This is a genomic window from Lacrimispora sp. YZC11 (assembly GCF_057543815.1).
In genome coordinates this window covers 288,358-346,028 of sequence record NZ_BAAJYQ010000005.1, presented here as the reverse complement: position 1 = coordinate 346,028, position 57,671 = coordinate 288,358, and the positions used below count along the sequence as shown (strand labels likewise).

55 protein-coding genes and 1 pseudogene are annotated in these 57,671 nt (G+C 46.2%); 50 read left to right on the top strand and 6 right to left on the bottom strand.

Annotation, left to right across the window (positions count from 1 at the left end; genetic code table 11):
- The first annotated feature begins 528 nt into the window (after positions 1-528).
- The 20 genes from AC27IJ_RS04720 (at position 529) to AC27IJ_RS04625 (ending at position 18,974) form a co-directional block, all read left to right on the top strand.
- Positions 529-693, top strand: coding sequence for a YezD family protein (locus AC27IJ_RS04720; protein ID WP_312441796.1), 165 nt, complete (start codon positions 529-531; stop codon positions 691-693).
- 88 nt (positions 694-781) lie between these two features.
- Complete coding sequence (locus AC27IJ_RS04715; protein ID WP_312502083.1) at positions 782-1,654, top strand: radical SAM protein; 873 nt, start codon at positions 782-784, stop codon at positions 1,652-1,654.
- A 22-nt stretch (positions 1,655-1,676) separates the two neighbouring features.
- Positions 1,677-2,036 carry a NifB/NifX family molybdenum-iron cluster-binding protein gene (locus AC27IJ_RS04710; protein ID WP_487147711.1) on the top strand — a complete coding sequence of 120 codons (360 nt, stop codon included), beginning with the start codon at positions 1,677-1,679 and terminating at the stop codon, positions 2,034-2,036.
- Positions 2,037-2,051: 15 nt separating this feature from the next.
- Positions 2,052-3,497: a nitrogenase component 1 gene (locus AC27IJ_RS04705; protein WP_487147709.1), complete on the top strand. Its 1,446-nt coding sequence runs from the start codon at positions 2,052-2,054 to the stop codon at positions 3,495-3,497.
- Position 3,498: 1 nt separating this feature from the next.
- Positions 3,499-4,785, top strand: a complete 1,287-nt coding sequence (locus AC27IJ_RS04700; protein WP_487147707.1) for a nitrogenase component 1 — start codon at positions 3,499-3,501, stop codon at positions 4,783-4,785.
- A gap of 28 nt (positions 4,786-4,813) precedes the next feature.
- The gene (gene nifH / locus AC27IJ_RS04695) at positions 4,814-5,662 is read left to right on the top strand and encodes a nitrogenase iron protein (RefSeq protein WP_312441804.1); all 849 of its coding nucleotides are present in this window, start codon (positions 4,814-4,816) and stop codon (positions 5,660-5,662) included.
- Positions 5,663-5,694: 32 nt separating this feature from the next.
- The gene (locus tag AC27IJ_RS04690; RefSeq protein WP_313258649.1) at positions 5,695-6,684 is read left to right on the top strand and encodes a PLP-dependent cysteine synthase family protein; all 990 of its coding nucleotides are present in this window, start codon (positions 5,695-5,697) and stop codon (positions 6,682-6,684) included.
- 20 nt (positions 6,685-6,704) lie between these two features.
- On the top strand, positions 6,705-8,168 hold the full coding sequence (locus AC27IJ_RS04685) for a nitrogenase component 1 (protein ID WP_312441806.1): 1,464 nt from the start codon (positions 6,705-6,707) through the stop codon (positions 8,166-8,168).
- The gene (locus tag AC27IJ_RS04680) at positions 8,168-9,466 is read left to right on the top strand and encodes a nitrogenase component 1 (RefSeq protein ID WP_487147703.1); all 1,299 of its coding nucleotides are present in this window, start codon (positions 8,168-8,170) and stop codon (positions 9,464-9,466) included. The genes AC27IJ_RS04685 and AC27IJ_RS04680 overlap by 1 nt, the downstream gene beginning before the upstream one ends.
- A 26-nt stretch (positions 9,467-9,492) precedes the next feature.
- On the top strand, positions 9,493-9,924 hold the full coding sequence (locus tag AC27IJ_RS04675; RefSeq protein WP_487147701.1) for a NifB/NifX family molybdenum-iron cluster-binding protein: 432 nt from the start codon (positions 9,493-9,495) through the stop codon (positions 9,922-9,924).
- Positions 9,924-10,754, top strand: a complete 831-nt coding sequence (locus AC27IJ_RS04670; protein WP_487147699.1) for a transporter substrate-binding domain-containing protein — start codon at positions 9,924-9,926, stop codon at positions 10,752-10,754. Before AC27IJ_RS04675 ends, AC27IJ_RS04670 begins: the two co-directional genes overlap by 1 nt.
- A gap of 4 nt (positions 10,755-10,758) precedes the next feature.
- On the top strand, positions 10,759-11,460 hold the full coding sequence (locus AC27IJ_RS04665) for an amino acid ABC transporter permease (RefSeq protein ID WP_313258653.1): 702 nt from the start codon (positions 10,759-10,761) through the stop codon (positions 11,458-11,460).
- Entirely contained in the window at positions 11,457-12,167 is a 711-nt protein-coding gene (locus AC27IJ_RS04660; protein WP_313258655.1) for an amino acid ABC transporter permease, read from the top strand. Before AC27IJ_RS04665 ends, AC27IJ_RS04660 begins: the two co-directional genes overlap by 4 nt.
- A complete protein-coding gene (locus tag AC27IJ_RS04655) occupies positions 12,160-12,915 on the top strand; it encodes an amino acid ABC transporter ATP-binding protein (RefSeq protein ID WP_312441814.1) in 756 nt (251 codons plus the stop codon). The genes AC27IJ_RS04660 and AC27IJ_RS04655 overlap by 8 nt, the downstream gene beginning before the upstream one ends.
- A 375-nt stretch (positions 12,916-13,290) precedes the next feature.
- Positions 13,291-15,114: a BglG family transcription antiterminator gene (locus AC27IJ_RS04650; RefSeq protein WP_487147696.1), complete on the top strand. Its 1,824-nt coding sequence runs from the start codon at positions 13,291-13,293 to the stop codon at positions 15,112-15,114.
- A gap of 153 nt (positions 15,115-15,267) precedes the next feature.
- The gene (locus tag AC27IJ_RS04645; RefSeq protein WP_312502097.1) at positions 15,268-16,074 is read left to right on the top strand and encodes a PTS mannose/fructose/sorbose/N-acetylgalactosamine transporter subunit IIC; all 807 of its coding nucleotides are present in this window, start codon (positions 15,268-15,270) and stop codon (positions 16,072-16,074) included.
- Entirely contained in the window at positions 16,071-16,946 is an 876-nt protein-coding gene (locus tag AC27IJ_RS04640; RefSeq protein WP_312441818.1) for a PTS system mannose/fructose/sorbose family transporter subunit IID, read from the top strand. Before AC27IJ_RS04645 ends, AC27IJ_RS04640 begins: the two co-directional genes overlap by 4 nt.
- A gap of 55 nt (positions 16,947-17,001) precedes the next feature.
- A complete protein-coding gene (locus AC27IJ_RS04635) occupies positions 17,002-17,445 on the top strand; it encodes a PTS sugar transporter subunit IIA (RefSeq protein WP_313258660.1) in 444 nt (147 codons plus the stop codon).
- Entirely contained in the window at positions 17,420-17,905 is a 486-nt protein-coding gene (locus tag AC27IJ_RS04630) for a PTS sugar transporter subunit IIB (RefSeq protein WP_312502100.1), read from the top strand. The genes AC27IJ_RS04635 and AC27IJ_RS04630 overlap by 26 nt, the downstream gene beginning before the upstream one ends.
- Before the next feature lie 4 nt (positions 17,906-17,909).
- Positions 17,910-18,974, top strand: a complete 1,065-nt coding sequence (locus tag AC27IJ_RS04625; protein WP_312502102.1) for a tyrosine-protein phosphatase — start codon at positions 17,910-17,912, stop codon at positions 18,972-18,974.
- A gap of 113 nt (positions 18,975-19,087) precedes the next feature.
- Here AC27IJ_RS04625 and pdaA read toward each other — a convergent pair whose 3' ends face one another.
- Positions 19,088-19,864, bottom strand: a complete 777-nt coding sequence (gene pdaA / locus AC27IJ_RS04620) for a delta-lactam-biosynthetic de-N-acetylase (protein ID WP_312441924.1) — start codon at positions 19,862-19,864, stop codon at positions 19,088-19,090.
- A gap of 140 nt (positions 19,865-20,004) precedes the next feature.
- Positions 20,005-20,943 (bottom strand): carbamate kinase, encoded by a 939-nt coding sequence (gene arcC / locus AC27IJ_RS04615; RefSeq protein WP_487147689.1) that lies wholly within the window; start codon positions 20,941-20,943, stop codon positions 20,005-20,007.
- A gap of 213 nt (positions 20,944-21,156) precedes the next feature.
- Between arcC and AC27IJ_RS04610 the strand changes: the two genes are divergently transcribed.
- Complete coding sequence (locus AC27IJ_RS04610; protein WP_312502106.1) at positions 21,157-21,900, top strand: CPBP family intramembrane glutamic endopeptidase; 744 nt, start codon at positions 21,157-21,159, stop codon at positions 21,898-21,900.
- Entirely contained in the window at positions 21,897-22,916 is a 1,020-nt protein-coding gene (locus tag AC27IJ_RS04605; RefSeq protein WP_312441828.1) for a glycosyltransferase family 2 protein, read from the top strand. The genes AC27IJ_RS04610 and AC27IJ_RS04605 overlap by 4 nt, the downstream gene beginning before the upstream one ends.
- Positions 22,917-22,979: 63 nt before the next feature.
- Here AC27IJ_RS04605 and AC27IJ_RS04600 read toward each other — a convergent pair whose 3' ends face one another.
- Positions 22,980-23,636, bottom strand: a complete 657-nt coding sequence (locus tag AC27IJ_RS04600; protein WP_312502107.1) for a phosphatase PAP2 family protein — start codon at positions 23,634-23,636, stop codon at positions 22,980-22,982.
- A 274-nt stretch (positions 23,637-23,910) separates the two neighbouring features.
- Between AC27IJ_RS04600 and AC27IJ_RS04595 the strand changes: the two genes are divergently transcribed.
- The 3 genes from AC27IJ_RS04595 to AC27IJ_RS04585 all read left to right on the top strand — a co-directional run bounded on the left by AC27IJ_RS04595 (position 23,911) and on the right by AC27IJ_RS04585 (position 26,539).
- On the top strand, positions 23,911-24,390 hold the full coding sequence (locus AC27IJ_RS04595) for a COG2426 family protein (RefSeq protein WP_312441832.1): 480 nt from the start codon (positions 23,911-23,913) through the stop codon (positions 24,388-24,390).
- Between the two features lie 24 nt (positions 24,391-24,414).
- Entirely contained in the window at positions 24,415-25,101 is a 687-nt protein-coding gene (locus AC27IJ_RS04590; RefSeq protein ID WP_312441834.1) for an NUDIX hydrolase, read from the top strand.
- A 154-nt stretch (positions 25,102-25,255) separates the two neighbouring features.
- Positions 25,256-26,539 carry a serine hydrolase gene (locus AC27IJ_RS04585; protein ID WP_312502109.1) on the top strand — a complete coding sequence of 428 codons (1,284 nt, stop codon included), beginning with the start codon at positions 25,256-25,258 and terminating at the stop codon, positions 26,537-26,539.
- A gap of 47 nt (positions 26,540-26,586) precedes the next feature.
- On the opposite strand, the gene AC27IJ_RS04580 is transcribed toward AC27IJ_RS04585, so the two are convergent.
- The gene (locus tag AC27IJ_RS04580) at positions 26,587-26,862 is read right to left on the bottom strand and encodes a helix-turn-helix domain-containing protein (protein WP_312441837.1); all 276 of its coding nucleotides are present in this window, start codon (positions 26,860-26,862) and stop codon (positions 26,587-26,589) included.
- Positions 26,863-26,955: 93 nt separating this feature from the next.
- On the opposite strand from AC27IJ_RS04580, the gene AC27IJ_RS04575 reads away from it, so the two are divergent.
- From AC27IJ_RS04575 to AC27IJ_RS04530, 10 genes are all read left to right on the top strand, one after another.
- Positions 26,956-27,174 (top strand): hypothetical protein, encoded by a 219-nt coding sequence (locus tag AC27IJ_RS04575; RefSeq protein WP_312441838.1) that lies wholly within the window; start codon positions 26,956-26,958, stop codon positions 27,172-27,174.
- A gap of 78 nt (positions 27,175-27,252) precedes the next feature.
- Positions 27,253-28,104: a metallophosphoesterase gene (locus AC27IJ_RS04570; RefSeq protein ID WP_487147683.1), complete on the top strand. Its 852-nt coding sequence runs from the start codon at positions 27,253-27,255 to the stop codon at positions 28,102-28,104.
- Positions 28,105-28,189: 85 nt separating this feature from the next.
- Positions 28,190-29,041 (top strand): segregation and condensation protein A, encoded by an 852-nt coding sequence (locus AC27IJ_RS04565; protein WP_312441840.1) that lies wholly within the window; start codon positions 28,190-28,192, stop codon positions 29,039-29,041.
- Positions 29,034-29,681, top strand: coding sequence for an SMC-Scp complex subunit ScpB (gene scpB, locus AC27IJ_RS04560; protein WP_312502115.1), 648 nt, complete (start codon positions 29,034-29,036; stop codon positions 29,679-29,681). The genes AC27IJ_RS04565 and scpB overlap by 8 nt, the downstream gene beginning before the upstream one ends.
- Positions 29,682-29,692: 11 nt before the next feature.
- On the top strand, positions 29,693-30,130 hold the full coding sequence (locus AC27IJ_RS04555; protein WP_487147680.1) for a dUTP diphosphatase: 438 nt from the start codon (positions 29,693-29,695) through the stop codon (positions 30,128-30,130).
- A gap of 38 nt (positions 30,131-30,168) precedes the next feature.
- Positions 30,169-30,948 carry a tetratricopeptide repeat protein gene (locus tag AC27IJ_RS04550; protein WP_312441843.1) on the top strand — a complete coding sequence of 260 codons (780 nt, stop codon included), beginning with the start codon at positions 30,169-30,171 and terminating at the stop codon, positions 30,946-30,948.
- A 13-nt stretch (positions 30,949-30,961) separates the two neighbouring features.
- Positions 30,962-32,233 carry a GTPase HflX gene (gene hflX, locus AC27IJ_RS04545; RefSeq protein WP_487147677.1) on the top strand — a complete coding sequence of 424 codons (1,272 nt, stop codon included), beginning with the start codon at positions 30,962-30,964 and terminating at the stop codon, positions 32,231-32,233.
- 188 nt (positions 32,234-32,421) lie between these two features.
- Positions 32,422-34,788: a ribonucleoside triphosphate reductase gene (locus AC27IJ_RS04540; protein ID WP_312502118.1), complete on the top strand. Its 2,367-nt coding sequence runs from the start codon at positions 32,422-32,424 to the stop codon at positions 34,786-34,788.
- Between the two features lie 219 nt (positions 34,789-35,007).
- Positions 35,008-35,829: an oxygen-binding di-iron domain-containing protein gene (locus AC27IJ_RS04535; RefSeq protein ID WP_312502120.1), complete on the top strand. Its 822-nt coding sequence runs from the start codon at positions 35,008-35,010 to the stop codon at positions 35,827-35,829.
- A complete protein-coding gene (locus tag AC27IJ_RS04530; RefSeq protein ID WP_313153760.1) occupies positions 35,829-37,094 on the top strand; it encodes an HD-GYP domain-containing protein in 1,266 nt (421 codons plus the stop codon). Before AC27IJ_RS04535 ends, AC27IJ_RS04530 begins: the two co-directional genes overlap by 1 nt.
- A gap of 67 nt (positions 37,095-37,161) precedes the next feature.
- Here the strand turns inward: AC27IJ_RS04530 and AC27IJ_RS04525 are convergent, their stop codons facing one another.
- Positions 37,162-37,602, bottom strand: a complete 441-nt coding sequence (locus AC27IJ_RS04525) for an RrF2 family transcriptional regulator (RefSeq protein ID WP_313153741.1) — start codon at positions 37,600-37,602, stop codon at positions 37,162-37,164.
- Positions 37,603-37,986: 384 nt separating this feature from the next.
- On the opposite strand from AC27IJ_RS04525, the gene AC27IJ_RS04520 reads away from it, so the two are divergent.
- The 15 genes from AC27IJ_RS04520 to AC27IJ_RS04450 all read left to right on the top strand — a co-directional run bounded on the left by AC27IJ_RS04520 (position 37,987) and on the right by AC27IJ_RS04450 (position 56,912).
- Positions 37,987-39,897 carry an NAD(+) synthase gene (locus AC27IJ_RS04520; protein WP_312441848.1) on the top strand — a complete coding sequence of 637 codons (1,911 nt, stop codon included), beginning with the start codon at positions 37,987-37,989 and terminating at the stop codon, positions 39,895-39,897.
- Positions 39,898-39,911: 14 nt separating this feature from the next.
- Entirely contained in the window at positions 39,912-40,691 is a 780-nt protein-coding gene (locus AC27IJ_RS04515; RefSeq protein WP_312502124.1) for a TrmH family RNA methyltransferase, read from the top strand.
- A 173-nt stretch (positions 40,692-40,864) separates the two neighbouring features.
- Positions 40,865-41,305: an NfeD family protein gene (locus AC27IJ_RS04510; protein ID WP_312441851.1), complete on the top strand. Its 441-nt coding sequence runs from the start codon at positions 40,865-40,867 to the stop codon at positions 41,303-41,305.
- A 1-nt stretch (position 41,306) separates the two neighbouring features.
- On the top strand, positions 41,307-42,245 hold the full coding sequence (locus AC27IJ_RS04505; protein ID WP_312441852.1) for an SPFH domain-containing protein: 939 nt from the start codon (positions 41,307-41,309) through the stop codon (positions 42,243-42,245).
- 146 nt (positions 42,246-42,391) lie between these two features.
- Positions 42,392-43,564: a patatin-like phospholipase family protein gene (locus AC27IJ_RS04500; protein ID WP_312441854.1), complete on the top strand. Its 1,173-nt coding sequence runs from the start codon at positions 42,392-42,394 to the stop codon at positions 43,562-43,564.
- A gap of 159 nt (positions 43,565-43,723) precedes the next feature.
- Positions 43,724-44,659 carry an ornithine carbamoyltransferase gene (gene argF, locus AC27IJ_RS04495; RefSeq protein ID WP_312441855.1) on the top strand — a complete coding sequence of 312 codons (936 nt, stop codon included), beginning with the start codon at positions 43,724-43,726 and terminating at the stop codon, positions 44,657-44,659.
- A gap of 3 nt (positions 44,660-44,662) precedes the next feature.
- Complete coding sequence (locus tag AC27IJ_RS04490; RefSeq protein WP_312502126.1) at positions 44,663-44,971, top strand: DUF6637 family protein; 309 nt, start codon at positions 44,663-44,665, stop codon at positions 44,969-44,971.
- A 5-nt stretch (positions 44,972-44,976) separates the two neighbouring features.
- Positions 44,977-45,954, top strand: a complete 978-nt coding sequence (locus tag AC27IJ_RS04485) for a biotin--[acetyl-CoA-carboxylase] ligase (RefSeq protein ID WP_312441857.1) — start codon at positions 44,977-44,979, stop codon at positions 45,952-45,954.
- Positions 45,954-47,051, top strand: coding sequence for an A/G-specific adenine glycosylase (gene mutY / locus AC27IJ_RS04480; RefSeq protein WP_487147669.1), 1,098 nt, complete (start codon positions 45,954-45,956; stop codon positions 47,049-47,051). The genes AC27IJ_RS04485 and mutY overlap by 1 nt, the downstream gene beginning before the upstream one ends.
- Before the next feature lie 4 nt (positions 47,052-47,055).
- Positions 47,056-48,009 (top strand): diacylglycerol/lipid kinase family protein, encoded by a 954-nt coding sequence (locus AC27IJ_RS04475; RefSeq protein WP_312441859.1) that lies wholly within the window; start codon positions 47,056-47,058, stop codon positions 48,007-48,009.
- Positions 48,010-48,113: 104 nt separating this feature from the next.
- On the top strand, positions 48,114-49,256 hold the full coding sequence (gene rpoD / locus AC27IJ_RS04470; RefSeq protein WP_312441860.1) for an RNA polymerase sigma factor RpoD: 1,143 nt from the start codon (positions 48,114-48,116) through the stop codon (positions 49,254-49,256).
- A 124-nt stretch (positions 49,257-49,380) separates the two neighbouring features.
- Positions 49,381-50,016, top strand: a complete 636-nt coding sequence (locus AC27IJ_RS04465; protein WP_312441861.1) for an epoxyqueuosine reductase QueH — start codon at positions 49,381-49,383, stop codon at positions 50,014-50,016.
- Between the two features lie 120 nt (positions 50,017-50,136).
- A complete protein-coding gene (locus AC27IJ_RS04460; protein ID WP_025233660.1) occupies positions 50,137-50,403 on the top strand; it encodes an HPr family phosphocarrier protein in 267 nt (88 codons plus the stop codon).
- 449 nt (positions 50,404-50,852) lie between these two features.
- Complete coding sequence (gene gltB, locus AC27IJ_RS04455; protein ID WP_312502128.1) at positions 50,853-55,412, top strand: glutamate synthase large subunit; 4,560 nt, start codon at positions 50,853-50,855, stop codon at positions 55,410-55,412.
- A gap of 12 nt (positions 55,413-55,424) precedes the next feature.
- Positions 55,425-56,912: a glutamate synthase subunit beta gene (locus AC27IJ_RS04450; protein WP_312441865.1), complete on the top strand. Its 1,488-nt coding sequence runs from the start codon at positions 55,425-55,427 to the stop codon at positions 56,910-56,912.
- A gap of 113 nt (positions 56,913-57,025) precedes the next feature.
- Here AC27IJ_RS04450 and AC27IJ_RS04445 read toward each other — a convergent pair.
- Positions 57,026-57,508: pseudogene (locus AC27IJ_RS04445) on the bottom strand (DUF5131 family protein); the annotation flags it as partial.
- Between the last annotated feature and the right edge of the window lie 163 nt (positions 57,509-57,671).

The following is a 57,671-nucleotide window of genomic DNA, read 5'->3' as shown; positions in this document are numbered from 1 at the left end:
CAGGGAAAGCAGCCTGGGACAGAGGACCAGCGCAGATAAAGACGGACAAGTTGTTAAAAAGATATCAAAAAAAAATTAAAAAAATGTTGACATCCCAAAAAGATGATATTATAATCAATACATATAAAACCTATAAAATTAATAGGATATTGAAGAAAGGATGTCATTCATATGATAAACACAATGTTTTCTGCAAGGGATAATTATTCTGCAAGCTTTAAAAAGATGAATTGCTGTTGTTGTAAAACTGTGTGCATGTATATGAATACAGCTTATTTTTGTATGTATTAGAATACCTGGATCCGTGATAGCTGGAGCTTTACAGGTACTGTAATAGTACCTGTTTTTTTATAAGCGGAAATTAATGATAAAATCCATCGTTAACGTCATTGAATTAAATCATGCGGACAGGTAGACGCAGGAAATACAGAGAAAGTGTCAGATACATATAAAAAGAACCACCTGAGAAAAAGATACCGGGCCGGGAAAAGAGATACGGGCCTGGCGGCGATCCATAAGTGAGAGAAGGTGATTCCTATATCCTATTCCAATGCTTCTGATCCTGAAAAAGAATACATTAAGCTGATCCATGAAATGGCCAGCGATGTGAAGTATGGTTCCATTACCATTACGATTCAGGATGGAAAAATAGTGCAAATCGAAAAAATAGAAAAAATCAGATTAAAGAGCTGACTGGACAACCGGAGGTTCTGATAAGCAGGAATGCGTATCAGGGAAGGTTGTCTTTTTTTGTATCCTAATTTAAGAAAGAGAGATTGAAATGTCAAATACATATCAAAACCTGCAAAAGTCACACCCATGCTTTGGAGGAAATAAAAACAACGTGGGCCGGATCCATCTTCCGGTAAGCCCTGGCTGCAATATTTCCTGTAAGTTTTGCGACAGAAGAATTAACGATGAAGAAGAAAGGCCGGGAGTGACCTCTAAGGTGCTCACTCCTTTGCAGGCATTGGAGGTCCTTGATAAGGCTCTTGCCCTTTGCCCGGAGATTACGGTGGCAGGCATTGCAGGCCCAGGCGATACCCTGGCTACGGATTACGCGCTGGAGACATTCCGCCTGGTAAAGAAACATCATCCGGAGCTGATCAAATGCATGAGCACCAACGGGCTCCTTCTCTATGAAAGGGCGGATGAGATCATTCAAATCGGTGTGGAATCCGTGACCGTTACGGTAAATGCGGTGGACCCGGAAATTGAAGCAAAGCTTAACCGTTGGATTCTGTATCATGGAACCGTTTATGAAGGAGTCCAGGCGGCAGAGATCCTGATAGAAAACCAGTTAAAGGGCATTAAAAAGATAGCGGATGCAGGGATTACGGTGAAAGTTAATTCCGTGCTGGTGCCTAACATAAACGGAGACCACATTGAGGATATCGCAAAGGCCGTAAAAGAGGCGGGAGCAAGTATCTACAACATCATACCCCTGATCCCCCAATCGGACCTTTCCCAAGAAACAGCTCCTGTGTGCCAGGAGATCGACGAGGCCAGGACTCTGGCAGGAAAGTACATCGATGTTTTCCGCCATTGCCAGCACTGCCGTGCCGATGCGGTGGGCATGCTTGGGGGAAAGGATTTCGGAGATTTAATATACCAGAGAAGGATCGCAGGAAGGGATACCTTTTCCCATGGTTAAGGAAAAGGGGTAGGGAAACGCCATGAAATATAAGATAGCAGTCGCATCAACAGACGGAAAGGTAGTAAACCAGCATTTTGGCAGAGCCGAAGTTTTTTACATCGTAGAAGCCGATAGCATGGATACGGCATTCACGTATGAGGAAAGCCGTAAAACAGTTCCCGTATGCAGGGGTCAGGAGCATGATGAAACACAGTTAAAAGCTGTGGCAGTCATGCTGGAAGATTGTGATTATATCTTAGTCAGCCGGATCGGAGCCGGTGCAAGGGCCGCACTGGATCAAAACAACATAGAGGCCTTTGAACTGCCGGGATATATTGAAGATTCCATCCGGAAGCTTCTTGCTTACATAGAGGTACGGAAATTATTAATTGAAATTTAGAAAGGGTGCATGACCATGAGTGAAATATATTCAGGAATCAGAGAAAGCCATCCAAACAGGTACAATGATCTGGGTTCTACCGGCAGCCGGGCGGAGAGGGATTTTAAGAACGGCTGCTTAAAGAAGGCGGACAGAAGCTTTGCCCAGGGACTGCAGTGCCAGCAGATCAACAGCATGGCGGCTTTAATGTCTCTGGAAGATTCCGTCTTCATCGCCCATTCCCCTCAGGGCTGTGTGGGCTGTACCTCCCTGGCAGTGGACCAGTACCGGGTGGGGCAGGCCCACCGGGGAGTGAAGCTTATTAAGAATCCAAGGATCATCGTGACAAACTTAGATCAGAATAATGTGATCTTCGGAGGGGAAAGCAAGCTTAGAAAAGCCGTTGAAGATTCAGTGTTAAGGTATCAACCAAAACTTATCTTTGTCTTTGCCTCCTGCGCTTCCGGCATCATTGGGGACGATATTGATGCCATTATAAAAGAACTGCAGCAGGATACGCCGGCACTCATTATTCCCATTCACTGCGAAGGCTTTCAATCGAAAATCTGCGCTTCCGGCTTTGACGCGGCCTTTATTTCCATTAACAAATACATATTAAACAAGCAAAAGCTTGAAAAGAAAAAAGGCCTGATAAACTTATTTGCGCCGGTTTCCATAAGCTACGCAGATCAAAAAGAAATGGAGCGTATGCTGTCGCTGCTTGGGCTTTCCGTAAACTATATTCCTTTTTACAGCTCCCTAGAAAAGATAAAGCAGATCCCGGCAGCCCAGGCTTCCACCTCAATCTGTAAAGTATTTGCAGATGAATTCATGAAAACCCTGTATGAGGATTATGACATCCCTTATTCCCATACGGTTATGCCCATCGGAGTCCGCAATACGGATATCTGGTTCCGGGGTGTAGCTGGGATTGCGGGAAAGGAGAAGGAGGGAGAGGAAATCATTCAAAGAGAGCATGAACGGATTCTTCCTCTGGTGAAATCTATTAAGGACCGTCTAAAGGGGAAACGGGTATTTATCTGCGGCGGGACCGGCCGTTCCTTTGCTGCCGCAGCACTGATCGATGATTTCGGAATGGAGCTGGTAGGGCTTGAAACGCCGACCTATGACGAAGATGCCCAGGCGGATATTGAATATCTTAACGCCATTCACCCCAACTATGTCCTTGATATTGCCAACATGCAGCCCTTTGAACAGGTGAATCTGGTGAAAAGGCTGAAACCGGATGTGTTCATCGGAGTTCCCGAGTGGGCGGCAAAGCTTGGGATCCCAACCACTCATGTGCTGGATATGAAACGGCCTACCATGGGATATGACGGACTTTTATTTTTAGGAAATAAAATTGCCGACCAGCTGGAAAACCCCGGTTTTAATGTGAAGCTGTCAAAGCACATTAAGCTTCCTTACAAGGACAGCTGGTACGAAGAGGATGCGTTTAAATACATAATCGGAGGTGATTGAAATGTCGGAAATAATTGAAAACCCCAGGGGAGGCTGTGTCCTGGCCGGAATTAATTCCGTACTTGGGGCCATTGACCGGGTATGCCCTGTTTATCATGCGGGGCCTGGATGCTGTATGCAGTCAACGGCATCCGACCAGGGGCAGTCAGGCAATAAGAATTCCAGCTTTGTAAGCAGTGTCTCCATCCCTTCTACCAACATGCTGGAGCGGGAAGTGGTTTTCGGAGGGACGAAAAAGCTTCAGTCAACCATTCAGGGAGCCTTGGACATCATTGATGCGGATGCATACTTCATCCTTACGGGCTGTACGGCAGGAATCATCGGGGATGACATTAAAAGCATTGGGGAAGGGTTTAAGAAAAAGGGATACCCGGTCTACCCCATTGATACCCCTGGATTTGCCGGAGACAGCAACTTAGGGTATGAAGTGGTCTGGAATGCCATGATCGACCAGGTGATAGAAGAAGGGGGCCCAAAGGAAGAAGGGCTTGTAAACGTATTTGGGATCATTCCCTACCACGATCCCTTTTGGAGCGGGAACTTAGAGGAGATCGCAAGGCTGTTAAAAAAGCTTGGATTAAGGGTAAATACCTTTTTTACGGAACACCAGGGAATTGAAACCATCAGGAAATCCTCCGGCGCGGCCTTAAACCTTATCATTCATCCCTGGATATTTAAAGGGCCTGCCGGAAGGTTTGAAGAAAAATTTGGGGTTCCCTTTCTCCGGTATCCCGGCCTGCCCATCGGAGCCAGTGATACCAGACGGTTTATCCTTGAAGTGGCTCATGCCTTAAAGCTGGATGACAGGTTGGTTAACAGGGTGATAGAGGAAGAGGAGGATTATGTGTATCACTATCTGGCACAGGCTATCGGCGCCCTAAGCTGGAAAAAGTTCGCCGTGGTCGGGGACGCGTCAAGTGCCGTGGGAATCACCCGGTATCTTGCCAATGATTATAGCTTTACTCCTGTGCTGGTGGTCATATCAGAACCGGTATTCCGGCAGGAAGACAAAGACAGGATCTTAAGAGAGCTTACTGATCTGGAATATGCAAGGCCGCCTAAGGTGGTTTTCAGTCCAGACCAGCATGAAATAAATAAAGCTCTTTTGGATGAGGAGGATATTACCCTTATCATAGGCAGCAGCAATGAGGAGGAAATCAGTTCCCTTAAGGAGGTGCAGTGCATTGCAGCGGCATTTCCCATAAAGGACCGGCTGATTTTTAACAGGGCCTATGCGGGCTACAGAGGAAGCCTGACTTTGATTGAAGACTTATACGACAATTTATAATGAGAATCAGAAAGAGAGGATTTTATCAATGGGACAAATCAGACAGATAGCCATTTATGGGAAGGGAGGAATCGGAAAATCCACCACAACCCAAAACCTGACGGCAGGGCTGGTGGAGCTGGGAAAAAAGGTCATGGTTGTGGGGTGTGATCCAAAGGCGGATTCCACCAGGCTGCTGCTAGGCGGTCTGGCGCAGAAAACGGTTCTTGATACTTTGCGGGAAGAGGGGGACGGCGTAAAGCTGGACCGCATCCTGAAGGAAGGCTATAAGGGAACCAGGTGTGTGGAATCAGGAGGCCCGGAGCCGGGAGTAGGCTGTGCAGGCAGAGGTATCATCACTTCCATAGGACTTCTTGAAAATCTGGGTGCTTATACCGAAGATCTTGATTATGTGTTTTATGACGTATTGGGCGATGTGGTCTGCGGAGGATTTGCCATGCCCATCCGGGAAGGAAAGGCCAAAGAAATCTACATTGTGGCAAGCGGGGAGATGATGGCCTTATATGCGGCTAATAACATTGCAAAAGGCGTCAAACGGTATGCAAAGACCGGAGGGGTGAGGATTGGGGGAATCATCTGCAACAGCCGGAACGTAGACCGGGAGCTGGATTTACTCCGCGCCTTTTCAAAAGAGCTTGGGACCAAGCTTCTCTACTACGTTCCAAGGGATAACATTGTGCAGCATGCGGAGATCAACCGCAAAACAGTCATTGAATACAAACCCGATTCCAGCCAGGCAAATGAATACCGGAATCTTGCCCAGGCAATCATCGACAATCAGGATTTCACCATTCCCACTCCCATGGACCAGGAACGGCTGGAAGAAATTCTTTTTGAATTCGGACTCATGAACATCAATGACGATTATAAGATCTAAGCACAAAGGGTGCTGGATCAAGGAGGGCATGAATGAGTAATATTCATAAATCAATCACGGAACTCATAGGAAAAACGCCTCTTTTGGAGCTGGAAAATTATGAAAGAAAACACGGTCTGGAAGCGAAAATCATAGCAAAGCTTGAGTATTTCAATCCAAACCAGAGCGTAAAAGACAGGATCGCACTTGCCATGATCGATGATGCGGAAAAAAAGGGACTCTTAAAGCCGGGATATACCATCGTGGAAACCACCAGCGGAAATACGGGGATCGGCATGGCAGCAATCGCGGCAGCCAGAGGATATTCCTTCCGGGTATATGTCCAGGACAATGTCAGTGAGGAGCGGTTTAAGAACATCAGAGCTTTTGGCGGAGAAGCCATCAGACTTTCTGAGGTACCGGAGGTCCAGGCGGTGTTAGATGAAACGGCCGGAGATTTTGTAGCGGCTGTCAGAACCTTAAAGGAGAAGGTGCTTTCAAAGGAAAAAAATATCTTTTTTGTTAATCAGATCGAAAATCCGGCAAATCCTTCCGTTCATGAGGCGACAACAGGGCCGGAGATCTGGGCGGATACGGAGGGAAAGGTGGATATTTTAGTGGCCTGCGTCGGCACAGGAGGAACCATATCGGGAGCAGGAAGGTACTTAAAAAGTAAAAATAAAAATATTAAGATCGTAGCCATACAGCCGGGGCCAGGTTCCCTGCCCAATGAGACCGATCCGCTGCCCCCGGATATCACAGGGGTCCATCCCTTTGAAGGGGTGCCCGCAGAACGGATTCCCCATACCATGGATTTAAGCATTTACGATGAAAAATATGAGGTGGAAACCTATCAGGCATGTGAAGCTGCAAAGGAAGTGGCAAGGACGGACGGGATTTTAGTGGGGACCTCATCCGGAGCCGCCATTTTCGCAGCAACCCAGGTGGCAAAAAGAACGGAAAACAAAGGAAAGAATCTTGTAGTTATTTTAGCGGATACCGGTCTCCGGTACCTGTCCACGAAGCTTTTTGAAGAAGCTTAGTCAAAGTTTGGAGGTTAAACATGGCAATTAATTTATCAAATTCAAATCTGGCCACCAGGGAGAACCGGTTAGGCTCCATAACCGGATACGTCGGAGACTTACATGATCTTGCCAGCCAGAGCAAGTGCGGCAGCTTAAAGGGCTGCGGACGCTGTTTTTCCCAGTCAAGCACCTGCCTTTCCGGCTGTGCCCTCGGCCAGCTTGGAGGGATCCGGGATGTGGCGGTCATCCACCACGGTCCTTCCGGGTGCTCGGCCACGGCCAGCTCTCAGTACATCATTACCAATCAGGTGGCTGCTAAAAGAGGAGTCGTAAACAAATCCGTCTACATTGGCACGGATATGAATGAGAATGATACTATTTTCGGTTCCACAGAAGCGCTGGCGGATATCATTGTGGAGGTCAACCGGCGTTACCAGCCAAAGGCAATTTTTGTCAGCAGCTCCTGTGCGACGGGGATCATCGGAGAGGACATTGACAGCGTGGTGGATGATGTGAAGGATCAGATCCCGGTGCCTGTCATAGCCGTTCACTGCGAAGGCTTTAAATCACGGATTTGGGCGACTGGGTTTGATATATCCGATCATGCGGTCTTAAGCGGAATCGTAAAGCCGCCCGAGCAGAAAAGAAAAACCGTTAATTTTAAAAACTTTTTCGAAAGCGCCAGAAATGAAATCATTGAAATGTTTAAGAATTTTGATTTAGAACCCATTTTTTTATATGCCAACGCAACGGTGGAAGAACTGGAACATATATCAGAATCCGCGGCGACAACGTGCATCTGCGGAGTTCTTGGAAATTATCTGGGCAACGGCTTAGAAGAGCTGTATGGTGTTCCCTATATCAGGACCGTCAATCCCTTAGGGATCGTCGGATTTGAGACCTGGCTTAGGGAAATCGGAAGGGTGACCGGCAAGCAGCCGGAGGTGGAGAATTACATAGAAGAACAGAGAAAAATCTATATTCCCCAGATTGAAGCGGTGAAGAAAGAATTAAAGGGATTAAAAGCGGTACTCGGAATGGGGCCGGGCTACACCTTTGAGGTGACGAGAGTTTTAAACGAACTGGGAATCGAAGTGGTTTGGGCGCTGGCTTGGCATTATGACAAGAAATACGAAAACGGGGATGTTCCCCCCGCCATGAGTTATCTTCTTGACAACGATATCAATTTTGAAACCAGCGTGGCGGACCAGCAGAACTTTGAGGTGATGAACATCTTAAACAAATACCGTCCTGATTTATACCTTTCCCGCCATCCCGGCTCTACGGTATGGGCCATTAAACAGGGGACGCCGGCAGTCTATGTGGCGGACGAATACATGATATTCGGATATAAGCATACGCTGGAGTTCGCTCATACGGTTTTAGATACGATACGGAACCGGAGCTTTGAACAGAATCTTGCAAAAAGAGTGAAGCTGCCTTACACAGACTGGTGGTATAAGCAGGATGTGGGAAGCTTCTTAGAGGAGGCGATTGGCTGATGGCGAAGATCTTAGACAAACAGAGATATAAATGCGCGATGAGCGCCATGCAGACCGTTCAGGCGATTGAACGGGCGATTCCGGTCCTCCATTCCGGTCCGGGCTGTGCCCAGAAGCTTTCCAATTCCTCGGGCAGCTCCGGCTATTTTTCACCCAACATCTATCCCTGCACCAGCATCAACGAAAGGGATGTTGTGTTCGGAGGCGTTAAAAAGCTTGAGTCAACCATCAAACACTCCCTGGATGTCATTGATGCCGATTTATATGTGGTGTTGACCGGCTGTATCCCGGAGATCGTGGGTGACAACACCGAAGAAGTGGTGGAGGGGTTCCGGGATGCCAAAAAACCGGTAATCTATGCATCCACCGCAGGCTTTAAGGGCAACAACTACAAAGGCCATGAGCAAGTGGTGGATGCAATCATTGACCAGCTTTTGGAACGGTCAGATATCCGGGTGAAAAAACTGGTGAATATCTGGGCAGATGTGCCTTATCAGGATGAATTCTGGCTGGGAAATTTAAGAGAGCTTGAAAAGCTGTTAGGGGAGCTGGGCCTTACGCCGAACACCATATTTGGCTATCAAAGGGGATTAAGTAACGTAAAGAGGATACCGGAAGCCGAATTTAACTTACTGGTGTCTCCGTGGGTCGGGCTTAATAACATGAAGAACATGGAGAAGAAGCTTGGAATTCCTTATCTTCACTATCCAACCCTCCCCATCGGGGCCTTTGAAACCAGTAAATTCCTTCGGGAAGTGGGTGGGTTCGCAGGAGTGCCAAAGGAGAAGATTGAAAGCCTTATTGCTGAGAAAGAGGCTTATTATTACTATTACATCGAACGCTATGCGGATCTGTTCCTGGAGACCAGAGTCATGTCAAAGCAGTTTACGGTTGTGTCAGATGCCCAATATGCCCTTGGCATTACGAAGTTCCTGGTCAATGACCTGGGTTTATTTCCTGCAAAGCAGTTCGTGACGGATGATACCCCAAGAGAATTCCGGGATAAGGTCTGTTCTTATTTTAAGGAGCTGAATTTTGGTATAGAAGCAGAAGTGAGCTTTGAGACCGATGGCTATAAGATCCACAATGAGATCAAAGCCCATGATTATCATGGATATCCCCTGATCCTTGGAGGTCATTGGGAGAAAGAGATTGCAAAACAGACGGATGCCCATTTCCTTAATGTATCCTGGCCGGTCAATGAAAGACTGGTCATGAACAGCTATTATGCAGGATATGACGGAGGCTTAAAACTGATCGAAGACATCTATTCCGTTGCCAGAACAAGATTCAATTGACAGGCAGGTTCCATGGAGGGAGTATTATGCCATATAAAATTGCGGTTGCATCTTCTGATGGTGTGAATATTGATATGAATTTTGGGTCAGCCCATGAATTTTTCATCTATGAAGTGGGAGAAAGAGGGGAGTGTGCCCTTTTGGAAATAAGAGAAGCCGTAAAAGAAGCCGGGGAGCCTTCCGCCTGTAAGGACGGGTGTAAAGGAGGGGGCTGCGAAGGCTCCCGGGAAAACCATCCCAAGGTGGATTTCATAGCAGACTGCCGTTGCGTCATTTGCAAAAAGATCGGCTTCCACATTCAGAAACAGCTTGAGAAAAAGGCGGTCAGCACCTTTGATGTGGAAGGAAAAATTGAAGACATATTGGAGAAAATCACATGGTATTTTCACCGGGTGGACCACCATCAGACACTTCGGGGGATGGCGAATGTAACATTAAAAGGAAAGGAAGGGAAGTAATGATGAATCGATGGATAAAAAAGTTCGCTTTGGAAGCGGTTCTGACAGCATTGGGGGCGGCAATGCTGACAGGATGCGGCAAAAAGACGGCGGCCGCAGATAGCGGGGTCACAAAAGTGGTGGTAGGAACCGGTAATGCCTATGCGCCTTATTGCTATCTGGATGAGAAAGGAGATCTTGCCGGGTATGAGTATGAGGTTTTAAGGGCAGTGGATGAGCTGCTTCCCCAGTATGAATTTGAATATCAGACCTCTGATTTTGCCAATGTTCTGATTTCCCTTGATGCGGGCAAGATTGATCTTGCAGCCCATCAATACGAGTGGAACAAGGAAAGAGATGAAAAGTATTTATTTGGAAAAGAACCATATACCACCTATGTGACCTACCTTGCCGTAACAAGTGACCGGACGGATATTAAGTCCCTGGATGATCTTAAGGGCCGGAAGGTAAAAAGTTCCACCGGGTCAAATTCCGTGTATATCCTGGAGAATTATAATAAAGACCATCCGGATAATACCATAAAGATTGATTACGTGAACAATTCAACCGATGAAGAGACTGTTACAGGCCTTGTAAACGGAGTCTGGGATGCCACCATCCTGACAAAGCGGGATACGGAAAAGCTGAATCAAAACTATGGAGGCGGCAAGGATGTCTTAAAGGTGACGGGAGAGCCGGTCCAGTCTTCATCCACATACTTTGTATTTGCAAAAGACAATACCAGGTTGCAGGAGGCAGTGGATGGAGCAGTAAAGCAATTAAAGGAAAGCGGAAAGCTTGCACAGATATCAAAGGATGTAATCGGCGGGGATTATACGGAAAGCGAGTAATGGTATGGATAAACTGTTTGGCTGGGAGCGGTTCTTTGAAAATATTCCTAAAATTCTTCCGTATTTATCAGTGACCTTTTGGATTGTGGTTTATGCCACGGTATTCGGAGTGCTTCTTGCCGCCTTCATTGTTCTGGCAGAGCTCAAAAAAATACCGGTCCTGTATTCGTTTTTTAAGGTGTATGTCTCATTTATGAGAGGAACCCCCATGCTGGTGCAGTTGATGATTATTTATTACGGGATACCGGCCCTTATTGATCCTGTTTTCGGTACCAACATCAACCGGGGATGGAGTGCGGTAACGTTTGCTTATATCACCTTTATCTTAAATCAGGGAGCATTTCTTTCTGCCATATTTTACGGCGCAATCACATCCATTCCCTATGGGCAGACAGAGGCGGGCTTAAGCGTGGGACTTACGGAGTTTCAGACCTTTCGAAAGATCCTTTTGCCTCAGATGGTGAGGGTTGCCCTGCCGGCTTTTGGTTCTGATCTGGTGGGCCTGTTTCAAAATTCCTCTCTTGTATTTCTTATTGGCGTTACCGATATCATGGGGAGGGCCAAATCCATCGGCGCGGCCACAAAACACGTACTGGAAGCCTATGTGTTTGTGGTGATTATCTATATTGTTATCAGTTTAACAATCCGGCTTCTTTTTTATTACCTGAATACAAAACTGGAGTATGGGAGAGAAGGAGTAGAATGAATTTCAATACAGCTCATTTTTATGAAAGCTTTATTTATGGTATTAAGTATTTTCCCAATACCCTGAAGCTTGTGTTCATTCCACTGGCCATTGGCCTGACCCTGGGAACGGTGACTGCGCTGGTCAGGGTCTATAAAGTGCCTGTTCTCTATAAGCTTCTTGGGATTTTTGTCACCGTATATCAGGGCGTTCCCATTGTGGTGGCTCTGATGATATACAACCTGGTTTTCATGCTCAAATTCAATGACCTGGCGGGATTTTTACATATTAAAACAAAAGCCGCTGACGTAGATAATATTTGGGTAGGAATTTTTGCTCTGAGCCTTACTGCGGTTTGTTCCATATCAGAGGGAGTCCGGGGAGCCCTGATGTCTATTGATAAGGGGCAGGATGAAGCCGGGTACTCCGTAGGTCTTACAAAGGTCCAGACCATCAGAAGGATCATTATCCCCCAGATGATCCCGGCGGCGATTCCCACCCTGATCAATCATGTGGTAGGCTTAATTAAGGCCTCTTCCGTAGTCATGGCCATCGGCATTATTGAAATTGTGGCAGGAGCCACCATTCCAAGCTCCCGGACGTATTCCTTTTTTGAAGGATATGTGGCGGCCGCAGTCATATACTGGGCATTTACCATTATGATCGAATACCTGGCAAAGGTTTTAAGACGCCATACAGGTAAATTTAGGAGGAATCCATATGATTGAAGTGAAGAATGTAAAAAAGGCCTTTGGAAAGCAGCAGGTCCTAAAGGATGTTTCTGTGGAGGTGGAGGATGGCCAGGTGGTTGTTGTCCTTGGCCCCAGCGGATCGGGAAAAACCACATTGCTGCGATGCATTAATTTCCTGGAAAATGCGGACAGCGGGCAGCTTGCCATCGGGGATACCCACGTGGACTTAAAAAAAGCCACCAAAAAGCAGATCCTGGAGATCAGAAGGAAAACGGCCTTTGTTTTTCAAAATTACAATCTTTTTGCTAATAAAACGGCATTGGAAAATGTGATAGAAGGCCTTGTTACGGCAAGGCGTATTCCCAGGGAGGAAGCCATGAAACGGGGGAAGGAAGCCCTTGACTGGGTGGGACTGGGGGAGAAATATCATTTTTATCCTTGCCAGCTTTCCGGCGGGCAGCAGCAGCGGGTGGGCATTGCCAGAGCATTTGTCTTAAATCCAGAAGTGATTTTATTTGACGAACCCACTTCTGCTCTGGATCCGGAGCTGGTGGGAGAAACTCTTGATATCATTAAGAAAGTGGCTGGAAGAGGAATTACGATGATTGTGGTGACACATGAAATGTCCTTTGCCCAGGATGTTGCGAACAAAGTGATCTTTATGGATGAAGGGGTTGTTGTGGAAGAGGGAAGTCCGGAAGAGATTTTTTCAAATCCGAAAGAAGAAAGAACCAGACAATTTTTATCAAGGATCATTTCCCTGGAGTCCAACTACTCTATATAGCGGGTATTACAGAGAAAAAACATGAAGCGTAACTCCGGAAATTGAAATGGGGTTGGGAGTGGAGAGGATAATAGGTCTTTCCGAAAAATAAAATAAGTAATTGTTAGTTGCCGGAATGGATGATAAAATTAATACAGGCAGGTTTTGGTTTATGTAATTGTTTGGGTTTGATCGCTTAACAATATACGATAAATCCAAAATCTGCCTTGTTTATGTTATGCGGCGGCCAGAGAACAAAGGAATGCCGGCGTCGGACAAAAGGATGGGAAGGAGAGTTTTGGCCCATATAAAAAGGTCATCCTCTACGGTGGGTTTATGCTTGATTGTAATTTCAAAGAAATCAGCGTTCTAAATATGCTATTGGAGAACGTTTACGTGGAAAATGAGAAGATCATGGAACTGTTTGGGATCTCCCTGCGCACAGTACAAATAGATATTGCGGCCTTAAATGACAAGCTGAAACATCATGATAAATCAAATGTCAGGATACGCAATCAGAGGGGAAAGGGATATTATCTGGAGTATCCCACCGAAAGTATGGCCTGGATCCAGGAGCTTAAGCGTTCCTGCTATGGCTACCTGGATCTTTCTTTAAACCGGCTTCTGGGCCGGAAGGAAAGAGTACAGCATATCATCCGCTGTCTTTTATCCTCAACCGGCGGTGTGAAAGCAGAAGAGCTGGCCGGCAAGCTTAACGTCAGCACCGCGACCCTGAATAAGGATATGAGGGCCGTGAGAAAATACCTGCTGCTTTATCAGATACAGATCGATTCAATTCCATATCACGGGATGAAGGTGACAGGAGAAGAACTTGCCATCCGTTCCTGTCTCATTGATTTTTGTGATATTTATAATTATTCAGAACAAAGCATCTTTCTTATTCACTGTTTAAAAGAGTACGGCATTGCCATGGATGATATCAGGAAAAATATTGTAAGGGTGAAGCAGGTCTTATATGATACCGGGTACCGGTTGTCTGACAATGGATTTAACAGGCTGGTCCTTTACCTGGCAGTTTTGCCCATAAGAACAGGCTACGGGCAGAGGAAGATACAGGATTTTCCGCTCCAAATGAAAGAAACGAAGGAATTTTCCCTTGCACAAAGAATTCTGGGAGAAGGCCGGGAGCCTGTGGAATATTATTATCTGGCAGTTTTTCTTTTAAGCAGCCGGGAGTTGTTTGAGGAGAGCGCAGCCGGAGATTATGAAAAAATAGTGCCGGAGGGGCTGGATACCTATAAAAGGGTCATAAAATTTTTAAAGGACAGTATTTTTTTGGATCTGGCTCCTTATAAAGAGGTCAGCGGCTACCTTCTCCTGTTCTTTTACAAATGGCAGCTAAGGAACCAGTTTGGCATCGTGGAGCTGGAATTTCCCTACTCCATAAAATGCAGGACCAACCGGATGATATCCTCTCAGGCTCTGGCAATTTATATTTACAATGAGCTTCCCGGCCAGAGAACGGATGAAATACAGGACATGATGTATTATGAGCTGGTTAATCTAATCTATAATCTTGTATACCATATCCGGAACCAGTATGCTCCCACCAATATCATCTTAATCAATGAAATGGGAAAGACAGCCGATCCCACGGTCATAAGAAGGCTGAGGCTTAATATGGAGGAACTGAATGTTCATTTTCATTCCCATTATTTGTACGAAACCGGAGAGCTGGATTATTCAAAATATGATTATGTCTTTTTACCGGAGGGTATGAAGTTCAAGCCGGATCATTTTCCAATCCCCACCTACCAGTATGACTTTTTTAATAAAGTTTCCTATGATCTCTGGGCCAAGGTGATCGCAAAGAAGAGAAAGGTGGGGGCTATATTAAAATACTTAGAATCTCCGGTGATTGTTCCATTGGAATGCGGGAAAGAACATCTGGCGGAAGCCATCGGGGAATTTTTCTGGTCGGAAAACATAGTTCCCGGCTATACGAAGCTGGGGTTTCATAAACTGATGCACAGCGCTTTTTACCATACGGATTATGTGGCAAGGGAAAAGAAAAAGTACATCAATATTTTTATTGGAACCGAAGTTTGCCGCCAGTATTATATCTTCCGGCTGCCTAAAGAAATTCTTCTAAGCGAAGTGCCGGTTAAGGAAATCCATTTCATCCTACTGGATCTTAGGAAAGGGCTGGTAGAGATCAAGAACGGAGATTCCGAACTGCGCCACTATTTAGATGATTGAACTTCAAAAAGGGCTGCCTTTCCCTATCTTTTTGCGCATTAGGGCGCAAATACTTCCTGCTAAATTTATGCGCATTCGGCGATGAAAGAAGACGTTGAGGTAATGGGAGTTTTGTGATATTTTTTGTATATCAAATAAAGGGGGTATACAATTATGTCAATTTGGCAGGCGCTGCTTATAGCGGTATGGGCCGGATACTGTTCGTTTGACGATCAGGGCCCGCAAATGCTCCGAAGACCTTTGCTCGTAGGTCCGTTAGTGGGAATCATATTAGGGGATGTCAAGACAGGGCTGATCATTTCCGCAACGCTGGAACTGATGTGGATGGGGCTTGGAAATATGGCCGGTTACAAGACACCGGACATGATTATCGGAACCATCGTTGGAACGACCATTTCCATCACGAGCACAGGGGCAACGGCAGAGGGGATCGCGGCAGGGGTGGCTGCGGCTACGACGGTTGCGGTTTTGTCCCAGCAGCTTCTTTTGATTTTTGACTTCGTCCGCCAGTTCTTTGCAGTATGGGCTGACCGGCTGGCGCTGACAGGGGATTTTGACAGCATTTTACTGGTGAATTATGTGGCGATTGCATTCCAGTTCATGCTCCGTGCGGTTCCAACGTTTTTGGTGGTTTATTTTTCACAAGGGGTCGTGGATAAGGTTTTAAATGTTATTCCCGGCAATATTTTAAAGGGGTTAAGCACTGCCTCCGGAATATTGCCTGCAGTCGGTTTATCCATTCTGATGACGATGATGATGAAAGGCTTTATGTGGCCTTTCCTGATTTTCGGTTTCGTGGTGTCTACTTACCTTGGACTTGGGATTTTGCCGGTAACCCTGCTTTCTCTGGCATTTGCAATGCTGTATTCCGTCATGATGGAAATAAAGGACCGTCAGAATGAAAAACCGGTGACTGTTTCAGCTGGCGCAGATGACGAGGATGGAGGTTATGACTTATGAGTGCTGGGAAGGAAAGAGCGGTGGGATTAAATGATCCCAATACGCAGGCAAAAGGAAGTTACATAAAAATAACCCGTAAGGATTTAAACGCGGTCTATTGGCGTCTGCAGATTTTCGGCCTTGGGATCACCGTGACATCAAGCAATGCCCAGGCCATTGGATTTATTACCGCATTGGCGCCGGTATTAAAAAAGGTTTATAAAGATGCGGATAAGAAGGCCCGGGTAGAGGCCATGCAAAGGCATCTTGCTTATTTCCTCTCTCAAAACACGGCTACGGGCATGATCCTTGGAATCACCGCGGCCATTGAGGAAACAACAGAGCTGGACGAAAAAGAAGCGGTGGTTGCGGTAAAAGCGGGCATGATGGGACCTTTGGCAGGAATCGGCGACAGCGTATTTAAAATCACCATTCAGGCTATTGCAGGAAGCATCGGTGCGGCCTATGCGCTGCAGGGTAATCTCATCGGCCCCATCCTGATGTTCCTGATTTATAACGGCATTAATATTGGTGTTAAATATTTCGGAACCATCATGGGATATGAAAAAGGGATCGAATTTGTTCAGAGCGGGGAGCAGGCAAAGGTAATCCAGAAAATCATAAATATTTCCACTATGGTAGGCGTGATCGTGCTGGGAGCGCTCATAGGAAATTATGTGAAGATCAATGTGGGGACGGAAATCGTCATCAATGAGACCGTTGTAAACATTCAGGCTCTTTTAGATGGGATCCTGCCGAAGCTGCTTCCCCTTTTGTTCACCATCGGGCTTTATAAACTTCACAGCCGGATGCCGAGAAAGTATCTGATCCTGCTCATCTTTGGAATTTTGATCATTGGAACAGTGCTTGCTATGGCCGGTATTCTGGTTTAGTCAAATACCAGACTCATTGTTTGCAAAAATAAAAAACAGGGGAGAAAAAATAGATATGGGAATTCGCATGATTCTGGCAAGCCATGGCCTGTATGCACAGGAGGCTTTAAATACCGCCGGACTGATTATCGGGGATATTGCAAACTATGTGGATGTCATCTCCGTGACGGCTGATAAAAGCTATGACCAGTGTCTGAAGGAGCTGCTTGATTTATATGCTTCCTATGAAGACAAAGGAGCAGGCGTTTTAATCTTAACGGATATTTACGGAGGGACACCGGCCAAGGTTGCTGCTTATCTGGCCTTAACAGAACCTGATATCCTGGTGTATTCCGGGTTTAGCATGCCGGTGTTAATGGAGCTGTTTATTGCGCAGCCGGAGACATTGGAAGAAGCGGGCGGCATTATTGAAAGGGCCTATGAGATGGGCCTGGTACGCATGAACGATAAGCTGATAGAAGAGGGGGAACAAGATGGCGATCAAATGGATTCGTATTGATGACCGGTTGATTCACGGTCAGGTAGCAACTTCCTGGTTAAGCCACATCGGAGCAGAGCAGGTCATCTGCGTCAGTGATGCCGCTGTGGAAAATCCTGTGCAGGTACAGGTACTGAAAATGGCGGCGCCTGCCTATACGGTCCACGTGTTCGGCGTGGATAAGTTTATCCGGGTATATGCCAATAACCCCATCAAGAAAAACACATTTCTGATTATGGGAAGCTTTAGTGACGCTTTAAGGCTGAAAGGGGGAGGCGTACCCATTGACCACATTAATTTCGGAGGCATGAGGACGGCTCCGGAAAGAACCATATCCTATGACCATATCATCTGCTTTTCCCCAAAGGAAGAGGAAGATTTTAATAAACTGGCGGATATGGGGGTTAGGATCGAATATCAGGTTGCGGCCTATGATGCTCCTGTGGATATGAAAAAGAAAATTGAACAGCTTAAGAGGTAGTGCCATGGAGATAAAATACATTGAGGCCTTTCCTCTGGATAACGGCAAAACAGAATTAAACATTGTTTCGGATGGAGAGACTTTGGAGGAATATCATCTATACTGGACTTATGAAAAGGATCCCTTTACCAAAAACCGCAGTTTTCTCCTGTCATCCAGAGAAAAAAGGCTGACGTTTCATGCCGCACCTGAAAAAAGAAAACCGATTTATTTTATTACTGAATGGAAGGACCAGGCTCCTATGCTGTTTGGATACCGGATCCTTCCGGTGGACGGAATGTATAACCTGCGGGACATGGGAGGGTATATAACCGAATCGGGAAGAAGAATAAAATGGGGAGTAGGATACCGTTCCGATTATTTCGCTTTTCTGGAAGACTCAGGACTGGAATATGTAAAAAACCTGGGAATCAAAACCATCATCGATTATAGAAATGAAGAAGAAATAAAAAGAAGCCCTAACCGGAATCTTGGAGACGGGGTGACCACTTACTTCTGCGACCCCAATGCCCATACGGCCATGGTGGCAGGACTCCTTCACAATAATGAGAACCTTACAAGGAATGAGGCCATAGTAAAACAGGCTAAAATTGCGGTAGAGGAAAAACCCAATGCCGGAGATTTGAGGATGATACAGCAGCAGTTGAATTTTGTCATGTCGGATGAAAGCCGGAAAGCTTTTGGAAACAGTTTGAGGATCCTGGCCCGTCGGTCAAATAATCCAAGCGTCCAGCATTGCAGGGGAGGAAAAGACAGGACCGGATTCGGGGCCATGATTTTACAGGGAATCTTAGGCGTTCCTAAAGATCTTATGATCCATGACTATATGCTTACAAAAAGAGCGAGAGCGGAAAAAAATGTCCGCTATTATCAAAGATACTTAGAGCTTGCTAAGGATGAACGGGTGGCTGATTACCTGTTTTCCCTCTTTGATACAAAGCCGGAGTATATCGAAGCCTCCATTGATAAAATCCTTGAAGATTTCGGCTCGGTCAGAGAGTATGCAAAAGCGGCGTTATCCCTTGATGACAGCATGATCAGCCAATTGGAGGATATATTCCTGGAATGATAAATGGGGATTTCTGCAACATAAAAAATGAGCTTTGAAGGTGGTGCTACACCACCATTCAAGACTCATTTTTTTATCCTATATTAGGTTATGCCGGAGGGGAGATGGCCCCGCTACTCAGCTGCCAGCTGATCTAAGGATTTGAACTGATAGCCCATTTCCTCCCATTTGGTCAGCAATTCATCAAGAATTTGGGCATTGGTGCTGGAGGTGCTGTGCAGAAGCACAATGGCGCCGGGATGGATCCTTCCCAAAAGCTTTTTAAAGGCTTCTTCCTTAGTGGGCTGCTTATCCTGATACCAGTCAACGTAGGCAAGGCTCCAGAAAAAGGTTTTGTAACCCATATCCTTTGCCATTTGTAAATTGGCCTCACTGTATTTTCCCTGAGGCGGGCGGTAGTATTGTTTCATGGGCTGTCCGGTGGTCTGTTCAAAAAGGACCTCTAAATCCTTAAGCTCTTTTTCAAATGCTTCTTTTGAAGACATCTTAGACATATCCGGATGATGATAGGTATGATTGCCTACGGTATGGCCTTCCTCGATCATTCGCTTTATAAGCTCCGGAGCAGTCTCTATGTAATTTCCTACCACAAAAAAGGTAGCCGGGGCATTATGCTTCTTTAATGCATCCAGTATGGCTGCGGTATTTCCGTTTTCGTATCCGGCATCAAAGGTCAGATAAAGTACTTTATCCGGGGTTTTTTCAGCATAATAGGCATTAAACTGTTTTAAATAGTCCATGGTAGCATTGGCTACCGGCGGCTGCCCTTCCTGCTGGAAGCTTAACCCCCAATTTCCATCCGCCGCAGTCTCCACTGCTTTGTGGTGCTCTACCAGCATGGCTCCAAGGTGACCGGCCAGAAAGGCGCAGAGGAAAAGCAGGAATACCATAACTGCCTTCTTTCCTGTTTCAGAGGGGGAAGAAAGCTTTCTGATTTTTTCTGCAATCTTAAATTTTTGCAAAAATTTCATGTATAAAGCTCCGTTATATTACATTTGCTTCAATATATGAAGCGTCTGCCCGTCCATATTCAAAAAGGTTGCATTACCGTACCTGCTTTTCCTTCCAGGCTTGCTTTGGCTTTATTGAGAGATGTAATGATGGCCTTCCGGTTTTCGCCGTGCCGGAGAAAATCCAGGGATGCTTCAATCTTCGGAAGCATGGAGCCTGATTCAAACTGTCCTTCCTGAATGTAGCCTTCTGCCTCCTCCAGGTTCATCTGGCTGATGGGGCGCTCATCAGGCGTTCCGAAATTTAAGGTGACATTGTCAACGTTAGTAAGGATCATGAGAACATCGGCATCGATTTCCTTTGCCAGAAGCCCGGCTGCCCGGTCCTTTTCAATGACAGCGCTGGCGCCTTTTAAGCGGTATCCCTGTTCCATAACCGGAATGCCGCCTCCACCGCAGGCGATGACGATCTGGTCTGCATCCATAACAGCCTTAATGATGTCGATTTCCACAATGGATACAGGTTTTGGAGAAGCCACGACTCTGCGGAAGCCCTTTTCAGGCACTTCTTCCACATAATTTCCCTTTTCCTCCTCCTCTTTTGCATCTTCTGCCGACATAAAGCGTCCCACAGGCTTCATGGGGGTGTAGAAGGCCTCATCATAAGGGTTTACCATCATCTGAGTCAAAATGGTTGCAGCAGATTTGCAGATGCCGCGTTTCACTAACTCTGCGCGTATGCCGTTTTGCAGGTCATAGCCAATGTAACCCTGGCTCATGGCAGAGCATACGGACATGGGCGCAGAAGTATAGCCGTCGTGAAGTTTTCCGAATTCATTCATAGCTGTGTGGATCATGCCCACCTGGGGGGCATTGCTGTGAGTGACTGCAACCTGCCAGCCGGCTTCAATAAAATCTGCGATAACCTTAGCGGTCTCAGCAACCGCTTTTTTCTGTTCTGGAAGATTTGTTCCTAAAGCATGGTGCCCTAAAGCCAGTACAATACGTTTTTTTGCCATATCAGTTACCTCTCAGTTCCGTATAGTTTGATCAAAAAGTATAAAGATATTATATTATCAGACAATAAAAAAATCAACAAATTTCAGAAGATGGGATCTTGGGAAAGGATAGAAGCGGTTCTTTAGAAAGAATTAAAAAAATTTTGGTAGATATCCTGTAATCAAATGGTATAATGTTTAGGAAGATACAGAAAATGAAAGGACACAGTATTTATGATATCAATCATCCTGCATCTGATCCTTCCCATGTTTTTTTATACAGCCGTGACGACTGCTTTGTTTTTGTATTTAAACTTAGGCCCTTTGGAAGCCACTGCCTTATCCGCTATTTTGGTCTCTCCCTTGCTTTATTATTTTTATTTTGCAGATCAGAGGCGCCGTGGATACCCTTCTTTCTTAAGACTTAAGCTTCACGGCTGCCTGATCTATATTTTAATATTTGGAGCGGCTTTGTGCGTGCTTGGGAATTATATGGTAGAAGTGCTGGGGCTGGCTGAGAGGTCCGTGTCCTATAAGGAGGCAGAAGATAGCCTGTACTCGGCGGCTCTTTCCGTACAGCTTCTGGCTTCCGGATTTTTGATCCCTTTTGCAGAGGAGATCATTTTCCGGGGACTGGCATTTGCCCCGCTGAGGGAAAAGTTTCCTTTTTGGCTGTCTGCGGTTCTGTCCGCGGCGTTATTCGGACTTTACCATGGAAATCTTCCTCAGGGAGTTTATGCCTTTCTCATTGGTCTGGCTGTTGCCTGGCTGTATGAGGTTTCAGGAACCTTGCTGGCTCCCTATCTATTTCACGTATCAGCCAATTTGCTGTCGCTTAGCATCATGAATACAGAGCGTTTGAATACTTTGTTCCGTACAGACCGAAAGCCGGTTTTGGCGGCCGTATCTGCGGCTGTGTCTGTTATTTGTGCGATTCGGATTTATCAGAAAAACAACTTAAAGGAGGATATTTTGTGAAGCTTTTATCTGTAGCAATTCCATGTTACAACTCTGAGGCCTATATGAGGCACTGCATTGACTCCCTGCTGCCGGGAGGTGACGAGGTCGAGATTCTCATTGTGGATGACGGGTCCACCAAGGATCATACGGCAGAAATCGCTGATGAATATGAAAGAAATTATCCGGAAATCTGCCGGGCGATCCACCAGGAGAACGGCGGCCATGGCGAGGCAGTTAATGCCGGATTAAAAAATGCCACCGGAATTTATTTTAAAGTGGTGGACAGCGATGACTGGGTAGATGAGTCTGCTTATAAGGAAATTCTGGACACGTTGCGGCGCTTTGTCTATGGGGAACAGACCCTGGATATGCTGATCAGCAATTTTGTCTATGAAAAGCAGGGGGCAAACAGGAAAAAAGTCATGAATTACCGCACAGCCCTTCCAAAGAATGAGATATTCAACTGGGATGACGTCAAGGTGTTCCTGCTGGGGCATTATATTCTCATGCATTCGGTGATTTACCGTACAGAGCTTCTAAAGCAATGCGGACTGGAACTTCCCAGTCACACATTTTATGTGGATAATATATTTGTGTACCAGCCGCTGCCTCACGTAAAAACCATGTATTATTTAGATGTGAATTTTTACCGGTACTTTATCGGAAGGGATGATCAGTCGGTAAACGAATCCATTATGATCGGCCGCATTGACCAGCAGATCAAGGTGACAAAGCTGATGCTTGGCTATTACGATGTGATGAAGATCAAGCAGCGCAAGCTGCGTTATTATATGGTGCGGTATTTGGAGATCATGATGACCATATCCTCCATCCTTGCGATCAAGTCGGATAATGATGAAAATATGGAGAAGAAAAAGGAACTGTGGCAATACCTCCGCAAGCAGAATTTGCCGTTGTTCCTAAGGCTTAGATTTGGTTTTATGGGACAGGGGGTTAACCTCCCCGGAAAGGGTGGAAGGAAATTTCCTATTGCCATCTATAAGATGACCCGGAGATTTTTCGGTTTCAACTAGAATATTGCCTGGCTGTAAAAACAAATATCCCCTGCACCAATCAAAGGTGTCAGGGGATTTATTTTAGCTGATGGCTTTTTCGGAAACCTTTTCCCTTGTGGGAACATAAGAGTCAGAGTATACAAAGTGGTACATGACATAAGCCATAACCAGTGAGCCAAGACCGTCAAAGGCGGAATGCTGTTTTAAGAAAACAGTTGCAAGGCTGATGGAAATCATCAGCACCAGGGAACCGGTCCTTAAAAAAGGGTATTTCCTTAAGCGTTTACTGTGAAGGACTGCAATATGAACACAAATGGAGTTATAAACATGGATGCTGGGGAATACATTGGTACAAGTATCCGCGGAATAAAGAAGCGCCACAATATCCGAGCAGATATTTTTTCCGGGATCAATCACAGGGCGGAAATCCGTACCGTTGGGGAATACGGTGCAGATCACCAGACTGATGGTCATCCCTGTAAACAACATGGTGCACAGCCTGTAATAATCTTTTACGCTGGTAAAGAAAAAATACAAAATAGCGGCAGCTATATATGCAAACCATAAAAGATATGGAATAATGAAATATTCACTAAAAGGAATCAGGTCGTCTAAAGCAACATGCATAATATAGTAGTGGTTTGTCACCGTCTTTTCCAGGTATAAAAACCACGGTATATAGATAAAGGCGTAACTGAGAATCCAGACATGCCTGTACCTGTAAAGCAGATTTTTCATATAAGTCATCTTTCTCCGTTCTGGTGGTTGGTATCATGATTATCAACTTTGGAGGATTATATCATACTCGTTTTGCCAGTACAATAGTATTTAACAAATGTTAATATTTATTTCAGAGAAGATTAAGCTTAGGATTAGCTTTAGCTGCCGGCATGCCTTAATCCTCCTTTTCCCAGATCCCTATGGAAAATATAATCTTTTTATAAAATGGTTGATAGACGGTCAATCTTTGTGTATAGTATAAAGGCAGACTTTTACACGAAAGGAATGGAATATGTTACAAAAATATATGACCGTTTTCTTTATCTCCATGGTTCCGCTGATAGAGCTTCGCGGAGCAATTCCATATGCAACAGTGATGGGGCTTCCGCTTTTCCAGTCATATATCGTTGCGATTCTTGGAAATATGCTTCCGGTACCTATTATATACCTTTTTGCGAGAAAGGTTCTCGAATGGGGAGCGGATAAGCCGTTGATCGGCGGCTTTTTTTCCTGGTGCCTGGAAAAAGGAAAACGAGGCGGCGAAAAACTGCAGGCGAAAGCTGGACAGGGGTTGTTTATTGCGCTTTTGTTATTTGTGGGAGTTCCCCTTCCGGGAACGGGTGCCTGGACCGGCACTTTGGCAGCCAGCCTGCTTGATATTGATTTTAAATCCAGTATTTTAGCCGTGATGGGAGGCGTCTTAGTGGCAGGGGTTATTATGGGACTTGCCAGTGCAGGAGTTTTAGGGGCGCTTCAGTCCGTGATATTCTAAGATTCTGGTAGGAAGAAGGGCAGAATGGAACGAAGGAATGAAGAGGGATTAACGGAAAAAGAGTTTCTTTTACAGTATCGCCCGGGGAATTATGAACGCCCGTCGGTGACCGTGGATATGCTGATTTTTGCGGTGGATGAGGAGGAGACGGAAACAGAAATTCTGCTCATCAAGCGAAAAAATCATCCCTGCATCGGACAGTGGGCAATTCCGGGAGGTTTTGTAAATGTGGATGAATCCCTGGAGACCGCAGCAGCCAGAGAGCTTGAAGAAGAGACTGGGTTAAAAGGTATTTGCATGGAACAGCTATATTCATGGGGGAATGTGAAGCGTGATCCCAGGACAAGAGTCATCTCAGTATCCTATATGGCTGCAGTGCCGAAGGATCAGCTGACTCCAGAGGCCGGAGATGACGCCGCAGAGGCCCGCTGGTTCCAGGTAAAGAAAAAGAAACTCTCTGAACTGGAAAATGGAGCCACCTATGCACTTACTATCGAAAATGAAGAAGAACATATTTTTATGAGCTATCGGATTACCGAAACCTATGAGCGTCAGGGATTGATGTGGAAAAAGGAGACGGAGATCGATCTTTTACCGGCCATTGACGTGCTGGATCAGGAAAAGCTGGCATTTGACCACGCTGAGATCTTAAATGTGGCAATGGACAGGTTGGAAGAATTAGAAAAAGAATACAGAGAGCAGATTTTTTAGCAGATCACACCGCCTGGGCAGGGCGGTGTTTTTTGCGCGGGCAATGAGCTAAACGAATCTGTAAGAAAATTTTAATCGGAAAATTTTGGATTTTATGCTATACTGTTGTGAGAAATTATACTTGCATAACGAAATATACAGGAGATGACAGGATATGGCAAAAAAATCGTGCAGGCTATGGAGCCTGGTAATCAGTATCAGCATTCTTGCGTCAATACCATCATACGGGGAAATGCCCCTAATACAGCCGTTTCCGGGAGCAGCGGGGCAGACAGGGACAGCAAGCGGGTCCTCGGGCAGTACGGCCAATGAGGTCGGACCAGGAGTTAACACCGGAGCCGGCGCGGGAGGTTCCCAGACTGGAAATATCCCAAATGCCGGGGGAACCTTGCCTTCGGATATTAAACAGCCGGAGATTCAATCGGAAGGCGCGGTTCTTATGGACGCGTCCACAGGAGCCCTGCTTTTTTCAAAAAACGGAGAAACAAGATACTATCCTGCCAGCGTTACAAAGCTTATGACAGCTCTTCTTGTTGCTGAAAAAAGCAATTTATCGGAGACCGTGACCTTCTCAAAGACCGCCACTACAAACCTGGAATCAGGTGCGGTAACACTGGGACTTACAGAAGGAGACAAGCTGACGGTGGAGCAGAGCCTATACGGCCTTATGCTAAAATCTGCCAATGAAGTGGCCAATGGCCTGGCAGAGCACGTTTCAGGAAGTGTCAGTGCTTTTTCCACCCTGATGAATGCCAGGGCAAAGGAGCTTGGCTGCACTGGTACCAACTTTGTCAACCCAAATGGACTTAACAGCTCCAGCCATTATACCACACCTCATGACATGGCCCTCATTGCCAGGGCGGCTTTCCAGAATGACACAGTAAGAAAGGTGTCCTCCACCTTAAGTTACCAGATACCGGCCACAAAGAAGGCTTCCGCCAGAACAGTGACCATGGGCCATAAGATGGTTAATCCGGGAGATTCCAGGTATTATCCGGGAGTGATCGGAGGAAAGACAGGCTATACTTCCCTGGCCGGCAATACACTGGTCACCTGTGTGGAAAAGAACGGTGTCCGGCTGATTGCGGTCATCATGAAGAGCAAATCCACTCATTATGAGGATACAAAGTCTCTTTTGGATTATGGATTTGCCTTAAAGACAGCGGGAGGGGGGACTGCACAGACTTCTTCCCAGGGCTGGGTCCAGGAAGGTTCTAAATGGTATTATAGAAAGCAGGATGGAACAAAGGCCAGCAATGAGTGGCAGAAAATAGACGGGATTTACTACTGGTTTGGCACAGACTCAGTCATGGCGGCAAGCCGCTGGGTGGAGAGCAATGGGAAATGGTTTTATTTAGGGACCGATGGAGCCATGCTTAAGGATACCATTACGCCCGACGGGTATCGTCTGGATTCTTCAGGCGCCTGGATCCGGTAGGAAGTTGGAGGTTTTTGGCATAGAAAAAGAGCCTGTAGGCTCTTTTTCTATGCCAAATCCTCTGAGGAAGAATTGTCCTGTTCTGCTTTAGGCCCGCGCTCTGCCGACAGGGTGGCTTCGCTTATATCGGCCCGGTACTCCATGATTTCTTCCACGCTACAGTCCAGAATTTTGCAGAGCATATCTATGGTATGAGTGGAAACGAAGTTGTTTTTCTTAAGACGGCCGATTTGCCCGGCGCTGACCTTGCAGTACTTTATCAGATGATACTGGCTGATGTTTTTCTTTTTCATGGTTTCCCACAGTCTGTCATAAACAATCATGATTTATCACCTCTGGTCTTAATTAAACCGTGATTATCCAGTATTGCATATTATCCATAAGTGGTTTATATTATGGGAAAGGAGGAATGCAAAATGAAAAAAAACATATTTAACGTAATTTTTTATCTTATCTGCTTTTTCGCTCTCTGCAAATCCGTCTACCGCCTTGCTTTTACAGTACCGCCGGTTCCGGGAACACCAGGTTACCAGGAATATTTTTACGGAACCATAGTCATGAGCATTGGCATCGGACTTATGGTTATCATACCCAATCTCATTATTGAATATCTGGTGGGCAACTGGAGTTCTTAGGCTTGACTCAGGCAGGCCCTTCATTGTATGATGAACAGACAGCAAGAAATAGAATGAGGGAAGAAGAGGAAAATTCAGATGGGGTTTGCTGCCGTAGCTATTTGCGCCGCAGTGGGCGCAGGTTTGTATTTGCGTTCTGAGTATGAAAAAGAACAGCTTAACTCAGAGAGAACTGTTTTGGAAAGCGCTAAGATAAAAACGGATCGTACCATTGTGTTTCTTTCCGACCTTCACGAACACCGGTTTGGCGACGGCAATGAAAGGCTTTTGGCCGCTGTTGATAAGGTGGCTCCTGATCTTGTGCTTGTGGGCGGCGATATGATCATCAGCAAGGGCAAAGCGGATACTGCTGCTGCATTGGAGCTTATGGAAAAGCTGGCTGGCCGATACCCCGTCTATTGCGGCAACGGCAATCATGAGAACCGCCTGCTTTGGGAACGCAAAGTTTATGGCGAAGCGTATGAAGCTTATGTGCGCAGTTTAAAAAAGCTTGGAATTAAAATTCTGGACAGCCGGACGGAATGGTATGGAGAAGATATCGCTGTAACCGGGATTGATCTGGAAAAAGGGGCTTACCAGAAGTTCCGGCCGGATCGTTTAACTGAGGAGGAGATGGAACAAAGGGTGGGGAAGGCATCAAAGGAGCGGTTTCAGATTCTGCTTTGCCATTCTCCTCTTTATTTTTCCTCATGCAGAAGCTGGGGGGCTGATTTGACCCTGTCCGGCCACTTCCATGGAGGAACTATAAGGCTTCCGTATCTGGGAGGGGTAATGACGCCTCAATACCAGTTCTTCCTTCCATACTGTGCCGGTGAGTTTCAGTCAGATGGAAAACATATGATCGTGAGCAGAGGGCTTGGAACCCATTCCATCAACATCCGTCTGAACAATAAACCTCAGGTGGTAGTTGTGGACTTAAAAAGGAAATAGCTTTTGGGTCTGCCATATATTTACAGATGAAGAAGGATTTGATATACTGATCAAAGGCATGTTTTATTCTGCCTTGGAGGATTTTATGGGAATCTCTTATAAACTGGATAATTTCGAGGGGCCGCTGGATCTGCTGCTTCATCTGATCGACAAGAATAAGGTGAATATCTACGACATTCCCATCGCGACGATTACGGAGCAGTATCTGGACTATGTAAATCACATGGAAACAGAGGATTTAAACATTGTCAGCGAATTTCTGGTCATGGCTGCGACCCTCATTGATATAAAGGCTCGCATGTTACTTCCCAGGGAGATCAACGAGGAAGGCGAGGAAGAAGATCCAAGAGCCGAACTTGTGGCACGTCTTTTGGAATACAAATATTATAAATACATGTCACTGGAGCTTAAGGACCGGGAAGTGGGGGCGGATCGCCTGTTGTACAAATCTCCTTCCATTCCCTCCGAGGTGGCAAAGTACGAGCCGCCGGTAGATTTGGACAAGCTGCTTGACGGGCTTACCCTGGCAAAACTCCAGGAGATTTTCCGGGCGGTTACGAAACGGGTATCAGACCGTGTGGATCCTATCCGAAGCCGGTTTGGCAACATCCGGAGGGAATCCATAAGCCTGGAAGATAAGATAAAATCGGTCATGGATTATGCCAGAGAGCACCGGAAATTTTCGTTCCGCGGGCTGCTTGAGAGGCAGCAGGACCGTACCCTTGTTGTTGTGACATTTTTAGCGCTTCTGGAGCTCATGAAGATCGGCAAGATCACGCTGTCCCAGGAGCATTTGTTTGATGATATGACCATTGAAACCCTGGAACCGGAAGGGGAGGACGGGGAACTGGATTTGTCGGAACTTCAGGAGGAACCCCCTTCCAGTGATACCTTTATGCCCGGAAAGCAGGGCAGGAAAGAGGAAATTGATGGATAAGGAAACTCTTTTGGCCGACGGGCCGAAGAAGAGCACAAAAGAAGAAAAGGTGTGGGAAGCTGTGATTGAGGCGGTTCTCTTTACCATGGGGAATTCCGTTGAACTTAAGGCTCTGGCGGCTGCCATCGGCCAGGATGAGGCCACGGCAAAGGAGGCGGTTCTCCGTTTGATGAAGCGCTATGATACGGGGAAAAGAGGGATGCAGATCCTTGAACTGGAAAACAGCTACCAGATGTGCACACGATCTGAGTTTTACGAGAACTTAATCCGGGTGGCATCTGCACCTAAAAAACAGGTTCTTACGGATGTGGTTTTAGAGACCCTGTCCATCATAGCCTACAAGCAGCCTGTAACAAAGCTTGAAATAGAGAAAATACGGGGCGTCAAATCGGATCATGCGGTCAATAAACTGGTGGAATACAATCTGGTATATGAAGTAGGACGCTTAGATGCCCCTGGCCGTCCGGCATTGTTTGCCACCACTGAGGAATTTTTAAGAAGATTCGGCATCGGCTCTACCCAGAATCTTCCGGTTGCAGATCCTGTTGTGGCAGCTGAGATACGGCTGGAAGTGGAAGAGGAGCTTTCTGAAAGCAGTGATCTGATACCGGCAGAAGATAAAAAAGATGATAGCATTTAGGAGGAAATAAGGTGAAACAAGCCATAAGAATTAAATATTTTACAGATAAAATCGAACGTTTACGTTACATTGACGGCAAATCCGACTGGATTGACTTACGCGCGGCACAGGAAGTGGAGTTGAAAGCCGGCGAGTTTAAACTGATCCCTCTGGGAATTGCCATGGAGCTTCCGGCCGGGTTTGAAGCCCATGTGGTACCAAGAAGCAGCACGTTTAAAAATTACGGTGTGATCCAGACCAACAGTATGGGGATCATTGATGAGACATATTGCGGGGACAATGACCAATGGTTTTTCCCGGCTTATGCGCTCCGGGATACGGTGATTCATGTAAATGACCGCATCTGCCAGTTCCGTATTATGGAGCATCAGCCTGCCTTATGCTTTGAAGAAGCAGAGATTCTGGGGCATGATGACCGTGGCGGCCATGGAAGTACGGGAAAACAATAAAATTCCTGTATCGAACTTCCTTAAAAGGAGATAATAGCATGAGAAGAAAGACAGGTTATGCAACTGTCATCCTTGGACTTGCACTGGCAGTTTCCATAGCAGCAGGCGGGTGCGGGAAAAAGGAAGACAAATATTCTTACCGGGCTGCGGGAATCGAAGCTCTTAACCAGGGCAGCTATGACAGTGCCGTGGAAGCCTTTGATCAGGCAATCAGTTCCTCCAAAGGACTGGTAGGGAAGTTTGATGTGGATGTGTTAAAGTACCGGGCAGAAGCCGAATACCTGGCAGAGGACTATTCTTCCGCTGCAGACACCTATGGCATACTCATAAAGGTAGATGGTGAGCGGCCGGAATATTTAAATCTGCGTTCCGTTTCCAGAGCAGGGGCCGGAGATTTAAGCGGTGCGATAGAGGACTATAAGCGAAGTGCTGAACTAGATACAGAAAAGAAGGCTCCGGGCAGGCTGAAAGCTTTGCTGGCCGCAGGGGCAGCCATGGAAAAGGCGGGAACGGCTTCTGATGCCATGAGCCTCTATGAGGGGGCCCTTAAAGAAGGGGAGGAAAGCGCCCAGCTTTATAACCGGATGGGCTTATGTAAGATGGCCGTAGAAGACTGGGATGGAGCGGCTGAATATTTTAAGAAGGGCCTTTCAGCAACCGACAGTTCAGAGGTTTTGGAACTTTTGTTTAACCAGGCTGTTGCTAAAGAGCGTAAAGGTGAATTTAAGACAGCCCTGGATCTGATGCAGCAATATGTCTCAGCTCACGGCCCTGATGAGGAAGCGGAGCGGGAGATCACATTTTTAAAGACAAGATAGGTTGGGACGATTGATGGCAGAGCTGATTGAATTAAAGGAAATAGAAGAACGGGTGATCCTGGTGGCAGTCAGTACCGAGGATGAGAATGACACACAGGCATCTCTTAACGAGCTGGAAGAGCTGGTGAAAACAGCAGGGGCTGTTACCGTGGATAAAATAATCCAGAACAGGGAGAGAATCCATCCGGGAACTTATATGGGAAAAGGAAAGATAGAAGAAATAAAGGACCGTATCTGGGAGCTTGAAGCAACCGGTATTGTCTGCGACGATGAACTGTCTCCGGCCCAGCTGCGTAATTTGGAAGGGGCCCTGGATACGAAGATCATGGACCGGACCATGGTGATTCTGGACATTTTTGCTTCCAGAGCTACGACCAGTGAAGGAAAAATTCAGGTGGAACTGGCTCAGCTAAAGTACCGGGCAGCCCGTCTGGTGGGCCTTAGAAGCTCCTTGTCCCGTCTGGGAGGAGGCATCGGTACCCGCGGACCGGGAGAGAAAAAGCTGGAAATGGACCGACGTCTGATCCACGACAGAATCGGAATGCTAAAGGCTGATTTAGAGGATGTGAAGCGTCACCGGGAGGTTGTCAGGCAGCAGAGGGATAAAAACCATGTGCCCACCGCCGCCATTGTAGGCTATACCAATGCCGGGAAATCTACCCTGTTAAACAGGCTTACAGATGCCGGGATACTGGCTGAGGATAAGCTGTTTGCCACCCTGGATCCAACAACCAGGAATTTAAACTTACCGGGCGGTCAGCAGGTCCTTTTGACGGATACCGTAGGATTTATCAGAAAGCTTCCCCATCATTTGATCGAAGCCTTTAAAAGCACTTTGGAGGAAGCTAAATACAGCGATATCATCCTTCATGTGGTGGACTGTTCCAATCCTCAGATGGACATGCAGATGTATGTTGTATATGAGACTTTGAGGGAACTTGGTGTTTGTGATAAGGTGATGGTTACGGTGTTCAATAAGATCGATGCGGCAGAGGGCGGTGTAATCCTTAAAGATGTTTCTTCGGACCATCAGGTGAGGATATCCGCAAAGACCGGAGAAGGTCTTGATGAACTTTTAAATCTTCTGGAAACCATTCTCAGAAACCAGAAAGTGTATCTGGAAAAGGTATATTCCTATAAGGAAGCAGGGAAAATCCAGCTGATCCGCAAATATGGCCAGCTGTTAAAGGAAGAGTATCAGGAAGACGGAATTCTGGTGAATGCCTATGTGCCATCGGAGCTGTTTGCCTCCTTGGCAAACAATGCCGATGCTGTTGATGAATAAAAAACACAATATGTGGATTGGTGTTAAAAAACCAAACTACATATTGTGTTTTTTCTTTTCTTCTGTTATAATATACTTGTGAAGAGATGTTCTTTAACTTCTCACAAAAGGTGCCGCTTTTAGCGCCGCCTATCCAATGATAAAAAAAGAATGTTAAGGGGTTTTGCAGAGGAAAGGAGTTTAGTTTTATGATCCAGGTGGTAAAAAGAGATGGGGAAAGTGCTGAATTCAGTCTGAATAAAATCACGGAAGCGATTAAAAAAGCATTTAAGGCCACTCAAAAGGAGTATAATAATGAAATACTGGAACTGCTGTCACTTCGGGTAACTGCTGATTTTCAGGGGAAGATGTCAGGAGGAGAAGTCACAGTAGAACAGATTCAGGACAGTGTGGAACACGTTCTTGAGCAGGCGGGATATACCGATGTGGCGAAGGCTTATATTTTATACAGGAAACAGAGGGAAAAGATACGGAATATGAAGGATACCATTCTGGATTACAAGGCTGTGGTAAACAGCTACGTAAAGGTAGAGGATTGGCGTGTCAAGGAAAATTCCACTGTTACCTATTCCGTAGGAGGGCTGATATTAAGCAACTCCGGTGCAGTTACGGCGAATTACTGGCTGTCTGAAATTTATGACCAGGAGATTGCAGGTGCCCACAGAAATGCTGATGTCCATATTCACGATTTATCCATGCTCACCGGTTACTGTGCCGGCTGGTCGTTAAAGCAGCTTCTTCTGGAAGGACTTGGAGGAATACCGGGAAAGATCACCTCTTCCCCTGCAAAGCATTTATCCGTTCTTTGCAACCAAATGGTCAATTTCCTGGGAATCATGCAGAATGAATGGGCAGGAGCACAGGCCTTTTCTTCTTTTGATACTTATCTGGCTCCTTTTGTAAAAGCCGATCACTTATCCTACCAGGAAGTGAAGAAATGCATAGAATCCTTTATCTATGGTGTGAATACGCCAAGCCGCTGGGGAACTCAGGCTCCGTTTTCCAATATTACCCTGGACTGGACCGTTCCTGCCGATATGGCAGAGCTTAACGCAGTTGTTGGCGGAAAAGAGGCGGACTTTAAGTATAAGGACTGCAAGGCTGAGATGGACATGATCAATAAAGCCTTTATTGAAACCATGATAGAGGGAGACGCCAATGGGCGTGGTTTCCAGTATCCCATTCCTACTTACTCCATTACCAAGGATTTTGACTGGTCCAATACGGAGAATAACCGGCTGCTGTTTGAGATGACTTCCAAATACGGAACCCCTTACTTCTCAAATTACATTAACAGTGATATGGAACCAAGCGATGTAAGGAGCATGTGCTGCCGTCTGCGCCTTGATTTAAGGGAGCTTAGGAGAAAGACCGGCGGATTCTTTGGCTCTGGCGAAAGCACCGGTTCCGTGGGCGTTGTAACCATCAACATGCCAAGAATCGCTTACCTTGCCCAGAATGAGGCCGATTTTTACAAGCGTCTGGATCATATGATGGATATTTCGGCCCGGTCATTAAAAACCAAGCGGGAAGTTATAACAAAGCTTCTGAACCAGGGACTATATCCTTATACGAAACGTTACCTTGGCAGCTTTGAAAATCATTTTTCCACCATCGGCCTGATCGGAATGAACGAAGTTGGCTTAAACGCCAAATGGCTGGGGCATGATCTGACAAGTGAGAAAACCAGACAGTTTACCAAGGATGTGTTAAATCACATGCGGGAACGGCTGTCAGATTACCAGGAAATGTACGGAGACCTATACAATCTGGAGGCAACCCCGGCAGAGTCCACCACATACCGGCTGGCTAAGCATGACAAGAAGCATTATCCAAATATCATAACAGCCGGAAATCCGGGAGATACTCCATATTATACCAACAGCTCCCACCTTCCTGTGGATTATACGGCAGATATCTTTGATGCCCTTGAGATTCAGGATGAGCTGCAGACCCTCTATACATCAGGAACCGTATTCCATGCATTTCTTGGTGAGAAGCTTCCTGACTGGGAAGCTGCGGCAAAGCTGGTGCACACCATTGCGGAGAATTTCAAACTGCCTTATTATACATTGTCCCCAACCTATTCTATTTGTTCGGAGCACGGATATCTTTCCGGCGAACATAAGGTATGCCCGGTCTGCGGAAAGAAGGCTGAGGTATACAGCCGGATCACCGGCTACTACCGTCCGGTGCAGAACTGGAATGAGGGAAAAACCCAGGAATATAAGAACCGGACAACTTACGATCCTTTCCACTCCGTACTGAAAAAAGGAGCTGCAGGGGAAAATAGGGATAAGGCAGCGGCGAAAAAAGCGGAGATTCCGACAGGGACCTATCTCTTTACAACGAAAACCTGCCCTAATTGCCGGATTGCAAAACAGTTTTTACAAAATATGGATTATGAGGTGGTGGATGCCGAAGAGAATGTGGAGCTTGCCACAAGATTCGGAATCATGCAGGCTCCTACTCTGGTGGTCATAAAGAACGGTCAGGTGCAGAAGATCACAAATGCGTCTGAAATCAGGAAATTTGCGGAAAGCACGATCAGCTGAAAGGGATCCCTTCCCAGCTGGTCCGTTATTTAGATATAGTAGTCAGTGAAAAGATTCTATGCTATAATGGCATGGAATCTTTTTCCATTTCAGACAGCAGAGGGCCGAATCATTTGCCTATACTGAATTAAAGAAGGGAATGAATGTGCGGATTCCATTTAAGCCATGGCCAACGGTATGGGGACTAGCCATAAATGGATTCATTGGAGGACAATACAGATGGATAAGCAGGATTTGAATTATAAAGAGTATGTAGAAATAGCTGAGGGAGTCTACTGGGTGGGATTTTTTGATGAAAGTGCAGGTCTCCACTGCAACCCTTATTTAATTGTAGATGGTGATGAGGCAGTGCTCATCGACAGCGGCAGCAGGGATGATTTCGGCACAGTCATGCTGAAAATCATGCGAACGGGGATCAGCCCGGGCAAGATCAGCCATCTGATTTATCATCACTATGATCCGGATTTATGCGGCAATATTCCCCATATAGAAACACTCATTAACAGCAAGGATTTAAAAATAATCTCCCATCATGAAAATAATATTTTCATCAACTATTATTCCATGAGTTCGCAGAAGCTGTGCATTGAGCAATTGGGATTTCATTTTGAATTTTCAAGCGGCAGGCGCCTGGAATTTATCAGGACGCCTTATTCCCATTCGCCGGGCAGCTTTATTACTTATGATAAGAAAACAAAAACATTATTCAGCAGCGATATTTTCGGAAGCTATGATCACAACTGGAGCTTATATACGCTGATCGGTGATGTATGCAAGGACTGCGAGCCCCTGAAAATCTGTCCCATCACCCGGAAAGTATGCCAGATAAATGGAATCATAAATTTCCATCAGCGAATCATGCCATCGAAAAAAGCGCTGCTGTATGCCCTTGAGAGGATAGAAGAACTGGATATTTCCCTGATCGCGCCCCAGCATGGAAGTATCCTTGATACTTCAGCAGCACAGGAGATCGTAATCAAACGGCTGAAAGAATTGACCGAAGTCGGGATCGACTATTTCCTGAAGGAGGAAGAAGATTGATGCGGACAGATGCCATCCTGCTGGGACAAAAAATCGTATCGGAAGAATCAGGTTCGGATGAATATGTTAAGGCCATGCTTGACCATTTTGCAAAGCAGGTGGATAATCAGATTCATACTGAATTGGTATCGGAGATCATGGAGCGTTATGTAGAGGTGTCAAAACAGCTGGAAATTAAGAGCAGGGAATTGGAAAAAAGCGATGCTTCCCGCCGGGAGGCCCAGGAAATTGCATTGATCGGCAACTGGGAGCTGAACCTTTCCACAAAGCAGTTATGGTGGTCGGACACCATGAACAGAATATTGGAAACAGACCCGTCTGCTAATTTGGATCTGACGTTTTATTTTCAAAAGGTTTATCCCGATGATAAAGAGCTGGTGAGACAAATTTACCAAGATATGCAAAACGGCATGGCGCCTGCTGAATACCGGTACCGTCTGTTGTTGGAGGGAAACCGGGTCAAGTGGGTGCATATCCGGTTTGTGGCATCAAAGGATTTCAGGGGAAATCCCGCCAGAGTCCACGGTACGATTCAGGACATCACCAGCGCTAAAGTTGTTGAGGAGAAATTAGAGGAATATAATCATCATCTGGAAGAACTTGTTCAGAAAAAGGTGGCTGAAGTGTCCGTTTCTCAAATGGCCACCATTCATGCATTAGTGAAGCTTTCGGAGTCCAGGGATGATGAGACAGGAGAGCATATTGTCAGAACATCACAGTATTGCCGTCTTCTGGCGGAAAAGCTTTGGGAAATGGGAGGACATCAGAGGGAAATAGACCGTGCCTTTATTGATGGCATCACCCAGGCTAGCCCGTTGCATGACATTGGAAAGGTTGGGATTCCGGATGCGGTTCTGTTAAAGCCCGGCAGATTGACGCCGGAGGAATTCGAAATCATGAAAACTCATACAACCATTGGATATCAGACACTGGCAAGCATCGAAAAAAAGGATACAGGAAGCGCGTTCATCAAGGTTGGTATGGAAATCACCCTTTGCCATCATGAAAAATGGGATGGAAGCGGATATCCAAAGGGTTTAAAAGGGGAAGAGATTCCAATATCGGCACGCATCATGGCTTTGGCGGATGTGTATGATGCGCTGCGTTCTAAACGGGTGTATAAAGAGGGGTTTACCCATGAGAATAGTTTAAAGATAATTACTCAGGGAAGAGGAGACCATTTTGATCCCCTTCTGGTAGATGTTTTTCTGGAAAACGATTCCGCTTTCCGGGATATATTTGACCGGACTTCAAACGGAAAATAATAACCGGATTTAAAAAGTTCGTGCTGCCCCTTGAGTCGGGAGAACACGAACTTTTTTGAACCATTGTTTAGATTTCATAATAGTTAGCCTGGCCATCAAGCCTTTTTTGTTCTTCCACTAAATCTGCCAGGGTAATGCTGTCTACCACATCGGAGATCGCATGATCCAGCTTTTTCCATACCATGAGAGTGGCACAATTATGGGAACGGCTGCAGGGGTTGATTTCATCCTCCAGACATGTTACGGGAACCAGACTTCCCTCTGCAAGGCGCAGGATCATGCCAACGGTATATTCCGCAGGAGCCTTTGTCAGATAATAACCGCCCTGGGCGCCTCTTCTGCTTTTCACATACCCGGCCCTGCTTAAGATGGTGACAATCTGCTCCAGATATTTGTCCGATATTTCCTGTCGTTCCGCCACTTGATTGATTTTTGTGCATTCCCCCGGATGAAGTGCAAATTCAAGCATCATACGAAGGGCGTAACGTCCCTTGGTAGAAAATTTCATGGCTTAAAATCTCCTTCCTAATTATTCTTATCTGTTTAGTAGGATATAAAAATATTGTACACGAAACCACCTAAAAAGTAAACCTTAAATTATCCGGCTTCCCAATTTCCAAAAATGGATGTATACTAATACTCATTGGGGAATTGGAAAAAGAAAGAGGATTTCATTGCCTATGGATATTCTGCCATGCTGATCGGTGTGGGAAACATGTGCATTCTGCGTATGATCTAAATTAATCTGCTGGTGCCATTTTTCCCCAGTTTTGGAGCGGTGATGTGGTGTTATCCTATAACATAGATAACAACCATGGTGATGGACTGTGTTTACAGCTTAAAGGCCAAATGATACCAAAGGGTACCAATGAATAGATAGGAGATAAAAGAGATGAAGCATGGATATATCCGGGTTGCCGCGGCAACCCCAGACGTAAAGGTAGCAGACCCGGAATTTAACAGAGAGAGGATTTGTGAGCAGATCAAAGAGGGAATTGATAGGCATGCAAAACTCATGGTGTTTCCGGAGCTTTGCCTGACGGCCTATACCTGCGGTGATTTATTCGGGCAGGATGCTCTGTTAATAAAGGCAAAAGAGGAGCTTAAGGAGATTTTAAAGGCAACGGAAGGACACGACCTTCTATGCTTTATAGGCATGCCCTGGGAACGAGGCGGAAAGCTTTACAATACGGCTGTTGCCATTCAAAATGGAAGAATTCTCGGGATTGTTCCGAAGACGAATCTGCCCAATTATTCAGAGTTTTATGAGCTGCGTTATTTCCAGCCGGGAAACGAAATACCGGTGATGGTAAAATGGGAGGATGAACTGGTTCCTATGGGCACCAACATTCTTTTTGCATGTGAGGACATTCCCCAGCTTGTGGTGGCGGCGGAGGTCTGTGAGGATGCATGGGTTCCAAATCCACCATCCATCCGTCATGCCACTGCCGGAGCAACGGTGATTGTAAACTGTTCTGCCAGTGATGAGACAACGGGAAAGGATATGTACCGTAGAAGCCTTATTACGGGACATTCCGCCAGTCTGGTATGCGGTTTCATCTATGCCAACGCAGGAGAGGGAGAATCCACCCAGGATCTTGTGTTCGGCGGCCAGAACCTGATAGCGGAAAACGGTTCTCTCCTTGCAGAGTCCAAACGCTTTGGAAATGAAACGATATACGGGGACATGGACTTGGAGAGGCTGGTTCATGAAAGACGCCGGATGACTACATTTCCCCAGGCCGACCACAAGGATTATATGGTGGTTCCCTTTAAGATAAAGCAGGAGGAACTGGATTTAAAGAGATTTATTGATCCCAGGCCCTTTGTCCCGGATAATGAGGAGGAGAGAAACAGAAGGTGTGAGGAGATTCTCTCTATACAGGCCATGGGCTTAAAAAAGAGGCTTGCCCACACGGGCTGTAAGCATGGGGTTGTAGGAATTTCAGGAGGCTTGGATTCCACCCTGGCCCTTCTGGTGATGGTCCGGGCCTTTGATATGCTGGAAATTCCCAGGAATCAGATTCATGCGGTGACCATGCCCTGCTTCGGAACAACGGACCGGACGTATCAGAACGCCTGCACGCTGACCAAAACCCTTGGAGCAGAGCTTACAGAGGTGAATATCAGGGAAGCCGTAACCCTTCATTTCCGGGATATCGGACAGAAGGAAGATGTCCATGATATAACCTATGAAAACTCCCAGGCCAGGGAGAGGACTCAGGTGCTGATGGATATGGCAAACAAACTAAACGGAATGGTCATTGGAACGGGGGACATGTCTGAACTGGCTCTTGGATGGGCCACCTATAACGGCGATCATATGTCCATGTACGGAGTCAATGCTTCGGTGCCAAAGACCCTGGTACGCCATCTGGTACGTTATTATGCCGACACCTGCGGGGAAGAGACTTTAAGCAGTGTACTTCTTGATGTTCTTGACACGCCTGTAAGCCCGGAACTCCTTCCACCCCAGGATGGAGAAATTGCCCAGAAGACAGAGGATTTAGTGGGCCCATATGAACTTCACGATTTCTTCCTGTACCAGATTTTAAGATTCGGCTGCCGGCCGGAGAAGGTTTACCGCATGGCGGTCTACGCCTTTTCCGGGCATTATGAAAAGGAAGCTATTTTAAAATGGTTAAAGGTATTTTACCGCAGGTTTTTCAGCCAGCAGTTTAAGCGTTCCTGCATGCCTGACGGACCCAAGGTGGGCTCTGTAGCAGTATCCCCCAGAGGAGATTTGCGCATGCCAAGCGATGCCGTAAGCCGCCTGTGGCTGGAAGAACTGGAAAACTTATAAAAGAGAGGTACATTATGATAACCAGCAGCGCCAATGCAAGGGTGAAACAGGTGATGAACTTATCAAAGAAGGCCAAAGCCAGAAACGTAAGCGGCCTTTTTGTAGCGGAAGGGCTTCGCATGTTTAAGGAAATTCCGGCAGACAGGATTGAAAGCGTCTTTGTGTCGGAAGGCTTTTTAAAAGATGAAGCCCATAAAAAGCTTTTATCGGGAAAAGAATATGAGGTTGTTTCGGAGGATGTGTTTAAGGTCATGTCGGATACCCAGACTCCTCAGGGAATTTTAGCCCTTGTAAAGCAATATGCCTATAAGGAGAAGGACCTGCTGGCTGCTCCTGGCCCTTCCTTTTTGATGGTTCTGGAAAACATCCAGGACCCGGGGAATCTCGGGACTATTCTCAGGGCCGGGGAGGGAGCAGGAATTACCGGCGTGCTTATGAGCGAAACTACAGCGGATGTTTACAATCCAAAAGTAATCCGCTCCACCATGGGGTCCGTTTTTCGTGTTCCGTTTGTGTATACGGATGACTTAACCGCCTCTTTAAAGGCCCTGAAAGCCGGCGGGGTCAGGCTGTATGCAGCACATTTAGATGGCAGGAATAATTATGAAAAAGAGGATTATACTGTTGATACAGGGTTTTTGGTGGGAAATGAAGCAAACGGCCTGACGGACGAAACAGCTGCGCTGGCAGATGCCTATGTAAAGATCCCCATGAAAGGAAAAGTGGAATCCTTAAATGCCGCGGTTGCGGCCTCTGTATTGATGTTTGAGGCGGCCAGACAGCGGCGGATGTAGCCGTCAGAAAATTGTAAGGCTTTTATAGGCAGAAATATTGAGAAAATATTGAGAAATACTGGAACATATAGTATGATAGTAATAGTTCGCCAAATGGCCGAACTATATCGTATGTCAACAGATAGATTTGCCGGGCAGCTTTGTTTACAATGGCAGGGAAGGGGAATGATAAGATGGCAGCAGTCTATTGGCTTATTGCATTTGTAGTGCTTCTTGGAATTGAAGCGGCGACCATGGCCCTGACGACCGTCTGGTTTGCGGGAGGAGCATTGGTTGCATTTGTGCTGGCGTTGTTTGGAATAAATATCCAGGTGCAACTGGCGCTGTTTGTAATTGTATCCTTTATTCTCTTATTCTTTACAAGGCCTTTTGCATTAAAATATGTGAACCGGAACACGGTAAAGACCAATATGGAAAGCCTTATTGGAAAAAGTGCCAGGGTTACGGCCACGATCAACAACGTGGAGGGAAAAGGTGCAGCGATCCTAAACGGTCAGGAATGGACGGCCAGGGCACTGGAGGAAAACAGTATATACCCGGTAGGCGCTTTGGTGGAAGTAAAGGAAATAAGAGGTGTAAAATTAATTGTGAGTATGAATCAGGAGGAATCATAATATGGGAGTTGTTGGATTTACATCAGTTATTATTATATTGATTGTTATTCTGGCGTTATTGTCAACTTGTATCAGGATCGTTCCCCAGGCACAGGCTCTGGTTGTAGAGCGCTTGGGAGCTTACATTGAGACATGGTCTGTAGGTGTTCATATTAAGATGCCAATTCTTGACCGTGTGGCTAAAAGGGTTAATTTAAAAGAGCAGGTGGCGGACTTCCCGCCTCAGCCGGTTATCACAAAGGATAACGTTACTATGAGAATCGACACGGTCATATTTTTTCAGATAACAGACCCGAAGCTTTATGCTTACGGTGTTGAGAATCCCATCATGGCCATTGAGAATCTGACGGCTACGACCCTTCGTAACATCATTGGTGATCTGGAGCTGGATCAGACCTTGACTTCAAGAGAGACCATCAACGCAAAGATGAGAGAAACCCTTGATATTGCCACTGACCCATGGGGAATCAAGGTAAACCGTGTGGAGCTTAAGAATATCATGCCTCCGGCGGCCATTCAGGATGCCATGGAGAAGCAGATGAAGGCAGAGCGTGAACGCCGTGAAGCCATCTTAAGGGCAGAAGGAGAGAAGACATCCACCGTTCTTGTGGCGGAAGGAAAGAAAGAATCTGCCATTCTTGATGCGGAAGCTGAAAAGCAGGCTGCAATCCTTCACGCAGAGGCAGAAAAGGAAAAACGGATCCGTGAGGCGGAAGGCCAGGCGGAAGCCACCTTAAAGATCCAGCAGGCTAATGCGGAGGGAATCCGTATGATTAAGGAAGCTGGTGCGGATCATTCAGTTTTAGTCATTAAGAGCCTGGAGGCATTTAAGGCGGTTGCTGACGGCAAGGCCACCAAAATCATCATCCCTTCTGATATTCAGAACATGGCCGGGCTGGTTTCTTCCATTACGGAGATCGCTAAGAATCCCGGGGAATAACTTCCTTAAGCTATAAACATACCGCAGCAGGGGGCAAATGCCCTCTTGCTGCGTTTTTGGCATAATTTCTCTGATTCTGCCCAAGTTTTTAGGGCATAGAGGTATACTTGCAGGGTGTTTCCTTAGATAGTCTAAAAGGAGGGCTTATGGAACTGAAACTGGATTTAAGCAGAGAGTATGGACTGGTGCTTGAAGGCGGAGGGGCCAAGGGAGCTTACCAGATCGGCGCCTGGAAGGCTCTGAGGGAAGAAGGAGTAAAGATAAGGGGAGTCGCAGGTGTTTCCGTTGGCTCCTTAAACGGCGCTCTCATTTGCATGGATGATCTGGAACGGGCCGAAGAGATATGGAAGAACATAGAATACTCTCATGTCATGTCGGTAAACGATGAGACCATAAAGGCATTAAAGGAAAAGGATTTCAAGTCCTTAAATCTACAGGAGCTGATAAGCAGCGGATTGCAGATCGTAAAGGACGGGGGATTTGATATTACTCCTCTGAAAAATCTCATTGAAGAAGTGGTGGGAGATGAGGAGAAGCTCAGAAACTCTGACAGGGAACTTTTTACCGTAACTTATTCGGTTTCAGACAGGAAGGAAGTGGCCGCGGATATCCTAAACGGCGATGCAGGATCCATCAAAGATATGCTGCTGGCCAGCGCCTACTTCCTGGCTTTTAAAAATGAAAAGCTGGGCGGGAAACGGTATATGGATGGCGGAGGAGTCAACAATGTTCCCATTAATGTTCTTCTTGATCATGGGTATGAGGACATCATTGTGATCCGCATCTATGGCCTGGGGTTTGATAAGGAACGGGTGACTGAGATTCCGGATGGGATCCGAGTGTACCACATTGCTCCAAGACAAGACCTTGGGGGAATCCTGGAGTTTGATAAAAAACAGACGAGAAAAAATATGACTCTGGGATATTTTGATGCAAAAAGGTTCTTATATGGCCTTTGCGGGCGTATTTATTATATTGATGCACCAAATACGGAACCCTACTATTTTGATAAGATGATGTCAGAAGTGGAACTTTTTAAAATATATATGCAGGATACGCTTAATGAAGAGGGGATGGCAGCTCTGACGGGTTACCGTGCATTTACGGAAAAATTATTCCCCAAGCTGGCTGAGGAATTAAAGCTGAAGGAGGACTGGGATTACAAGGATATGTACTTAGGCCTGCTGGAAGACTTAGCAAAACGTTTGAAGGTCAAACGCTTTCGGATTTATACGGTGGATCAGATGATGGAGGAGATCAGAAAGAAGCTCCGGTCCCTTGACAAGGTGAAACCGCTGCAGCAGGGGGATAAAGTCTGAAAGAAAAACATCTTTCAATCCTTTTTTTGTGAATTGACCGGATACCAGGTACAAACCCTTAATGCATTAATATACAAAAATAAAAAAAGTATTGCATAACTATGCGAGATACACTATAATAATGTATAAAAATACAAGTAGAAAAGCGGAGGATGCAATATGAACTTAAAAGGAAGAAATTTTATCACATTAAAGGATTATTCACCGGAAGAGATTGGATATCTGCTGGATTTAGCCGCAGATTTAAAAGCCAAGAAAAAACAGGGGATCACGGGTAATTCCCTGAAGGGAAAAAACATTGCTCTAATTTTTGAAAAACCGTCAACCCGCACCAGATGTTCCTTTGTGGTAGCTGCAGTCGATGAAGGCGCACATCCGGAATATTTAGGGAAAGATGATATTCAGCTGGGACATAAGGAAAGCGTGGAAGATACGGCAAGAGTTTTGGGAAGGGTGTTTGACGGGATCGAATTCCGCGGATTTAAGCATAAGACCGTGGAAGACCTGGCAAAATATGCAGGCGTTCCGGTGTGGAACGGGCTGACCGATGATTATCATCCAACACAGATTCTGGCAGACCTTCTCACTATGAAAGAACATTTCGGATATCTGAAAGGTCTTCGTTTTGTATATGCAGGGGATGGGCGCAACAATATGGCCAACAGCCTGATGATCGGAATGAGCAAGATGGGCGTTCATTTTACCATCCTGGCTCCCGAGAGTCTGTGGCCAAAGGAGGATCTGGTGGAATTATGCCAGGGTTATGCGAAGGAAAACGGAAGTACCATCACTCTCACAGAGGATACAGATGCGGTTAAAGATGCTGATACCATTTATACGGATGTGTGGTGTTCCATGGGAGAAGAGGACAAGGCCGCCCAGCGTATTGCTCTTTTAAAGCCTTATCAGGTGAATCAGGAACTGATGGAGAAGACAGGTAAAGACACTACCATATTCATGCACTGCCTGCCGGCTGTCAAAGGAAATGAAGTGACAGAGGAGGTTTTTGAATCGGCTGTGTCTGTGGTATTTGACGAAGCAGAAAATAGAATGCATACCATTAAGGCGGTAATGGTGGCGACGTTAGGAGAGTAGAACATGTATATACAGGAACGAGGAAGAAGCTTGAGAAACGCTTCCATGATTGTGGATGTCCTCCATATTATAGTGGGAATTCTGATTGTAACATTGGCTGTCATATCGTTTTTAAACCCGGAGGATCATATGTTTCTGTTCCCGGCAATATTTTTCCTGGCCGGCGCGCTTAACATGGTCAACGGGATCTATAAAATCAGACTTAGCGGCCGGGAGAAGAAGAAGAAAGCGGCAGGCATGGCTGTCCTTATGTTCGGAGTCCTTCTTATTGCCCTTACTGTAATCAGTGCGGTGAGCATCTGGTGGGGGTGATATCATTGAAAACAGAGATTCTTAAGCTGCTTAAGGAAAGTGACGGTTACTTATCAGGCCAGGAACTGTGCGGCCGCTTTGGGGTTTCCAGGACGGCCGTCTGGAAAGCCATCCGTCAGCTGGAAGAAGAAGGATATCAAATTGAGGCGGTTCGAAATAAAGGGTATCATTTCATCGGTTCTTGTGATATAATGACGAAAACGGAGATTAATAGCTGCATTAAGGGAAGATTTGGCCGGGAGGTGGAATACCACGAGGCCATTGACTCCACCAATATAAGAGCCAGACGTCTGGCAGAGGAAGGGGCTTCCACCGGGACTCTTGTTGTATCCGACTGCCAGAACGCAGGACGGGGCAGAAGAGGGCGCACCTGGGTGTCCCCTTCCGGGAAGAACATATTTATGAGCCTGATCTTAAGGCCGGACATTCTTCCTGCTTCGGCTTCCATGATAACGCTGGTAGCTGCCCTGGCGGTCTATGACGGAATAAAGGACGTAACTGGCCTTGCTGCGGGCATTAAGTGGCCGAATGATATTGTAGCAAACGGGAAAAAGCTGTGCGGCATTTTGACGGAAATGAGCGCCGAGCTGGAAGGAATCCATTATGTTGTGGTAGGGATCGGGATCAACGTCAATATGGAGGAATTTCCGGAAGAAGTTAGGCAGACGGCAACCTCCCTGCTTCTGGAAACAGGAGAAAAGGTGAGAAGGAGCCGGCTGGTTGCCGCTATTATGGAGGCTTTTGAACAATATTATGAGGAATTTATCAGCCAGGGTGATTTATCCGGGCTGATAAGTGTCTATAATAAGCATATGGTCAATGCAGGAAAGGAAGTAAGAGTTCTGGAGAAGTCTGGTGATTATATTGGAAAAGCCCTGGGTATCAACGAAAAGGGAGAGCTTCTTGTGGAAGTAAAGCCGGGAGAGGTAAGACATGTGATTTCCGGAGAGGTATCTGTCCGGGGAGTCTATGGATATGTGTAATGAAGAATCATTCGCTTTATGATAAATTACAGGTTTTGGAGCCCCAGGAAAAGGAACTGGATACAAGGGGGCGTTTAAAGGCCATGGAACGCCCGCTTTTGTCCTGGTACAGGGAGCATGCAAGGGCCCTTCCATGGAGGGACAAGCCGGAACCATACCGGGTATGGATATCGGAGATCATGCTCCAGCAGACCAGAGTGGAAGCGGTAAAACCCTATTTTGAGCGTTTTATGGAGGCCTTACCGGGGATCAATGATCTGGCGGCAGTGTCGGAAGACCGGTTATTGAAACTCTGGGAAGGGCTTGGCTATTACAGCAGGGCAAAAAATCTAAAGAAAACAGCAGAGCTTCTTGTAGAGCAGTATGGCGGAGAGCTTCCGGCTTCCTACGAGGAGCTTAAAAAGCTTCCGGGGATCGGGTCTTACACCGCAGGTGCTATTGCGTCCATAGCTTTTGACATTCCGGTCCCGGCGGTTGACGGCAATGTATTACGGGTGGTTTCCAGAGTAACAGGCAGCAGGGAAGACATTTTAAAGCAGTCAGTCAAAAGACGTATGGAAGAGGAATTAAAGGCAGTAATGCCGGAACGGGAAGCCAGCTCTTACAACCAGGGACTTATTGAAATCGGAGCGATTGTCTGTGTGCCAAACGGTTCCCCCCTGTGCGGACAGTGCCCCCTGGCCTCAATCTGCGTTGCCAGGGCTAATGGCCTTACCGGTGAAATTCCGGTAAAAACGCCTAAAAAGGCCCGCAGGACGGAAAATAAAACGGTAATGCTCCTGTGGCAGGATGGACGGGTTGCCATCCGCAAGCGTGATGACACAGGACTTTTGGCATCTCTATATGAGTTTCCCAATGTGGAGGGACACTTAGGAGAGGAAATCCTGCTTGACCAGTTGGGAGTGGATACGGCTAAGGTAACGCCTCTTCCTGCTGCAAAGCATGTGTTCAGCCATGTGGAATGGCATATGATAGGATATCGGATTGAACTTGGAGAACGGCCAAACGGAGATTTTTTATGGGTCACTGGGGAAGACTTAAAAAAAACTTATTCCTTGCCAGGTGCATTTAAGACGTATACAAAATTGATCAGGTGATATAATGAAAAAGATTCTTTTTATATTTAATCCGCGTTCCGGGAAAGCTCAGATCAGGAATAAGCTGATGGATATCCTGGATATTTTTACAAAGGCCGGTTATGAATTGTCGGTTCATGTGACACAGCGGAGCGGTGATGCAATGGAGGCAGCGGCAGCATATGGAGGCAGTGTTGATCTGGTGGTGTGCAGCGGGGGTGACGGGACCTTGAATGAGACTATAAGCGGTCTCATGAAATTGGATAGTTTTCCCAATTTGGGATACATCCCTGCCGGTTCCACCAATGATTTTGCTACCAGCTTAAAGATCTCAAAAAATATGGTAAAAGCGGCCGAAGCGGCGGTTTTTGGGGAACCCTTTCCCATTGATATCGGCTGTTTTTGCGGGGACAGGCATTTCGTGTATATTGCCGCGTTCGGTGCCTTTACTGAGGTGGCTTATTTAACTCCCCAGGATAAAAAGAATGTTCTGGGGCATCAGGCGTATATGCTGGAAGGCATGAAGAGCCTGGCTTCCATAAAGTCCTATGAGATGAGGATCGAATGTGAGGAACACACTGCGGGCATACCTTTATACTCAGAAAGCGTGGGCAGGAAAGAGGAAATGACTCTGGAAGGAGAGTTTATTTTCGGTATGATAACAAATACCATGAGCGTAGGAGGCTTTAAAGGGCTTGTGACACAGGATGTAGCCCTTGACGACGGCGAGTTTGAGGTGCTGTTGATACGAACGCCCAAAACTGCTTTGGATTTGACCAACATTATTAATTACATGTTTCTGAAGGAAGAACCAAATGAATACGTCCATAAATTTCGGACAAGGTCTTTGAGAATTCTCTCGGAAGAGCCTATTGACTGGGTGTTAGATGGGGAATTCGGCGGGACCAGGAGGGAAGTTAATATCACTAATTTAAAGAAGAGAGTCCAGATTATGAGAAAAACGCCGAAAAAGCAATAAAACTGCTATTTTGGAAGAAATATGTTGAAATATGGATTCCGTTAGTATATAATGAAAAGTTGTGTGGGCTTTATGTATACCTCTTAGCGAAAGGACGTTATTAAGTGGAAAAAGATAATTTTTTAGATAAGCTGGGAAAACTTGTCGAACTTGCGAAAACGAAGCATAATGCGTTGGACGTAACGGAGATTAATAACTTCTTTATGGGGGAAGAACTGACAACAGAGCAGATGGATCAGATTTATACGTACCTGGAGAATCGCGGCGTAGACGTGATCCCGGTCATTGACGACTCCGTTTTAACTGATGATGTGCTCATGTCAGACGACCTGCTATTAGATGATGATCTTGAAGACGGTTTTGTAAAGGATATAGATGAGGAAGATATTGATCTAGACGCCATTGACTTACTGGAGGGCATCGGAACGGAAGATCCTGTCCGCATGTACTTAAAGGAAATTGGAACAGTACCACTTTTGAACGCAGAGGAAGAACTGCGCCTTGCTAAGCGAAAAGCTGATGGCGATGATGATGCCAAAGAGCGTTTGATCGAGGCAAATCTGCGCCTTGTAGTCAGCATTGCAAAGCGTTATACAGGCCGTGGAATGAGTTTCCTTGATCTGGTTCAGGAAGGGAATTTAGGCCTTATTAAAGGCGTGGAAAAATTTGATTATACCAAAGGTTATAAATTAAGTACATATGCTACCTGGTGGATACGCCAGTCTGTAACCAGAGCCCTTGCAGACCAGGCCAGAACAATCCGTGTGCCTGTGCATATGGTAGAAACGATTAATAAAATGTCCAAGATGCAGAGAAAGCTGACTCTTGAGCTTGGATATGAGCCGTCTGTGGCGGAACTGGCAGAAGCCCTTGACATGACAGAGGACAAGGTTATGGAGATCATGCAGATCGCCAGAGAGCCAGCATCTCTTGAAACCCCCATAGGTGAGGAGGATGATTCCAACCTGGGAGATTTCGTGGCTGATAATAATGTTGTGACTCCGGAAGGTAACGTAGAATCCGTTATGCTGAGAGAGCACATTGATGCTCTTCTTGGAGATTTAAAGGAGAGGGAGCGTCAGGTAATTGTACTCAGATTTGGATTAGAGGATGGCCATCCCCGTACTTTGGAAGAAGTTGGGAAGGAATTTAATGTTACTAGGGAGCGCATCAGGCAGATAGAAGCAAAAGCCCTTAGAAAACTTAGAAATCCTGTCCGCAGTAAACGGATCAGAGATTTCCTTTAAGAAACAGGAGGCGTCAGGCTACTGCAGACGCCTTTTTGTGATGTGAACGCACAGTCTGCCTTCATGAGCAAGTAGTGAAGCGGATTGCGAATGTCTACTTTTCGACAGCAGGGAAGGAGCTACCATGAACCAGAGGAATTATCAGAAGGAATTGGATCAGGTCATCGCAGGCTTGGAGGAACAGGGAAAAGTCCCCAGACTGCTTTTACACAGTTGCTGTGCGCCGTGCAGCAGTTATGTGCTGGAATATTTATCCCGCTATTTTGAAATAACCGTGTATTTCTATAATCCCAATATATATCCGCCTGAGGAATACGTTAGGCGGGTAAAAGAGCAGAAAAGGCTCATTGCCTCCATGAATTTTGCTCATCCTGTGACTTTTGAAGCAGGTGCCTATGAGCCGGAAGAATTTCACCGGATAGTAAGAGGCCTTGAAATGGAGCCGGAAGGCGGCACCAGATGCTTTAAATGCTATGAACTGCGCCTTCAGGAGGCGGCAAAGGTTGCACAGGCCGGACGCTTTGACTATTTCACCACCACTCTGTCCATAAGTCCTTTAAAGAATGCGGAAAAGCTAAATGAGATCGGTGAAAAGCTGGCAAAGGAGTACCGTGTCGCTTATCTGCCCTCTGATTTCAAGAAAAAAAACGGATATAAGCGATCTGTGGAGCTTTCTGGAGAATACGGTCTATACAGGCAGGACTACTGTGGCTGTATCTATTCCCAGAAAGAAAGGCAGAAACTTTCTGAAATTTCTTAGACAGGAAATTCCTTTGTAAAATATGCAAAAGACATACTGGTTTGTCTTGACACAAATTGGATATTGTAATAGAATTAACTGCAAGGAGTATAAAAAATTGAGGATAAAGGAGAAAATCTTATGTTATCAAAAACACTGACCGTAGTAAATCCATCTGGACTTCATTTAAGACCAGCAGGGGTACTGTCTCAGACAGCTATGAAATTTAAATCTGATGTAATCATCGAATATGGAGAGAAGAGAATTGTTGCTAAGAGCGTATTAAACGTTATGGCAGCCGGCATTAAGTGCGGAACAGAGATCAAATTGATCTGTGAAGGCGAAGATGAGGCAGCAGCAATGAAAACCATGACAGAAGCGATTGAAAGCGGTCTTGGAGAAATGTAATTCAGTTTTTATTTTATGAAAAAAATTGTACGAGCCCTGGGAAGAGATTCCCGGGGCTTTTTCAATGGAAAAAGGGTGGAATATGAGGGATTATAAGCTTGAAAACTTTGAAAATGAAATAAAGACTTAACAATTGAAAGTACAAACTTAAATAAATTAGAAGTTTATACCAGTGTCCTTAAAAATGCGGAGAGTTGTACCGCGTGGAAAGAAAAAATATTGAAATAAGGAATAATTATCAGATTATATCTTTACATACACTTAAATGTCTAATTATCTGAAAATTTAAAAATAAAACACGTTTACAAGTAGAAAAAAATGTAGTATTATCAACTAAAAATTTACTGTTACATTTTAACACCCAAAAGCAGAGGAAGCAGTCAGGAACGCCCTTCGTGCATACTATTATGCCCGGAAAGCATGGGCAGGAATAAGGAAAGGAAGAGATTATGGATACATGTTTACAATCCCCTAATAAAAAGGCGTTGCCGGGCCTGTATGATCCCCGCTTTGAGCATGATAACTGCGGCATTGGAGCGGTTGCCAACATAAAGGGCGTGAAGTCTCACAGGACGGTGGAACAGGCTCTTCATATCGTAGAAAATCTGGAACACCGTGCAGGTAAGGATGCGGAAGGAAAGACCGGAGACGGAGTGGGAATCATGCTGCAAATCTCCCATAAGTTTTTTAAAAAGGTAACAAAGCCTCTGGGCATAGAGCTTGGAGAGGAAAGGGAATACGGAGTGGGAATGTTTTTCTTCCCCCAGGATGAGCTTGCCAGAAACCAGGCTAAAAAGATGTTTGAGATCATTGTAAAGAAAGAGGGAATTGAATTTTCCGGCTGGAGGGATGTACCCATTCATCCGGAGCTGATCGGTGCCAAGGCTGTGGACTGTATGCCTTGCATTGCCCAGGGTTTTGTAAAGAAACCGGCTGATACGGCCAAGGGGTTGGAATTTGACCGGAAGCTTTATGTATCAAGGAGGATTTTCGAGCAGAGCAACGACAATACCTATGTGGTTTCCTTAAGCAGCAGAACCATTGTTTATAAGGGAATGTTTCTGGTGAAGGAACTGAGAAGGTTTTTTACGGATCTTCAGGATAAAGATTATGAATCCGCCATTGCAGTGGTTCATTCCAGGTTCAGCACCAACACGAACCCCAGTTGGATGAGAGCCCATCCCAACCGCCTTATTGTACATAACGGCGAGATCAATACCATTCGCGGGAATGTGGATAAGATGATGGCAAGAGAAGAGAATATGGAATCCGAGTATTTCCGGTATGACATGCATAAGGTCCTTCCAATTATTAACCAGGAAGGTTCCGACTCTGCCATGCTTGACAATGCCCTGGAATTTATGATGATGAGCGGAATGGATCTTCCCCTGTCTGTTATGGTGACTATTCCTGCGCCATGGGAACATGACAAATCCATGCCTCAGGAAATTAAGGACTTTTACCGTTACTATGCGACCATGATGGAACCCTGGGATGGCCCGGCGTCTATTGTATTCAGTGACGGTGACCTGGTTGGAGCCGTTTTAGACCGCAATGGCCTTCGCCCTTCAAGATACTACATTACCGATGATGATCAGATGATCCTGGCTTCAGAAGTGGGCGCCATTGATATTGAACAGAGCCATGTGGTGAGAAAAGAGCGTCTTCGTCCGGGCAAGATGCTTCTCATTGATACGGTTAAGGGCTGTCTGGTCAGCGATGAGGAGCTGAAAGAATATTATGCGGCCCGCCAGCCTTATGGAGAATGGCTGGATTCCAATCTGATTGAACTGAGAGAGCTGTCCATACCCAATAAGGGAGTTCCTGCCATGAGCAGAGAGGAAAGGGCAAAGCTGCAGAAGACTTATGGTTATACCTATGAGGAATACAAGACCATGATCCTTCCCATGGCTTTAAACGGTTTGGAGGCAGTTTCCGCCATGGGCGCAGACAGTCCTCTGGCAGTGTTAAGCAAAAAGCATCAGCCTCTATTCAATTATTTTAAACAGCTCTTTGCCCAGGTCACCAATCCGCCCATTGACTCCATCCGTGAAGAAATTGTTACTTCTACCACGGTTTATGTGGGTGAGGAAGGGAACATTCTGGAGGAGACAGCGGAAAACTGTAAGATACTGAAGGTCAATAATCCAATCCTTACCTGTACGGACTTATTAAAGATTAAGAACATGAAGAAGCCTGGCTTTAAAGTAGAAGTGATTCCAATCACCTATTATAAAAATACTTCCCTGGAAAAAGCCATTGACAGGCTGTTCCTGGAGGCAGACCGGGCGCACCGGGATGGAGCGAATATCATCATCCTGTCTGACCGGGATATTGACGAAAACCATTTGCCAATCCCTTCTCTGCTTGCCGTATCTGCTCTTCAGCAGCATTTGGTCAAGACAAAGAAGAGGACCTCCGTGGCGCTTATCCTGGAAAGCGGAGAGCCAAGAGAGGTACACCACTTTGCCACCTTACTGGGATATGGAGCCTGTGCCATCAATCCTTACCTTGCCCAGGAATCCATACGTTCCCTCATTGAAAACGGCATGCTGGACAAGGATTATTACGCAGCGATAGAGGATTATAACTCTGCAGTTCTTCACGGCATCGTAAAGATCGCTTCGAAAATGGGAATTTCCACCATACAGTCCTATCAGGGAGCCCAGATCTTTGAGGCGATCGGCATTTCAAAGAATGTGGTTGATAAATATTTTACGGATACGGTGAGCAGAGTGGGCGGCATCACTTTGGATGACATTTCCAATGATGTGGATGTCCTTCATTCGGCCGCTTTTGATCCCCTTGGCCTTGACGTGGATTTAACCCTGGACAGCGTGGGTAGCCATAAAGAGAGGGCAGGGCAGGAGGAACATTTATACAATCCTCTTACCATTCATCTCCTTCAGGAAGCTGCCAGAACCGGAAGCTACGAGGTTTTCAAAGAATATACCCGAGCCTTGACGGAAGAGGGGCAGACAGTTAATTTACGAAGCCTTTTGGAATTTGATTATTCCAAATCAAAGGAAATTCCGGTGGAAGAGGTGGAAAGCGAAGAATCCATTGTTAAACGGTTTAAAACGGGAGCCATGTCCTACGGCTCCATATCCCAGGAAGCCCATGAAACCCTGGCGATTGCCATGAACCGGATCCGGGGCAAATCCAACAGCGGTGAGGGCGGCGAAAGCCTGGAGCGCCTTACCGGAGGGACTGACGGCGTAAACCGCTGCTCCGCCATCAAGCAGGTGGCTTCCGGGCGCTTTGGAGTGACCTCCAGGTATCTGGTCAGTGCCAGAGAGATCCAGATTAAAATGGCACAGGGTGCGAAGCCGGGAGAAGGAGGCCAGCTTCCGGGGCAAAAGGTATATCCATGGGTTGCCAAAACCAGGCATTCGACCACTGGCGTAGGTCTTATTTCTCCGCCGCCTCACCATGATATTTATTCCATTGAGGATCTGGCCCAGCTGATTTATGACTTGAAAAATTCCAATACCGATGCCAGGATTTCTGTTAAACTGGTTTCCGAAGCAGGTGTTGGCACGGTTGCAGCAGGTGTCGCTAAAGCCGGCGCCCAGGTAATCCTCGTTTCCTCCTTTGACGGCGGGACCGGAGCGGCTCCGAGAAATTCCATTTATAATGCAGGGCTTCCCTGGGAGCTAGGCGTGGCAGAGGCCCATCAGACTCTGATCATGAACGGGCTGAGGGATAAGGTGATCCTGGAGACAGACGGGAAGCTGATGACGGGACGGGATGTTGCCATTGCCTGCGCCTTGGGAGCGGAAGAGTTCGGTTTTGCCACGGCTCCCCTTGTGACCATGGGCTGTGTCATGATGAGGGTCTGCAATCTGGATACCTGTCCTGTAGGTATTGCCACCCAGAATCCGGAGCTGCGGAAGCGTTTTAAAGGAAAACCGGAATATGTAATCAACTTCATGTATTTTATTGCAAAAGAGCTTCGGGAATATATGGCAAAGCTTGGTATCCGCAGTGTCGATGAACTGGTGGGTAGGACAGATCTGTTAAAGAAAAAGGATAATATCCCTTCTGAAAGGGCCGGAAAGGTTGATTTTTCCGCCATTCTTGGAAATTCCTATACAGGTCAGAAGCTTGTGGGCTATGGGCAGAAGCAAGTGTATGATTTTGAACTGGAGAAAACCATAGATGAAAAGATTCTCCTTAAAAAATTAAGGGAAGCCCTTCGGGGAGGCCAGAAAAAGAGCCTCCATATCGATGTCTCCAATACGGACCGGGCATTAGGTACCATATTTGGTTCGGAAATCACCAGACTTTACCCGGAAGGGCTGCTTGAGGATACCTTTGCTATCAATTGTACAGGCAGCGGCGGCCAGAGTTTTGGAGCCTTTATTCCCAAGGGGCTTACCCTGGAGCTGGTGGGCGACAGCAACGATTATTTCGGAAAGGGGCTTTCCGGCGGCAAGCTGGTGGTTTATCCTCCTCAGGGCGTGAAGTTTAAGGCCGAAGATAACATTGTGATTGGAAATGTGGCCTTATACGGCGCTACCAGCGGAAAGGCATTTATCTGCGGGATCGCAGGTGAACGCTTCTGTGTCAGGAACTCTGGTGCAACCGCTGTTGTAGAAGGAGTGGGAGACCATGGCTGTGAATATATGACAGGCGGGCGCGTGGTGGTACTTGGGCCTACTGGTAAGAACTTTGCGGCAGGAATGAGCGGCGGTATCGCTTATGTGCTGGATGAAAAGAGAGATTTATATAAGAGGCTGAATAAGGAAATGGTTTCCTCTGAAGTGGTTACCAATAAATACGATGTCCTTGAATTAAAAGATATGATCAAGGAGCATGTGGCTTATACCAATTCCGCAAAAGGAAAAGAAATTCTTGATAACTTCGGAGAGTATCTTCCTAAGTTTAAGAAGATTATGCCTCATGATTACAGACGCATGCTGAACACCATTGTCCAGATGGAGGAAAAAGGGTTAAGCAGCGAACAGGCACAGATTGAAGCATTTTATGCCAACACAAAGAAGTAAGGAGGAGCAGAAATGGGAAAGCCAACAGGATTTTTAGAATACAGCAGAAAAACAGGAAAAACCGTAGATCCCAAGGCTCGTATAAAGAATTATAACGAGTTTCACCTGCCTCTTTCCGAAAAAGAACAAAAATGCCAGAGTGCACGCTGCATGGATTGCGGCGTCCCCTTCTGCCAGTCCGGTGTGATCTTAAAGGGCATGGTTTCCGGCTGCCCTCTGAATAACCTGATCCCGGAATGGAATGAGCTTGTATACACCGGGACATGGCAGCAGGCCTACAACAGGCTGAAAAAAACTAACAGCTTTCCGGAATTCACCGCCAGGGTGTGCCCGGCTCCCTGTGAGGCCGCATGTACCTGCGGGTTAAACGGAGATCCGGTGAGCATCAAGGAAAATGAGTATGCCATCATTGAACGCGCTTATGAAAGCGGCATAGCAGGCCCTGTTCCGCCGAAGATCCGCACCGGTAAAAAGGTAGCCGTCATCGGCTCCGGCCCTGCAGGTCTGTCTGCGGCGGACCAGTTGAACAAACGAGGACACAGCGTCACCGTATTGGAAAGAGAAGACCGCATAGGCGGCCTTCTCATGTATGGTATTCCCAATATGAAGCTGGAAAAGCATGTCATAGACCGGAAGGTGGAGATCATGAAGCAGGAAGGTGTGACGTTCCTGACAGGAACCGACATAGGAAAAAACCAGAAGGCCAAAGATCTGTTAAAGGAATATGACCGCATCATCCTGGCTTGCGGGGCTTCCAATCCAAGGGATTTAAAGGTTCCGGGAAGAGATGCGGAAGGAATCTATTTTGCAGTGGATTTCTTAAAGTCCACCACAAAAAGCCTGCTGAATTCCAATTTACAGGATAATAGCCATGTATCCGCAAAAGGAAAGCACGTCATCGTCATCGGCGGGGGCGACACCGGAAACGACTGTGTGGGGACGTCTATCCGCCATGGTTGTGCTTCCGTCACCCAGCTTGAGATGATGCCAAGGCTCCCTGAAAAAAGAACTCTTGACAATAGCTGGCCCGAATGGCCGAAAGTATTGAAAACTGATTACGGCCAGGAAGAATCCATTACCGTATTCGGCAAGGATCCCAGGGTATATCAGACAACGGTAAAGGAGTTTATCAAGGATAAGTCCGGCAAGGTAGTGAAAGCAGTGCTCATGGGTCTGGAGCCTAAATTGGATGAAAAGACCGGCCGCATGAACATGGAACCAGTGACCGGCAGTGAAAGAGAAGTTCCGGCTGATATTGTTTTAATAGCGGCAGGGTTTCTGGGTGCCCAGACTTATGTTGCTGATGCTTTTGGAGTGAAATTAAACGGCAGAAGTAACGTGGAGACTGTAGTCGGGAAATATAAGACAAATGTGGATAAGGTGTTCGCAGCCGGTGACATGCGCCGGGGACAATCACTGGTAGTTTGGGCGATCAGAGAAGGCCGGGAAGTGGCTAAGGAAGTAGACATCAGTTTAATGGGGTACTCCAACCTGGCATAAGCTGGATGGGGTGGTCTAATAAAGAAGAATGAGGCTTTTGCATAATAGCTGAGGGATCAGCTATAGGGCAAAGGCCTCTTTTTTATAATGGTATAAAAATGAAATCTTCCTTATTAACAATCGATTCCAGCCTTCCTGGCCTGACTGCACAAGTCCCTGGTTTTTAGCGTATATTCTTTTCCGTCCTTAATAAAATGTGTACCGCATTGCCTGAATTAAAAATGCACCCCTTTTTCCAGGCATTGTTCCCTTAAAGATAAAACCCAATCATAATGAAGGGGCCTGGCATTATAGTCTGATTCACCTCCTGCCACAACCAGTTCGATACCTTCAAGGTAGCATTCAATACAGATCTTCCCAATGAGTGGCTGACAGATGATATTTTTATGCTTAATAGGAAGCTTGGAAAATATAGAGAGACGGTAATCGGCCCTATCCTGATTTTCAACAGTACAGCCGACCGTTACGTTATCATAACCCTCGCCCCAATCGTCTGGAATACATTGCACAAACCTATCGATCCGTTTCGTTAAAAAAATAAAATGCAGATCAGGCCGCTGGCGTATCATGGCCCAGCACTCATCTCTCCATGGATCCCAAACAGACATGGCCACACCTCCTAAAATAAAATCTTACTCATATGATCTATCATGGGATCAGAAAAAATTACAGTTGGATTTTATATAACGAAAATATGACATATCACAAACGATAATTACAACCTATAAAAAAAAGACATTCCTTATTATAGTATTAGTA

What these genes read in the sequence shown, in the direction of transcription:
- AC27IJ_RS04715 (WP_312502083.1), top strand. Translation starts at nt 782, where the DNA reads ATGTCAAATACATATCAAAACCTGCAAAAGTCACACCCATGCTTTGGA.
- AC27IJ_RS04710 (WP_487147711.1), top strand. Translation starts at nt 1,677, where the DNA reads ATGAAATATAAGATAGCAGTCGCATCAACAGACGGAAAGGTAGTAAAC.
- AC27IJ_RS04705 (WP_487147709.1), top strand. Translation starts at nt 2,052, where the DNA reads ATGAGTGAAATATATTCAGGAATCAGAGAAAGCCATCCAAACAGGTAC.
- AC27IJ_RS04700 (WP_487147707.1), top strand. Translation starts at nt 3,499, where the DNA reads ATGTCGGAAATAATTGAAAACCCCAGGGGAGGCTGTGTCCTGGCCGGA.
- nifH (WP_312441804.1), top strand. Translation starts at nt 4,814, where the DNA reads ATGGGACAAATCAGACAGATAGCCATTTATGGGAAGGGAGGAATCGGA.
- AC27IJ_RS04690 (WP_313258649.1), top strand. Translation starts at nt 5,695, where the DNA reads ATGAGTAATATTCATAAATCAATCACGGAACTCATAGGAAAAACGCCT.
- AC27IJ_RS04685 (WP_312441806.1), top strand. Translation starts at nt 6,705, where the DNA reads ATGGCAATTAATTTATCAAATTCAAATCTGGCCACCAGGGAGAACCGG.
- AC27IJ_RS04680 (WP_487147703.1), top strand. Translation starts at nt 8,168, where the DNA reads ATGGCGAAGATCTTAGACAAACAGAGATATAAATGCGCGATGAGCGCC.
- AC27IJ_RS04675 (WP_487147701.1), top strand. Translation starts at nt 9,493, where the DNA reads ATGCCATATAAAATTGCGGTTGCATCTTCTGATGGTGTGAATATTGAT.
- AC27IJ_RS04670 (WP_487147699.1), top strand. Translation starts at nt 9,924, where the DNA reads ATGATGAATCGATGGATAAAAAAGTTCGCTTTGGAAGCGGTTCTGACA.
- AC27IJ_RS04665 (WP_313258653.1), top strand. Translation starts at nt 10,759, where the DNA reads ATGGATAAACTGTTTGGCTGGGAGCGGTTCTTTGAAAATATTCCTAAA.
- AC27IJ_RS04660 (WP_313258655.1), top strand. Translation starts at nt 11,457, where the DNA reads ATGAATTTCAATACAGCTCATTTTTATGAAAGCTTTATTTATGGTATT.
- AC27IJ_RS04655 (WP_312441814.1), top strand. Translation starts at nt 12,160, where the DNA reads ATGATTGAAGTGAAGAATGTAAAAAAGGCCTTTGGAAAGCAGCAGGTC.
- AC27IJ_RS04645 (WP_312502097.1), top strand. Translation starts at nt 15,268, where the DNA reads ATGTCAATTTGGCAGGCGCTGCTTATAGCGGTATGGGCCGGATACTGT.
- AC27IJ_RS04640 (WP_312441818.1), top strand. Translation starts at nt 16,071, where the DNA reads ATGAGTGCTGGGAAGGAAAGAGCGGTGGGATTAAATGATCCCAATACG.
- AC27IJ_RS04635 (WP_313258660.1), top strand. Translation starts at nt 17,002, where the DNA reads ATGGGAATTCGCATGATTCTGGCAAGCCATGGCCTGTATGCACAGGAG.
- AC27IJ_RS04630 (WP_312502100.1), top strand. Translation starts at nt 17,420, where the DNA reads ATGGCGATCAAATGGATTCGTATTGATGACCGGTTGATTCACGGTCAG.
- AC27IJ_RS04625 (WP_312502102.1), top strand. Translation starts at nt 17,910, where the DNA reads ATGGAGATAAAATACATTGAGGCCTTTCCTCTGGATAACGGCAAAACA.
- pdaA (WP_312441924.1), bottom strand. Translation starts at nt 19,864, where the DNA reads ATGGTATTCCTGCTTTTCCTCTGCGCCTTTCTGGCCGGTCACCTTGGA.
- arcC (WP_487147689.1), bottom strand. Translation starts at nt 20,943, where the DNA reads ATGGCAAAAAAACGTATTGTACTGGCTTTAGGGCACCATGCTTTAGGA.
- AC27IJ_RS04610 (WP_312502106.1), top strand. Translation starts at nt 21,157, where the DNA reads ATGATATCAATCATCCTGCATCTGATCCTTCCCATGTTTTTTTATACA.
- AC27IJ_RS04600 (WP_312502107.1), bottom strand. Translation starts at nt 23,636, where the DNA reads ATGAAAAATCTGCTTTACAGGTACAGGCATGTCTGGATTCTCAGTTAC.
- AC27IJ_RS04595 (WP_312441832.1), top strand. Translation starts at nt 23,911, where the DNA reads ATGTTACAAAAATATATGACCGTTTTCTTTATCTCCATGGTTCCGCTG.
- AC27IJ_RS04590 (WP_312441834.1), top strand. Translation starts at nt 24,415, where the DNA reads ATGGAACGAAGGAATGAAGAGGGATTAACGGAAAAAGAGTTTCTTTTA.
- AC27IJ_RS04585 (WP_312502109.1), top strand. Translation starts at nt 25,256, where the DNA reads ATGGCAAAAAAATCGTGCAGGCTATGGAGCCTGGTAATCAGTATCAGC.
- AC27IJ_RS04580 (WP_312441837.1), bottom strand. Translation starts at nt 26,862, where the DNA reads ATGATTGTTTATGACAGACTGTGGGAAACCATGAAAAAGAAAAACATC.
- AC27IJ_RS04575 (WP_312441838.1), top strand. Translation starts at nt 26,956, where the DNA reads ATGAAAAAAAACATATTTAACGTAATTTTTTATCTTATCTGCTTTTTC.
- AC27IJ_RS04570 (WP_487147683.1), top strand. Translation starts at nt 27,253, where the DNA reads ATGGGGTTTGCTGCCGTAGCTATTTGCGCCGCAGTGGGCGCAGGTTTG.
- AC27IJ_RS04565 (WP_312441840.1), top strand. Translation starts at nt 28,190, where the DNA reads ATGGGAATCTCTTATAAACTGGATAATTTCGAGGGGCCGCTGGATCTG.
- scpB (WP_312502115.1), top strand. Translation starts at nt 29,034, where the DNA reads ATGGATAAGGAAACTCTTTTGGCCGACGGGCCGAAGAAGAGCACAAAA.
- AC27IJ_RS04550 (WP_312441843.1), top strand. Translation starts at nt 30,169, where the DNA reads ATGAGAAGAAAGACAGGTTATGCAACTGTCATCCTTGGACTTGCACTG.
- hflX (WP_487147677.1), top strand. Translation starts at nt 30,962, where the DNA reads ATGGCAGAGCTGATTGAATTAAAGGAAATAGAAGAACGGGTGATCCTG.
- AC27IJ_RS04540 (WP_312502118.1), top strand. Translation starts at nt 32,422, where the DNA reads ATGATCCAGGTGGTAAAAAGAGATGGGGAAAGTGCTGAATTCAGTCTG.
- AC27IJ_RS04535 (WP_312502120.1), top strand. Translation starts at nt 35,008, where the DNA reads ATGGATAAGCAGGATTTGAATTATAAAGAGTATGTAGAAATAGCTGAG.
- AC27IJ_RS04530 (WP_313153760.1), top strand. Translation starts at nt 35,829, where the DNA reads ATGCGGACAGATGCCATCCTGCTGGGACAAAAAATCGTATCGGAAGAA.
- AC27IJ_RS04525 (WP_313153741.1), bottom strand. Translation starts at nt 37,602, where the DNA reads ATGAAATTTTCTACCAAGGGACGTTACGCCCTTCGTATGATGCTTGAA.
- AC27IJ_RS04520 (WP_312441848.1), top strand. Translation starts at nt 37,987, where the DNA reads ATGAAGCATGGATATATCCGGGTTGCCGCGGCAACCCCAGACGTAAAG.
- AC27IJ_RS04515 (WP_312502124.1), top strand. Translation starts at nt 39,912, where the DNA reads ATGATAACCAGCAGCGCCAATGCAAGGGTGAAACAGGTGATGAACTTA.
- AC27IJ_RS04510 (WP_312441851.1), top strand. Translation starts at nt 40,865, where the DNA reads ATGGCAGCAGTCTATTGGCTTATTGCATTTGTAGTGCTTCTTGGAATT.
- AC27IJ_RS04505 (WP_312441852.1), top strand. Translation starts at nt 41,307, where the DNA reads ATGGGAGTTGTTGGATTTACATCAGTTATTATTATATTGATTGTTATT.
- AC27IJ_RS04500 (WP_312441854.1), top strand. Translation starts at nt 42,392, where the DNA reads ATGGAACTGAAACTGGATTTAAGCAGAGAGTATGGACTGGTGCTTGAA.
- argF (WP_312441855.1), top strand. Translation starts at nt 43,724, where the DNA reads ATGAACTTAAAAGGAAGAAATTTTATCACATTAAAGGATTATTCACCG.
- AC27IJ_RS04490 (WP_312502126.1), top strand. Translation starts at nt 44,663, where the DNA reads ATGTATATACAGGAACGAGGAAGAAGCTTGAGAAACGCTTCCATGATT.
- mutY (WP_487147669.1), top strand. Translation starts at nt 45,954, where the DNA reads ATGAAGAATCATTCGCTTTATGATAAATTACAGGTTTTGGAGCCCCAG.
- AC27IJ_RS04475 (WP_312441859.1), top strand. Translation starts at nt 47,056, where the DNA reads ATGAAAAAGATTCTTTTTATATTTAATCCGCGTTCCGGGAAAGCTCAG.
- AC27IJ_RS04465 (WP_312441861.1), top strand. Translation starts at nt 49,381, where the DNA reads ATGAACCAGAGGAATTATCAGAAGGAATTGGATCAGGTCATCGCAGGC.
- AC27IJ_RS04460 (WP_025233660.1), top strand. Translation starts at nt 50,137, where the DNA reads ATGTTATCAAAAACACTGACCGTAGTAAATCCATCTGGACTTCATTTA.
- gltB (WP_312502128.1), top strand. Translation starts at nt 50,853, where the DNA reads ATGGATACATGTTTACAATCCCCTAATAAAAAGGCGTTGCCGGGCCTG.
- AC27IJ_RS04450 (WP_312441865.1), top strand. Translation starts at nt 55,425, where the DNA reads ATGGGAAAGCCAACAGGATTTTTAGAATACAGCAGAAAAACAGGAAAA.